This window comes from Aequoribacter sp. (genome assembly GCF_965659035.1).
GTDB lineage: Bacteria > Pseudomonadota > Gammaproteobacteria > Pseudomonadales > Halieaceae > Aequoribacter.
The window spans coordinates 1-53,683 of sequence record NZ_CBFHWH010000008.1 but is presented as its reverse complement, the minus strand read 5'-3'; the positions used below and the strand labels follow the sequence as shown (position 1 = coordinate 53,683).

Sequence of the window (53,683 nt, the reverse complement as noted above, 5' to 3'; positions counted from 1 at the left end):
TGATTAGCGGCGGTGAGGCTGTGTACGAAGTGGAATTCGACGCCCAGGCAGCAGGCCAGACCTTCAGCTCATTCTTGATGTACATCGTAGAGAATGATCAACCCGTCATGGTCACTAATGTGAACGTGACAGCCTATGGTGCCGAGCCCGCGTTGAATTTAGTGGAATCTGCACCTGCTGATTTCAGCGGCACGTTTGGTGGTGCGTTCGTAGATGCGACCGAAACCTATACCTTCCCAACAGGCGCTGAAGCGTGGGGAGGTTTCGCTAACGTTAACGAGGCGCTTTACCCCTTCACCTTTGGACAGGGCGGTGAAGTGCGCTTCACGGCGGCCTTGGGCGATGGTGTCCCGGATACGTCCGTCCGCTTCGTGTTTGAGAATGCTCCGTTCCCTGACGTCGATCCAAACTTCAGCACCGCTGAGGTTGTGGTGAGCGGAACGGCGGAGACAGAGTATTCCGTTGCCATTCCTCCGCAAGCAGCGGCCCAGACCTATTCCTCGTTCCTGATGTACATCGTGGACCGAGACCAGCCTGTGATGGTTAAGAATATCCGGGTGGCTACGCCGCAGTAAGATGAGAAGAAACGATATTAAAAATAGTTTGCAAGGGGTAACCAATATGCAACAAAAAGCATTCAACAAAAACCCAATGGCGACCGCAGTTACGGTTGCCGTGGGTATGGCCATCAGCTCGATGGCCATTCAAGCCCAAGAGCAACAGCCTGTTCTTGAAGAGGTGGTTGTTACCGGTATTAAAGCGAGCTTAAAGCGTGCTATGGATACCAAACGCGATTCAGCCGGTGTAGTTGACGCAATTACGGCGGAAGACATTGGCGCTTTCCCAGATACCAACCTAGCTGAATCCTTACAGCGTATCACTGGTGTGGCGATTGAGCGTACGCGCGGCGAGGGTTCTACCGTTACCGTTCGTGGTTTTGGTGCGGACTTTAACTTGGTAACACTGAATGGCCGCCAGATGCCAACGCACTCTGGTGGTGGTCGCTCGTTCGACTTCGGCGATTTGGCGTCCGAAAGCGTCTCAGGCGTTGAAATTTACAAGACGGGTCAAGCTAGCGTGCCCACTGGTGGTATCGGTGCGACCATCAACATCAAAACCGCTAAGCCGCTTGATGACCCGGGTCTGAAAGTCGCGTTCAGCACGAAAGCTGTGCATGATCTTTCGACGGCGGAAGGTGATGATTACACGCCAGAAATCTCCGGTTTGATCAGCCAAACCTTCTTCGACGATACCATTGGTGTTGCGTTGTCAGGTTCTTTCCAAGAGCGTAACAACGGTCAAGCTGGTGCGTTTAATACGCAGTGGTTCGAGCGCCCTGGGCAGGCGATTGCGGATAACGGTCAGCAGACTAATAAACCCGGTGAGGGCGATCTGGCCGCGTTGCCACAGCAAGTTGTTTATCAATTGGATGAGTGGGAACGCACGCGTATTAACGGACAGCTAACCCTGCAATGGCGCCCCGTTGAGTCAGTGACAGCGACTTTGGACTACACCGTTGCTGAGTTAGAGCTTGATCACCGTTACAACAATATGTCGATTTGGTTTAGTCCTACGGGTCAGTCAGCGACCTGGACAGATGGTCCAATCGTCTCGCCCTTGGTTTACACCGAAACGTTCAACCAGCCGGATACCCCGATGGGCGCTGGTGTCGATGCGTCTAAAAACGAGCGTTCATCGCTTGGTTTTAACCTTCAGTGGGATGTTACAGATCGCTTGACCTTAGAATTGGATCATCACGATTCGAAAGCGGAGCGGAACCCGAACAGCCCTTACGGCAGCTCGGCAAACTTGTCGATCGCGGCATTTGGTCGTGAAGGCGCTACGGTGGATTTCTCTCAGGAAATCCCAGTGACGACGATCACTCGTAACGATCCATTATCGCCTGATGATATGCAGATCACCGGCAGTGTGTTCTCCAACAGCTGGGCGGAGATGAATATCGAGCAGACACGTTTGAACGGTACCTTTGAGTTTAACGAGTCGCTGTCGATTGATTTCGGTGTCAGCCAGTCGGATCTTGATAACTTTGAGGCAGGCAGTATCGTTCAGCGTAACAGCTGGGGTCAGAACCAAGCCTCCGCGTTTGGCGCTATCGCTGACCTTATGGTGCCTGCGTCGCTTGAGGGTATTTACAAGCAACTGAGCGGCGGCAACGCAGTCACGAACAATTTCTTTATGTTCGACATGGCAGCGGTTGCTGAACGCGGTGCCTTCCTGCAGTCATTGCCGTCAACAGACACCTACTACTTGCCAACCGCACTCGCAGGCGGTGATTGCGGCACTGGTTTCTGCGCAGATAGCAACAAAGGCTTCGGCAACCAGTTCCGCGAGGAAACGCAGTCTTACTTTGTGCAAGTTAACTACGATGGTGTGATGTTCGATCGTGACTTCAGCGTGCGCGCTGGCGTTCGCTACGAAGAGACCGACGTGACTTCAAGTGCAGAGTCCCAGGACTACGTGCGTATTGAGTGGGCCTCTACCAACGAATTTTCCGCGGTACCTTCAGGCGATACCATTCCGTCAGCACTGACCGGTAAGTACGATTACACCTTGCCAAGTATTGACTTCAGCATCGATGTCACTGAAGACATTAAGTTCCGTGCGTCATACAGTGAAACGATTGCCCGATCGCCGTTCTCGAACCTAGTCGGTAATTTGTCGATCGGTACAGTCTTGCGTGTTGTCGAAGGCCAGCATACTGCTGACGGTTTCAGAGGAAACCCCGGCTTATTGCCGCACGAAGCAGAGAACTGGGATTTCTCGTTAGAGTACTACTACGGGGATTCGAGCTACGTGTCGGTCGGCTACTTCGACAAGAGCGTAGAGAACTTCGTGACGGCGGGTGAGCAAGAGGACGTCGTATTGTTCCCGAATTTGGCACACCCCGCTTTGGGTCCCTTGTATTCGGCGGCAATTGACGCTTTGGGTGTGACAGCATCTAACGCGGACATTCGCGACTACATCTTTACCAACTTCCCGAACGAGCCCGGTGTGGATGTCGCAGCTCAGACAATTACTGGTGTAGTTGGTCGTGATGACCCTGCATACTTTGATGTCGACACAAGCTTGAACTCAGCCGAGATTGCAGAAATCGATGGTTGGGAAATTGCTTGGCAGCATGACTTCGCAGACACAGGTTTTGGCTTTATTGCTAACGCCACGTTCGCCGACGGTACGGCTGTGTTCAATCGACTATCTAACGATCCGCAGTTCGCACTGCCCGGCCTGAGCGACACTCGTAACTTTATTGCCTACTACGACAAGTACGGCATTCAGGTGCGCGTTGCTTACAACTGGCGCGATGAGTTCTTCACTGGTGGTGTGACACAGCCAGGCTATCAGGAAGAATACGAGCAGTGGGATGCTAATGCGTCTTACGAATTGACTGATTCGTTCACAGTCTTTGTAGAAGGTATCAACTTGACCAACGAAACATTCCGCAGCTTTGGTCGCAGTTCATACCAGATTTACAACGTAGGTCAGAGCGGAGCGCGTTACCAGTTTGGTTTCCGCTACGTCTACTAAATCCGTCTCACTCCAGTGATCGGGTAATCCGTAAAACCGCTCTTCGGAGCGGTTTTTTATTGTGAGTAACGCATTCCTGATAGGTGCAAAGACGCTGATTTGACTATAATGCCTTATGATCGAACAGAATAATTCAGCAGTTAAACGCATAGTGATTGTGGGGGGTGGCACCGCTGGATGGTTGGTTGCTGCCTCGCTGGCCGCACATTTTGACACGTCAGACGATGGTCTTCAGGTGACTTTGGTTGAGTCGGATACCTTGGGGACGATTGGGGTGGGTGAGGGCACTTGGCCGTCAATGAGAACCACCTTAAATAAAATTGGTATTAGCGAAACTGATTTTGTCCGCATTTGCGGCGCTAGCTTCAAGCAGGGGTCGCAATTTCGGGGTTGGCGTGTTGGGCGCGGGGAATCGTACTACCATCCTTTTTCGCTGCCAGAGCAATTTGCGGCAGTGAACCCTTGGGATTGGTGGCAAGCGACAAATTCGGCAACCGATTATGCGCATGCGGTCAGTAGCCAAACGAGCGTATGCGAGGCCAGTAAGGCCCCCAAGCAGATCGAGATGCCAGGCTATGCCTACGCGCTAAACTATGGCTATCACCTCGACGCCGGTAAGTTCGCGGAAATGCTGAGGGCCCACTCGACTGAGCGTCTGAGTGTGAAGCATGTGGTTGACCATTTGGTGGGCGTTGAAACGGATGCTGATGATTTTTTGATCGGGGTTCGCGGTGAGAAGAGCGGTTTGATTGAGGGTGATTTATTTATCGACTGCAGCGGGTTTCATGCCTTTTTGCTGAACGGGCACTACGGTATCGGGGTAAACACGGAGCCGGCTAAGTACTTGTTTAATGATCGAGCGCTGGCGGTTCAATTGCCTTACGACAGCGAGCAATCGCCCATTGCGTCGGTCACACTGGGAACGGCGCACTCTGCGGGTTGGACTTGGGATATTGGCTTGCAGCATCGCCGGGGAGTGGGTCGTCTCTACAGCAGTGCTCATCAGACCGACGAAGAGGCTGAAGCTGGTTTGCGAGAGTACGTGAAGCAGTCAGCGCCTCACGTCGAGTTTGACCAGTTAAACCCTCGCCAAATCAAGTTTCAAAGTGGATTTAGAAACAAGTTTTGGCATAAAAACTGTGTTGCCATTGGATTGTCGGCAGGTTTTGTAGAGCCGTTAGAGGCATCGGCTCTGGTCTTGGTTGAGCTAGGGGCCAAGTTTTTGTGTGATCATATGCCAGTAGATAGGCAAGTTATGGCCATAACCGCCAGACGCTTTAATGAACAGTTCACCTATCGGTGGAATGAGATCGTACGATTCTTAAAACTCCATTACGTACTGAGTCGCCGCGACGACAGCGATTATTGGCGAGCTCATCGACAGCCTGAAACCAATCCCGGCGATCTCAATGAGCTTTTAGCTCTATGGCGTACGCGAGCCCCATGGCATCAAGATGAGGGTCGTGTTGATGATTTGTTTCCCTCGGCAAGCTATCAGTATGTGTTGTATGGTATGGGGTTTGAAACGAAAAACAATGGGCACGGCAAACGACGCATGCCAAACTTTGAAGAAGTGTCGCGTAAGCGTTACCAACAAGAACAGCAGTATTTGAGTCACTTACCGACAAATCGAGAGTTGGTGCAGCAACTACTGACGCGCGAGTTTCGGGCTGGCTAAATAACACCTAAGGATTTGTTATGGCAAATATCCAAAAACTGAATAATGTCGATCACCAGAATCTTCGTGTGAAGACAGGTTATGGCGCTGAATTTGGTGACGATGTCATGTTTGCCATGACCTTCCCTGGTGAAATGCGAGCAATTCAAGCGCATTACCCTATATTGATTTACAAAGACCCCAACAGTGGCAAGTTGGCGCCAGTCGCCTTGCTGGGATTCGAACGCGGTGAAAACCTGTTTTTGAAAGATGGTGACTGGGACGCAGCGTATGTGCCAGCCATGATCCGACGACAGCCCTTTATGGTGGGACAAGAGTCGAGTACTGGTGGTGAGCGACAGCGTGTCGTGGCAATCGATGTGGAGCATCCCAGAGTGAATACGGACGAAGGCGAGTTATTATTTTTGCCTCAAGGCGGCACCACTGAGTACTTAGAACAAACAGCGTCGATGCTTGAAGGATTGTTTCATGCCCAGGCGGCCAGTGAGGCGTTCATGCAGGCGCTATCAGAGCGAGGTTTAATCCAGTCGGTCACCTTAAACATCCGCTTAAAAGATGGGAGCGAGTACGCATTAGAAGACTTTTACACCATAGATGACGAGGCGCTCCAAAAAGCCGACGAGCAAGTATTGGCCGAGTTAAGTCAGGATGGCTGGCTCCTGCCGGCCTATATGATGCTCGCCTCGTTATCGCAGCTGCAGTCGCTTATTGGGCGTCGTAATCAGCGATTGTAAAAGAGACAGGTATGGCGGCCTCAGAAATACAGGTGGTTGATGCGCAAGACTGGACGGAAATACCAGAGTCGGTGCTGTCTGCGACTGAGCCAGTAATACTGCGTGGTTTGGTCGCAAACTGGCCCTGCGTGTCACTGCAACGAGATGATCCCGACGCGGCGCTTGCCATGTTGGCGGAGAGTTACTCAGGACGACCCGTCAGCACCTTTTTGGGCGAAGCCGAGATTAAGGGACGTTTCTTTTACAACGAAGAGTTAACAGGGTTTAACTTTTTACAGCTTGAAGCACGCTTAGACGATGTTATAGCCAAGTTGAAAGAACATCGTGGCGATCAATATGCGCCAGCGATTTATGTCGGTTCGACTAATGTAGACGCTTGGTTGCCGGGCTTCCGGACGCAAAACGATTTACCACTGGATGCTCTTGATCCGGTTGCGAGCTTGTGGATCGGCAACAAGACCCGAGTGGCGCCTCATTTCGACTTGCCACAGAATATCGCCTGTTGCGTGATGGGGCGACGCCGTTTTACCCTGTTTCCACCTGAGCAGATCGAGAACCTCTACGTTGGGCCTCTAGATTTGACGCCTGCAGGGCAGCCAATTAGCTTGGTTGATTTCGACGATATCGATAAGCAGCGTTTCCCCAAGGCGGAAATCGCGCTACAGCACGCTGTCATTGCTGATCTTGAACCTGGTGATGCGCTGCTGGTGCCGAGCATGTGGTGGCACCAAGTAGAGGCGCTCGATGACATTAATATATTGGTTAATTATTGGTGGTCTACTGTACCTGAGTTTCTGGGCGCTCCGAGTGACGCTTTGTTGCACGCCATGCTCAGTATTCGCGGTCTGCCCAAGCCCCAGAAAGACGCCTGGCGGCGCTTTTTTGACTACTACATCTTTGACGCGGATGCGTTAACGCATCAGCATATCCCAGAGAGCGCTTTGGGTCGGTTGGGTGCTATGGACGAGACTCGAGCCAAGCGCGCCAGGGCCTTGTTGCTTAATCAGCTCAAACGGTAATTTAGTTTCCGGAGATTCTATGCAAGCCATTAAAAAAGTCGTTATCGCTGGCGGAGGCACTGCAGGTTGGATGGCCGCAGCGGCTTTATCAAAGTTGGTCGGTCAGAAGCTCGATATCACCCTGGTTGAGTCTGAAGCGATAGGCACCATAGGCGTGGGCGAGGCAACAATACCCTCGATATTGACGATTAATCGTTTGTTGCAAATCCCAGAACCCGAATTTTTACGCGAGACGAAAGCGACCTTTAAGCTGGGGATCGCCTTCGAGAACTGGCGTAAACTGGGACATCGCTACATTCACTCCTTTGGCGATACGGGGACGGGGTGTTGGGCTGCGGGTTTCCACCATTTTTGGCGACGAGGTTTAGATGAAGGGTATTCAAAACCCTACGGCGATTACTGTTTAGAATTGAAGGCGGCCGAGGCAAATCGCTTCGGTTTGCTAAGCCAGCAAAAGGTAAATTACGCGTACCACCTAGACGCCACCCGTTACGCGGCGTATCTGCGAAAACTGGCAGAGCGCGCAGGTGTAGTACGCGTAGAGGGCATGATTGACCAAGTGGTCAAAACAGAGACTGGAGATATTCAATCGCTGCGTTTAGCGGACGGGCAAAATATTGACGGCGATTTGTTTATCGATTGCACTGGCTTTCGCGGACTTTTGATCGAAGACGCCCTAAACACAGGGTACGACGATTGGTCCGAGTGGCTACCTTGCGACCGCGCAGTAGCCATGCAAACAGAATCGGTAGCCGATCCCATTCCCTACACTCGTTCTATCGCGCATGGGAGTGGCTGGCAGTGGCGTATACCTCTGCAACATCGCGTCGGTAACGGTTTGGTGTATTGTTCGGATTACCTGAGTGACGATGAGGCAACGGCGCTGTTGCATCGTCATACAACGGGTAAACCAACGACGGACCCGCGCTTGATTCGATTTCAGACGGGGCAGCGAAAACAGTATTGGAACAAAAACTGCGTCGCGATCGGTTTATCGAGCGGTTTTATCGAGCCCCTAGAGTCGACCAGTATTCACTTTATACAGAACGGTCTACTGTGGCTCTTACTGATGTTCCCAAGTCACGGTATCGCTGACTCGGTTAGGAATGAGTACAACGCTAAGCTGCGCCGCGAGGCCGAGCACATTCGTGATTTTATCGTGCTGCATTATCATCTGACCGAGCGTAACGATACAGAGTTTTGGAATCGTTGCCGGACCATGCATATTCCGGATTCTCTGAAACATCGCATGGAGCTGTTCCGTGAAACCGGCACGGTTTATAAGTTGCAAGATGATGTGTTTGCAGAGAACTCTTGGGTTCAAGTTATGATGGGGCAGGGCCTTATTCCTAAGGCTTACCACCCCATTGTTGATCAGATGTCAGGGCCAGAACTGTCACAGTTTTTGGCAAAAAACATGGAGAAGGTCGAACAGGGAATGTCGCAATTGCCTGATCACACGGCATTTATCCGTCGTTACGCCCAGCTCTAGACTTGACGCAGGGTTGGCAGAACATTTGCTTGCCACTTCTATGGATCGGTTAGTGTCTTAGTTGAGCCAGTAGTTGGCTCCAAGAGTCCTTGTCCGCTTGCTCATTGTAGGCCAGCGGCAAATTATTCTTTTGTCCTCTCTCTGTTGCTAAAGGATTAGTGAATCCGTGCATCGCACCATCGTAGCCGACGAATAGGTAGTCCGCGTTGGCGGCCTCCATTTCGGCTTTAAAGGCGGCAACTTGCTCCGCGGGGATCATGACATCATCGTTCCCGTGGAATACTGCCAATCTTGCTTTAATTTTACCCTCGGATGCAGGGTGTTGAGTCGCCAAATTGCCATGAAAGCTCGCCACCAGTTTTAGGTCTAGACCCGCACGTGCCATGTTCAGAACAACGGCGCCGCCTAGGCAATAACCCATAGCGGAAATGTTTGAGGTATTCACATCGGGGCGTGCTTTTACCCACTCAAGCGCGGCGTTAAATCGATCAAGTACGCCGTTCGGCGTTTCTAACAAGGTGTTCATTAACGAAGCAGCCTCTTCGCCATCCGCGGCAGTTTTGCCACTGCCATAGAGGTCAATAGCCATCGCTGTAAAGCCTTCGGCTGCCAACATGTCAACGCGAGTCTTGACATAATCATTGCAGCCCCACCACTCATGAACGACCAGTACACATGGGTATTGGTCCGATGGCGAGGGGCTGGCGAAATAGCCACGTAGGGGCAGATCGCCCGCCGCGTACTCGATATCTTCACTGTGCATAAGAGCTCCTTGTTGCGTGTTGTAAGTAGGGTGTGAACCTGGTTTGAATGCCGTAGAAGTCGATAAAAACCGAATCGCTTAGGCTTGTAACATAGCGCTCAGAAAAACATCTGTCGATATTTTCGTGGCGACAATCCTGTCCAGGTCTTAAACGCACGAGTAAATGATCGTGCTTCGGAGAATCCCAGCCGCTCGCTGATCGCTTCTATCGAGAGTTGGCTATTTTGAAGCAGTTTGATCGCGCGTTCACGGCGCCAGTTTTCCTTAATTGTATTGAAGCTCGTGCCCGAGTCACTCAAGCGTCTTTGAATGGTTTGAGGACTCATGAACAATTGTTCTGCCACATCATGAAGCGTTATATTCGCCATGCGATCCGCCCCATGAGGCGCTAATAGACGCTCGATTTGCGATTCAAGGGTCTGCTGTCGGCCGGGTATCGTCATGATGTCGTAGGGCGAGCGTCTCACAAATTGCTGAATCTCGCTGCGTGTTCTGGTGATAGGTTTACTTAAATAACGCCTATCAAAAATGAGTCGATTACTGTTTTGACGATACGATATAGCGGCGGGGAACATAACGTTTAGTTCGCTCTCGTGGTCCGGGCGAGCAAAGCTGAATTCTACTGAACGAAGATTGATCGGTTCACCAATTAGCCAGCTTGGAAACCGATGCCATATGACCATAAGGAATTCCCGCAAGAAATGTTGGTCATCGTTGCTGTTGTCGGTAAGCGAGATACTGAGTACGGCATCTTTATGATATTCCTTGAGATCAAACTCGATGTTCGGGTGGGTCAGATTGTAAAAGCGAGCGGTCTGCTTGAGCTGATCTTTGAGAGTGAGGCATTGAGGGATCAGATCGCTCATCAGTGCGAATGTTCCCATTTTGCTGGGGACTTCGGTGAAACCCATAAATTCGTCGTTTAAGGTAATCATGACGAGCTGAAACAGGCGTGCCACTTGGTCGGTATGGACTCGCGCGTTCTCTGGAATGAGCGAAGATGGGTTAATGCCGGCCTGGGTTAAAAGAGTAGATTGGTGACGCTTTTTGTCGCCTAATCCGGTCATTGAAGTTAAAACATGGTGTCTGCAAATTGTAGCCATCGTATTTTTCTGTGATGTTTCGAGCGATCATATCAATAAAAAACCGCTTTATCGCTATTGTTTGATGTTTTTTGTGAGTTTTTTTGGGGTTTGCGGACCTGTTACTAAAGGTATCAAGCGGGCAGACTGTGTGCAATCTGGAAACGTAATGTCATAAAAGCACCGCGAGGCCAATATGAACTTAGACGCAAATCGCATTGTATTCGATGATCGCAGCCAATCCTTTTTCTGTGAGTGGCCCCGTTTGTCGACTGAGATGCTTGTCCCCAGCGCGCAAGCAGAAATTGACATTCCTCCCCGGGCACGAAAGCAACCCAAGCAAACTCGCTCAAAAATTCTCGTCCAGTCGATCAAAGAAGCGACGTTGATTGTAGTGGACCGCTATGGTACCCACGACGTGCAAGCAAGCACCATTTGTGAAGTCGCGGGCATCGCAATGGGTTCGTTGTATCAGTATTTCGTAAATGTTGAATCGATCTTTGCGTCGCTTTACGAAGATCATATCAAGGCCACATTGGCTCAGGCACTGGAGCAAGATTACTCGACCAAACTTTTGGCCGAGTTGCATGCGACCCTGCGTGAGTTAGACGAACGGCTTGGCGTAAGCTACTACCGCCAGTTTTACTCCAAGGGCCTGAACAACCTGTTCGGTGTGCCTTTACACACGGTGACGCACTAGTTAAGGCCATTTGCCTGCTAGCTCTGGATGGCGGGCTCTTTACACGCTATTCTGCGTCTTCGAATAAAAAGGAGGCGCTATGTTTAACACTCGGTTAACCCAAGCTTTAGGTATCGATATTCCCGTGGTGCAAGCCCCTATGGGCTGGATAGCCAGATCGCAATTAGCGTCGGCTGTCTCGAACGCGGGCGGTTTGGGCGTCATAGAAACCAGCTCGGGTGAACTCGATATTATTAAAGGTGAGATCGCTAGAATGCGCGAGCTTACCGATAAACCTTTTGCCGTGAACATTGCGCAAGCCTTTGTGCGCGACCCCGACGTGGTTCCCTTTATTATTGATCAGGGCGTTAAATTCGTAACGACTTCAGCAGGTTCACCAGAGCGTTTCACGGACCAGCTAAAGACAGCGGGGCTGACGGTTTATCACGTTGTGCCAAGCCTCTCGGCGGCACTTAAAGCAGTAGAGTGTGGCGTCGATGGCTTAGTGGTGGAGGGGGCTGAGGGCGGTGGCTTCAAAAACCCAAAAGACGTGGCGAGCTTGGTTTTGTTGCCGCTGATCCGAGCGCATCTCGATGTGCCTATTATTGCGGCAGGGGGTTTCCACGATGGCGCAACTTTAGCTGCGGCTATCGCCTTGGGCGCCGATGGTATACAGCTGGGCACTCGCATGGTGGCCTCTAAAGAGTCGCCGGTACACGATAATTGGAAGCAGGCCATCGTGAATGCTAAAGAGACGGATACGGTGTTTTTGTCTCGTTTTGCGCCGCCGGCGTTGCGCGCTCTGCGTACCGAACGGACCACGCGGTTAGAGAAAGATCCTGCACAGAGTGGGATGGCGGACTTCGGTGATCCTAAAGCGCTCTATTTTGGCGGAGATATGGAAGCCGCAATTCCACTGACAGGTCAAGTTTGCGGTCGTATTACCGCTGTCGAATCAGTTGCTGACATCTTGGCGAGTGTTAAGGCAGAGTACGAGCAAGCGCTCGATCGTGTCAGTATGGCCTCAAAAGCCTAGTGGTAAAGCCGCCTTACCTTGTTAACTGAGACAAGGGTAGGGCGACCGTGTTTTTGATCTCGGTCACGGCAATATGAGAGTGCATTTCGCGTATGCTCTGTGACGCCATTAAGACGTTCCTTGCAAAATTTTCGTAGTGCTTAATATCTTTAGTGACGATTTTCAGCATGTAGTCCCACAGGCCCGTCATGGTATAGCACTCGACAATTTCAGGGTGTCGACTCATGTCTTGCTCGAATTGCAGTAAGTCTTGCGTACCCGTTTGCCGCAGGTTGATCGTGACAAAGGCCACAAGGTCTAGTCCTAGTAGGTCGCGGTTGAGGCGTAAGCCGCGCTCTTCAAAAAAGCCGGCGCGTTCTAAGCGTTGAATACGACGCCAGCACGGTGACTGTGAGAGCCCGATGTGCTCGGCAATTTCGGCGGTGCTTATCGTGCTGTCGTTTTGTAGTAGCTCAAGAATCTTCAGATCAGTTTTAGTGAGTTCATGCATGATTTATCCATTTTTTTAGCCAATTAAGGTAAGTATATGCATGTGGCCCACTCAAGACATTAAAAATAGGCAAAAAGTTTCGCAAAGAATTGGGCAGAATTAGGCAAATTCCTGCGAGTGCCCGAGCCATGAGTGTTGACTACAAAATCAGTCTAGATGACAAATATGCTCTGGATACGACCAGAGCGTATATGACCGGTATTGAAGCCTTGGTGCGTTTGCCCATGTTGCAACATCAGCGCGATGTGGCAAGAGGTCTAAATACCGCGGGTTTTGTGTCTGGCTACCGCGGCTCGCCGTTAGGTGGCGTCGATCACGCGATGTGGTCCGCAAAGCCATGGCTTAAAAAGCACAACATAACCTTCCAGCCCGGAGTTAACGAGGAGCTTGCGGCCACCGCGGTATGGGGCTCGCAACAAACGCAGTTGTTCGAAGGTGCGCGTTACGATGGCGTATTCTCGATGTGGTACGGTAAAGGCCCAGGCGTAGATCGTTCGATGGATGTCATAAAACACGCCAACGCGTTCGGTACGGCAAAATATGGTGGGGTCTTGGCCGTTGCTGGCGATGATCATGCGTGCAAGTCGTCCACCTTACCTCACCAGTCTGAACACAATTTTATTGCTGCCTCAGTCCCTGTGCTTAGCCCAGCCAACGTGCAAGAAGTCCTCGATTTGGGTGTTTTTGGATGGGAGCTGTCACGCTACAGCGGTTGCTGGGTGGCTTTGAAGGCGATTACCGAAAACATGGATTCGGCGATATCGGCCGATATTGACCCCAGCCGCATGAATATTGTTATTCCAGATAGCTTCGTGTTGCCGGCTGATGGTGTACACGCACGTTGGCCTGATAAGCCCCTAGACCAAGAATTACGGCTGAACAAATACAAGATTTACGCGGCGCGCGAGTTTGCCCGGGTCAATAATTTAAACCCTGTAGTCATTGACTCCCCTAACGCTCGGTTTGGCATCATGTGCGCCGGCAAGGCTTACCTCGATGTCATGCAAGCGCTGGAAGATATGGGCATCAACCAGGCCGTTGCTCGAGAGCTGGGTCTGCGTGTGATGAAGGTTGGAATGCCATGGCCCTTAGAGCCAGCGGGCGTTCATAACTTCGCCGAAGGTTTGGAAGAAATTCTAGTTGTCGAAGAAAAGCGCTCGGTAATCGAAGACCAGTTGACGGGGCAACTCTACAACAATCCTGTTGCCGCACGCCCTCGCGTGGTGGGCGAATTCGACGAACAGGGTCGTGATTTGTTGCCCAATGCGGGGGAGCTGACGCCCGCCATGATAGCGGTGGCCATTTACCGTCGCGTATCTCGCTATTTCGATTCTGAGACGATGCGCAAGCGCGTTGAATGGATAAAAAACAAAGAGGCATTCTTAGCCAAGCCTTACGAAAAGGCGGAGCGCGTCCCTCACTTTTGCTCGGGTTGCCCACACAATACCTCGACGAAGGTGCCTGAAGGCAGTCGGGCCTTGGGTGGAATCGGTTGCCATTACATGGCCACCTGGATGCTGGACCGCAACACCCAAACCTTTTCGCAAATGGGCGGGGAGGGTGCCGCTTGGATAGGGCAGGCGCCTTTCACTGATACTCAGCACGTATTTCAGAATTTAGGTGACGGCACCTACTTCCATTCCGGTATTTTGGCCTTGCGTGCCGCTGTGGCCGCCAAGGTGAATATCACGTACAAAATTTTGTATAACGATGCAGTCGCTATGACGGGTGGACAGCCCATAGACGGCGATTTAAGTGTCGAGCAACTGGTGAAGCAAGTGTTGGCCGAAGGTATCTCTAAGTTGGTCATTGTGTCTGATGAGCCGGACCAATGGCGAGCTGTAGCTAAGGCGCATGGTGTAGGTATAGAGCACCGCAACAGTTTCGATAGTGTGCAAACTCAGTTGCGTGACACCCTGGGTACGACGGTCATTGTTTACGTGCAGACCTGTGCTGCCGAAAAACGCCGGCGCCGTAAGAAGGCCAAGTTGATCGATCCACCGCGGCGCGTGGTAATCAACCCCGAGGTGTGCGAGGGCTGCGGCGATTGCAGTGTTCAATCTAATTGCTTATCGGTGGTGCCCAAAGAGACCGCCTTAGGCCGCAAGCGGCAGATTGATCAAAGCTCTTGTAATAAAGATTTTCGTTGTGTGGATGGCTTTTGTCCCAGCTTTGTCAGTGTATTGGATGCCGATTTGGTCAAACCTTCGGTGACACACATACCCCTCGAGGATTGGCTAAAAGAACTACCTCAGCCCGTTATGCCTAGGTTGGAACAGCCATGGAATACGGTGGTGGCGGGTGTCGGCGGTACCGGAGTGCTGACGATTAGCGCCTTGATAGCCATGGCGGCTCATTTAGAGGGCAAGGGCTGCGCTACGCTTAATCAAACAGGGTTAGCGCAAAAATTTGGTGCCGTGGTGAGTCACGTCCGTGTTGCTCGTCAGCAAAGCGAGATTTTGGCGGTTCGCATTCCCGCGGGTGAGGCTGATTTGTTGTTGGGATGTGATTTTATCGTGGCGTGCGGCGATGAAACGTTGGCGAAAGTCGCCCATGGCAGAACCCACGCGGTACTGAATCAGCAAGCCACGCCGACCTCCGATTTAATCAGCAACCCAGATGCCAGCGTGCCTTACTCGAGTCTAATCGAACGTGTCGAGACAGAGGTTGATGTCTCGCAGCTGGTTTGGTTAGATGCTACGCGCATTGCCACTGAGTTGATGGGGGATTCTATTGCGAGTAACTGTTTCCTTTTGGGTGTGGCCTATCAAGCGGGGTGGTTGCCAGTATCTGATGAGGCACTAAACCGAGCGATTGAGTTAAATGGTGTCGGCATTGATATGAATCGTAAGGCGTTTGCATGGGGGCGCTTGTGGCAGGCGAATCCACAAAAAGTGGAGAAATTACTGACGCAGAGCCCAGAACTTGAAGATGAGCCGACGCTCGATGATTTGATCAAGGGCAACAGCGATCGTTTGCGGATTTATCAAGACGATCACTATGCCGAGCTTTACCGACGTCGAGTGGCTCACATTCGCCAACACGACAAGCATGAGGGGCAGTTGGCAACGCAGGCTTTCGCCAAGGGTTTGTATAAATTGATGGCCATAAAAGACGAGTACGAAGTGGCTCGCTTGCATACCGCGCCTGCATTTCAAGCCTTGCTAGATTCGCAGTTTAGCGGCAAGCGACGGTTGCGCTTCCATTTGGCCCCTCCACTTTTGGCTAAAAAAGACCCGACTACGGGCAGGCTTCAAAAGCGTGAATTTGGCGCTTGGATTCTTCCTCTGTTCAAGGTGTTGACGGCAATGCGAAAAATACGAGGCACGGCCCTCGATCTATTTTCTTACAGCGAGGAACGTCGAACCGAGCGTCAAGACATCCAAGATTATCTGACGTTATTGCACCAAGATGTGTTACCGCTGATGGAGCAAGATTATCAGCGGGCCGTAGCTGTGCTGGAGACGGTGCAACGTTTACGGGGTTTTGGTCACGTAAAAGAGCGCAACAGGGCTGAGGTCAAAGAGAGGCAGAAAGAGCTGTTGTCATATCTGGCGATTGCTGCCTAGTGATCGCATTTTTGCCTTGAGGGCGACACTTACAGTAAGGTGCGCTCTTCAACCGCAAGTAAGTTTCTATGACAACAACGATCGTCAGCGTTAGGGTCACGCCAAAAGCCAAGCAAGCGCAAATAAAGGTCGAGGATATCGAGGGCCAGCGCGTGCTTAGGGTTTACGTTACGGCAGCCCCAGAGGATGGTAAAGCCAATCGAGCCGTGATGAGGGCTTTGGCTGACTACTTTGATGTGCCCCGAACTCGCATTAAGCTCCTGAGCGGGGCCAAGCAGCGCGATAAGCGTTTTTCTATTGATGCTGACGTTAGCGTTTGAGCGGAACCAACAGTCGCGTGCGTTTTTTGTATTCCTGGTAGTCGGCGCGGTCGCCCCATTTCTTCTCGGCCTTTTTCTCGAGCATAGGTATTCCGCTAATGCGGGTCAGCAGTAAATAGGCAAAAATGGGTGATAACAAGCTGGCGAAGGCTGTTGAAGTTAGAGCAGGTATGGCCAGCAAGGCGACGCCTACCCAAAGTGTGATTTCACCAAAGTAGTTAGGGTGCCTGCTGTAAGCCCACAAGCCGCTCGAAATGAAGGTGTCTTTGCCTAGCGTGGACCGATGGGCACGTTTTTGCCGATCTGCGATGACCTCAATGCCAAAGCCCAATAGCCAGATCCCCACAGCATTGATGTCCCACAGTGATAAAGGCGCAGGATCGACCGCTGTTATTGCAGCAAGTGCCGTCGCTGCTGTGATGCTGACCCACAAACCTTGCAGAGTCCAGGTCAGAAAAAAGCGCTTGGCGTGAGGTTTGATTTGTTGGAAGCGGTCATCGCCGCCGTCTTGGTGTACCCGTTTGAACAAAAAGCTGCCTAGGCGAAGCGCCCAAATAATCACGAGCGCACAGAGTAATAAAGAGCGGTCGTCAAAGCGGTTCGACAAAAAAAGAGCCAGCAGGGTGACCGTAATGAAACTCGCGCTTCCAACTAAATCGTAAAACCGCTCGGTTTGCCTGCGATAGGCGGGAATAAATGCTGCCCACTGAATGGCCATGGCTACCGCAACGCAAATAGCGAATATGGGTACGCCTTCGATAGTGAGACTGGATGTCGAGATCACGGCGGCGAACGCAACGATAAACCCGAGGGCGATTAGAATCGGTTTCATGGTGTGTGCTCTGCGTATTGAGTTATTTGATTTTTATACGCTTCAGAAGGGGGTAGAGATCACTGTATCTGTCGACTACCCCTTGCTTAATCAGTCTTTGTAGGAAGGATCTTTTTTCTCGATGATACGCTTCATTGCAGCAAACTCTAACGCGCCCGTGGGTTGCCCCATACCCTGAATTTTTGTGAGTTCTTCTGTGCGCGATAACACTTCGGGGCGGACCTGAATCTGTTTTACTCCGGTTTGGTCCACAGAGGTTTGGATTTGGCAGGAGCGCTCTAAGACCCACATATGCAAAAAGGCCTCTGCAATCGTGCGTCCTCCCGCCAGCAAGCCATGGTTGCGTAAAATCATCATCATGGCTTCAGAGCCGAGGTTGGCGACGAGTTTTTCCTTTTCGCTTTCATCGACCGTCAGGCCTTCAAAGTCGTGATAAGCGATGCGTCCATGCAACAGGGTCGAGTAGAAATTGTCTGGGCGTAAGCCGCCTTCTTGGCAGGCAACGGTCATGCCTGCTGTGGTGTGCGTATGCGCGATACATAGTATGTCGTGGCGCGCGGCGTGCACACAGCTATGGATGAGCATGCCTGCCGGATTTACGAAGTGTTCCGTCGGTTCTACGATGTTGCCGTCGATATCGACTTTAACCAGGTTTGAGGCGGTGACCTCGCTGTAATGTAGTCCGTAAGGGTTGATGAGAAAGTGGCCTTCATCTCCTGGTAGCTTTACCGTGATGTGATTAAAGATAAGTTCACTCCAGCCCAAATGATCAAAAATTCGGTAGAGCGCGGCTAGGTCTTCACGTAAGGATTGTTCAGTGTTCATAGTCTGTCCTTTCGGTTTGTTATTGATATTGGTGCTGCAGTATAGCAGGGCTGATCGTCCTTTCACGCGGTCATTTAATCCCAAACTGTTTTGCAACGTGATACATTGCGCTTTTGTGTTTTTTGGGAAATTGAGCCATGCGTTTTATCAAATTTTGGACGTGTATGTTAAGCACAGCTTTCACTGTGTCTACCGCTCTCGCCGATGTCAAGGTCTATAGCGATGCGCATAAACAAGCGGCTGAAGAGGTTGCGAGTAAGCTATGGGATTGGAGTGAATTAGGTTATCTCGAACGGAGAAGTTCAGAGCTCATGCAAAAAACCCTCGAGGAGGCGGGATTCCGGGTGCGAGCAGGCGTGGCTGATATTGAAACGGCCTTTGTTGCTGACTACGGGAATGGTGAGCCTGTGATCGCGATGATGGCAGAAATGGATGCTTTGCCCGGCGCGTCACAGCAAGCAGCTCCCACGGAGTTATCCAGAAATACAGAAGCAGGACATGCATGCGGCCACAATCTTTTTGGTGGTGGCGTAGTCGGTGCAGCATTGGCCGTAAAAGGCTGGATGCAAGAAAATGGTATCGAAGGCACCTTGCGAGTGTTGGGTACCCCTGCGGAAGAGGGTGGTTCAGGTAAGGTTTACTTAGTGCGAGCCGGTTTGTTCGACGATGTGGATGTTGCGCTGCATTGGCATCCTAGTGATAGCAACCAGTCGCTTGCTGCTACTAGCTTGGCGAATAAATCGGCCAAGTTTTCGTTCACGGGTATTGCCAGTCATGCGTCTGCTGCGCCAGAGAGAGGACGCTCGGCTTTGGATGGCGTCGAGGCGATGAACTACATGGTGAACTTAATGCGAGAACATGTCCCTAGTCGTACGCGTATACACTACGTCATTACCCATGGTGGTGATGTCCCGAATATTGTCCCCAGACACGCGGAGGTGTATTACTACGTGAGGGCACCTTCAGCCGAAGCACTTGAGCCTATTTGGCAGAGAGTTGAAGCGGCCGCCAAAGCAGGCGCCTTGGGAACGGGAACCGAAGTTACTTGGGAAGTCATACACGGTAATCACAGTGTTCTACCCAACACCGTACTGGCGAAAAAGATGCATGACCATTTGGTTGGGGCTGGCGGTGTTAGCTACGATGACAAAGAGCTTGCTTTTGCCCAGACACTCCAGGCAAATTTTAATGGCAACACCAAACCACTGAGCAGTGCGGGTCGTGTGATGCCTTGGAGCGATGAGGTTGCGAGCCTCGGCGGATCGACGGACGTTGGTGATGTGAGTTGGGTCGTCCCGACTCATGGCATTAGCACGGCGACCTGGGTGCCCGGTACGCCGCCGCATTCTTGGGCGGCGGTGGCCGCTAGTGGAATGTCGATCGGACATAAAGGCATGCACTTAGCAGCCGAAGTCTTGGCAGCAACGGCGCAAGACTTGTTAAGGGATCCGCAGCTTCGAGATGCTATCCGGGCAGAGTTTGATACACGGCGGGGGAGTGGCTATGAGTATCGAGCTCTGCTCGGTGATCGCTTGCCGCCTCTGGATTATCGAGTGAATCCCTAGTGGCGCGTTCAGTAGAAAATAACCTTTACTACCGGTTGGGTATCGATAAGCCTGAACGCGCACAGCGCACCGTCTTAGAAACGGAAAATGGCAGGGTTTGGATCTACAGTGATCTCAGTACAATGGCAAAATCACTGGCACAAAAACTCTGTGCTTTAGGGGTTACACAAGGTGATCGTATTTCGGTACAGGTCGATAAATCCGCAGAAGCATTGGCACTGTATTTAGCGTGTTTACGAATTGGCGCCGTTTATCACCCTTTGAATACCGCCTACTCATTAGCTGAAATGCGCTATTTTTTGGACAACGCAGAGCCGCGACTGTTGGTCTGCTCGCCCGCTCAGGAAGAGCGGCTTACTCACGTGGCACGTCACTGTGGGGTCGAATTGGTTTTAACGCTGGATAGCGCAGGCGCTGGGACCTTGATGCAGGATCTTCTGGATCAACAGACCTGCGATCCGGTTCCGGTATTCACTTCAACATCGGCTGCCTTGTTGTATTCGTCTGGCACGACGGGGCGACCAAAAGGTATCGTCTTGACGCACGAGAATCTGGCCAGTAACGCCGAAGTGTTGGTCGATTTATGGGGCTTTAGCGCTAATGATGTGCTGCTGCACAGCCTGCCGATTTATCATGTCCACGGTTTGTTTGTCGCCTGTCACTGCGCATTGCTCAGTGGTGCTTCGATGCTGTGGAATGCTGGCTTTGAGGCGCAAAAAGTGTTGGCGCAACTTGGCCGCTCAAGCGTCATGATGGGGGTGCCTACGTATTACTCCCGTTTGTTATCCTTGCCGGAATTCGACTCAGGTTCGTGCAAGTCGATGCGTTTATTTATCTCTGGGTCCGCGCCTCTGCTAAGCAGCACGTTTGCAGAGTTCGAGCAGCGCACAGGGCATCGAATCTTAGAGCGCTATGGCATGACAGAGACGGGTATGAGCACGTCTAATCCCTTAAACGGCGAGCGCAGGGCGGGGACAGTAGGATTTCCTTTGCCAGGTGTAGAGGTGCGTGTGGAAGATGATCAAGGTGCGATTTTGCCGGCAGAAGAAGTCGGCAACCTGCTGGTTAAAGGCCCCAATGTGTTCAAAGAATATTGGGGGATGCCGGAAAAAACCGCGGCCGATTTTACTGAAGATGGCTTCTTTAAGACGGGCGACTTGGCAACCATTGATGCTGAGGGTTATGTCGCGATTGTGGGACGTTCTAAAGACTTGATTATTACCGGTGGGTTAAATGTTTACCCCAAAGAGATCGAGATTGTTATCGATCGTTGTGACGGCGTTTTAGAGTCGGCAGTGATTGGATTGTCGGACGACGATTTTGGTGAGCGAGTTGTTGCCGTGATCGTGCCGGATGGCACTAAACATGAAGCAGATTTGGAGCAGTGTGTCAGACGCGAGTTGCAAGAGAGTCTAGCGGGTTTTAAGCGACCTAAAGACTACATATTCATTGATAGCCTGCCCCGCAACGCCATGGGGAAAGTGCAAAAAGCGCTCTTGCGGGAGCGCTTTGCAGATTAGCCTGTGCCCTTTACGTCATGAAATAGTCCCAAATTGATGAGATCTTACTAAGCAGCTTGCTTTTCGATATCGGTCCGGTGCGCCGGATGAGCGAGCAAGTACTCAAAAGCCGATAAGGCTGCTTTAGCGCCTTCACCCATGGCAATCACGATTTGCTTGTAGGGCACGGTGGTAACATCGCCCGCGGCAAATACGTTGGCTTGGGTCGTGCGGCATTTGTTGTCGACTATGATTTCGCCGTGTGCTGTGCATTCGACGATATCGCTTACGAACTGGCTGTTAGGGCTTAAGCCAATTTGCACAAACACGCCATCGGTGTTTAAGCGCTTGCGCGTATTGCTGACGCGGTCAAGATATTCAAGCGCCACCACTTTGCCGCCGTCGGCGATAATTTCTTGGCAAGCCGCATTTGCTATGATCGAGATGTTAGTGCGTTGTTTCGCTTGATCGACCAGTACTTTATCGGCTTTTAGCGTCGGCATGAATTCCACGACCGTGACGCTCCTAACAATCCCCGCCAAATCCAGAGCTGCCTCTATACCAGAGTTGCCACCGCCGACGACCACAACATCCTTGCCCGCAAAAAATGGCCCGTCGCAATGTGGGCAGTAGGCCACTCCAGCGCCGATGTTCTCCTCTTCTCCGGGAATCCCAAGTTTTCGCCACTGAGCGCCGGTTGCCACGATGATGCTGCGAGTCTGTATCTGCTCGCCGGTGTTCAGAGCGATAGTCCGAACGTGATCGCCGCTGATACTTTCGACTCTAATATTCTCCCGGATTGAAATAGGGTATCTATTCATGTGCTCAACCAAATTACCGCTCAGTTTTGCGCCGGTCGTATGGCTCACCGAAATCAGGTTCTCGATCCCTTGGGTGTCTTTAACTTGGCCACCTAAACGCTCGGCCAGCAAGGTCACCGACAGGCCTTTGCGTGCACTATAAATTGCCGCACTTGCGCCCGCCGGGCCCCCGCCTATAACAACCACATCTTGTAGGGCAGTGCCTGAGTCGTTTTTCGCCACTTTTGCCTCAGGAGCAATCTGCTGCAATTTATCCAGCAGCTGGCTAATCTCGGTTTTACCATTGGCAAAGGCTGCGCCGTTGGCAAAAACGGCAGGCACACCCTGCAGCTCGCGTTCTTCAACAAGTTGGGGAAACAACCCGCCATCGATCATCTCTGCGCTAATATTTGGGTTGAGCAAAGCAAATTGATGCAAGGCTTGAACAATATCGGGGCAGTTGTGGCAGCTCAGGCTGACAAAAACTTCAAAGTGGATTGGCGTTTTTACCGCCCTGATAAGGCTCTGCACCGCAGGGTCAAGCTTGAGTTCCTGTCCACCTGCATACAGTAAGGCTAAAATGAACGAGTTGAATTCATGGCCACTCGGGATGCCTGAAAACTGTACACCGCTATCATCGCCATCGACTTCCAAGCCGAAAGACAGAGGGCTTCGTAGGGTTGTAGTCTCGCGCTCTTCAAATTGAATTTTGTCCGACAAGTCCGAAATTTGCCGTAAAAATGACACCAGCTCAGCGCGCTTTGAGTGAGTTCCCGCGGCAACAACCAAGGTTACCGCGCGTGAGATAGTGTCGGTGTAAGTTTTAACATTATTGAGTAGCTCTTGGTTTAACATTTTAAGTCTCCTATTTTCTCGGAAAGGCGGGATGTCCCGCCTTGGATTTAAATTTTGCCGACCAGGTCAAACGAAGGGGCCAAGGTTTGCTCGCCTTCTTGCCATTTGGCGGGACAGACCTCACCCGGATTGTTGCGGACATATTGGGCTGCCTTAATTTTGCGCACCAATTCCTCCGCATTGCGGCCAATGCCCTCGGCGGTAACTTCGATGACCTGCACAATGCCGTCCGGATCAACAATGAATGTCGCACGGTCCGCTAGGCCTTGGTCTTCTCGCATGACCCCAAATTGACGCGTTTTGCGCCGCTCGGGTCGCCGATCATGGGATACTGAATTTTGCCAATAGTGTCCGATGATTCGTGCCACGCTTTGTGCGTGAAGTGGGTGTCGGTTGACACCGAGTACACCTCGACGCCTCGGGCTTGCAGCTCGCTGTAATGATCCGCAAGATCACCCAGTTCCGTTGGACAAACGAAGGTGAAATCTGCGGGATAGAAGAAAAATACCGCCCATTTGCCAATAACATCTTGCTCGTTGATCGAAATGAATTCGCCGTTCTTGAAGGCCATGGCGTTAAAGGGTTTGATGCTTGAATTAATTGAAGTCATTGTTCTCTCCTAGAGGTGTTGTGTTGACGACAAGTGCACTATAGTTGTCGACAGTTGTTTGTTAAATTTGATTGTTTAAATCAATTCGATCTATTTTTTGGATCAAAAGAAATCGGCGCTTGTGGATTTTTTTTTTGCTGAAATTGATTAGACTTGGATTCCAGAACTAAGTACCAATACGGCACCGATTGGCGGCTCGATAGTTATGATTTCAATAAAACAAATTCGCTATGCACTCGCGGTCGAAAAGACCCTGCATTTCCGTAAGGCCGCCGATAACTGTGCGGTATCCCAGTCGGCCTTGAGTACCGCCTTAAACGAGTTAGAGGCGCAGCTCGGGTTTCAGGTCTTTGAGCGTGATAATAAGAAAGTGCTCGTTACTCCGATGGGGCGTATTTTCTTGGAAAAAGCCCGATCCGTTAGCGTCCAGATTGACGACATATTGCGCCTGAGGCAGACCGATAAGGCTCCGCTGAGTACGCCCTTGACGATTGGAATGATACCGACAATCGCGCCTTACCTACTGCCAATTGTGTTGCCCGCAGTAGCAGCAGCTTACCCTGCGGCGAAGCTAAAAATTGTCGAGGCGCAATCGAAGGAGTTAGTCGAGAGAGTGCGCGATGGAGAGCTGGACACTGCGGTCTTGGCACTACCCTATGATTGCGATAATTTGCTGAGTTTCCCGTTCTGGGACGAAGACTTTTATTGGGTAGCGCCAAGTGATGACGAGCAGGAGGTTCGTGAACGTATTACCTCCGATGAGCTGTCACGAGAGAATTTGATGTTGTTATCTGAAGGGCACTGTTTAAAAGATCATGCCCTGGCGGCTTGTAAGTTCTCGAATGCGGTGGCACATTCTATGAGCGCGACCAGTCTGAATACCCTCATTCAGTTGGTGGTTGCTGGACTAGGTTCTACTTTGGTGCCTGAAATGGCGCTCGATCAGCTCGTCCGCAACGATAAGCGACTTCAGTATGCTCGCCTCGATGAGCCAGGGCCGCATCGAAAAATTGCATTTATCATGCGCGCGACCTATCCAAAGTTGGATAGCATACAAGCACTACAGGAAGTGTTTACTCAAGCTCTCAGAAATCGTTGATCGCTGAGCTTCAATATAAGGAATAATAATGCGTACACTTATTCTACTCTGCTTTGTTGCTGGCTTAACTGCGTGCGCCAGCCGTGCGCCCGATATTTCGGTGGATGCGTCGAAGTATGATGTTCTAATTGAACGTGATCGCTGGGGTATCCCTCATATTCACGGGAAAACGGATGCGGACACCGCTTTTGGATTTGCCTATGCTCAAGCTGAAGATGGTTGGGAACTGATTGAAGAAACGCTACCGTTTTATCGCGGCGAATCTGCTCGTTATAACGGTAAAGACGCAGCGCCAGCTGACTATATGATCCAATGGCTCGGGGTTCGGGGCTGGGTGAACGCGGGTTACGAAGACCAGATTAGTCCAGAGGCGCGCGCATTAGTGCAAGCCTATACCGATGGATTAAACCACTTTGCGGCGAAACATCCTCATCGCGTGACGCGGGATATTTTGCCGGTGACAACGACCGACATTATCACTGGGTTTGTGGTCAGGCATCTATTGTTTTACGGATTTGATGGATCGGTGAAAGAGGTGATGGGCCCCGAGCGCGCGAGAGAGGTCTCTCGTCTGGTCGCTGATCTGGGTTTGAGCGATACCCCTATCGGGTCTAATGCTATCGCGGTGTCACCTTCGGCAACAGACGATGGAGCGACTCGTCTAATGATTAATTCTCACCAGCCTACCGACGGTCCAGTGGCATGGTACGAGGCGCATATCAGTAGTGACGAAGGGCTCGATATTATGGGTGGCACTTTTCCCGGAAGTCCGCTGATCAGCCTTGGGTTTAACCACGATATCGCTTGGGGCGTGACGGTCAATAAGCCTGATTTGGTTGATATTTTTGTCCTCGAAATCAATCCTGACAACGAGAATCAGTATCGCTTAGATGGCCAGTGGTTAGACCTAGAGGTCAGCGAAGCCAGCCTGCGCGTCAAACTGTGGGGGCCCTTTTATTGGACTGTGAAGCGCGAGATATATCGCTCCGAGCATGGACCTGTCATGAAAACGGATCATGGTACCTATGCATTCCGTTTCGGAGGCCAGAATGAGATTCGTCAGGTGGATCAGTGGTACGCCCTGAATCGAGCACGAACCTTCGATGAGTGGTATGCCGCGATGGCACAACATCGGTTTGCGTCATTCAATTTCGTCTTCGCTGACAAAGAAGGCACGATCGCCTTCGTTCACAACAGTCTGACCCCGCTACGTGAGCCCGGTTATGACTGGAACCAGTATTTGCCCGGTGATCGGTCCGATCTTATATGGGACAGTTATTTGCCTTTCCAGCAGTTGCCACAAGTGGTGCGCCCCAAGCACGGCTATGTGGCTAGCACGAACCAAACACCCTTTCAGGTTGCCATTGCAGACGATAACCCAGATCCATCGGTATTTAGTCCCAGCGATGGGTATCAAACGCGAATGACCAATCGTGCAGATCGAGCCTTAGAACTGTTTGCGGCTTTAAGACCCATTTCGGCAGAGGATTTTTGGACGATAAAGCACGACAAAGCCTACGCTGTATCGAGCCGAGCTGGTCACTACATTCGCGCCGCAATCGCCGCCGAACTCACAGACGCTTTACCTCATCATTTGCAGGCGCAAACTCTTCTGTCGCAGTGGGATTTGGTGGCGGATATTCAAAGCCGAGAAGCGGCTTTGGGTGTGTGTGTAATTCGAGCCGAATGGCGCGCGGAGCAAGATGGTGTTGCGCCGCCTGAGGCGGGCGGGGTGCTGCAGACCTGCGCTGATGAATTGCTGGAGGTGTCTGGGCGAATTGATCCCTTGTGGGGGGAGGTCAATAGACACACCCGTGGCCTCGTAAATGTGCCGATCGGCGGAGGTCCCGATACGCTGCGCGCAATCTACGGTACAGGGTACGAGGAAAACGGCTACTTAACCAATATCGCGGGCGATGGACTTTACTATTTGGTCGCTTGGGATGCCGAGCAAAACCTCTCGGTGCAGGGTGTGCATCATTACGGTTCAGCCACCATGCTCGAAGATTCGGTTCACTACGCGGATCAAGCAGAGGATTTTGCCGCCGAACGTCTGCATCCACCGCTATTTGACGCTAAGGAACGCGCAGCAGAAGGAAATGTGCGATCTTATCGACCCTGAAATCCCTTGGGGCTAGGAATATGAAATGTTCGTGCTAATATGTGATTTCGATTGAACTGAGCAGACACCATGTTTTTTGACAAGCGATCACAGAAGAATACTCCAGCCCCTGCAGTTGAGGAGCCGGTAAAGCCAGTGTCAAAGGTGGCTGAGGTCGCATCGATTCCATCATCTAAAGGAGGGAGTGCCGTGATTGGGGCAACGGTAAAAATTAAAGGTGAAGTACACAGTGAAGAAGATCTGACGGTTGAGGGGCAAATCGAAGGCACTGTCGTACTTAAGAGTAATGAATTGCTGGTCGGTCCTTCTGGGCGAGTGCACGCCGATGTGACGGCCAAGTCGGTGAAAGTGGATGGCGAGTTACATGGCGATGTAGAAGCGAGCGAGCGTGTGCTGATCACTGCGAACGGCTCCATGCGAGGAAATATCCAAGCGCCGCGTGTCATCCTAGAGGATGGCAGCAAATTCAAGGGTAGCATCGATATGAACGAAGCCGCACCTACCAAAAGCTTCGGTGTTGTAAGCAACACCAAAGTCGCGGCGAGCGGCGACAGCGCTGGAGAATAAGTGCTAAGTGAGCCCTAATCATGCCGCAGCAATGCGGCAGAGCGCTGTGAATACGGAATTTTTTAAAAGCACCTTGATCGCGGGTGTACTTCCCGATTTCGATTCAACAAGGCCTCGGAAGATCCTTGATTTCGGAGCCGCGCATGCGTCTACGATTGCCCACTTGCAAAGGACTTTTTGGGGGCGTTTAACCGTTCTCGATTTGATCAGTCAGGCTTCGGAAATAAATGCTTTGCTGAGCGACGACGAGGCCTCCGAGCAAAGAGCAACAGTCCTAGAAGACAGCTTTGAGCCCTGCATTGGCCAAGCTTACGATTTGGTGCTTATGTGGGACTTCGCTCTGCATTTGAGTGACGCCAATTTGAATTGGTTGAACGACTGGTTGGATGCAATGCTGACTTACGACGGTGCGGCGCACGGATTTGTGTGTCATAACGCCACTCGCGGTTTAGTGGCGAAGCGTTGGGGTATCGCTGGGCCCGATCAGTTAGAGGCTGAGTCTGGCTCCACTGAGCTTCCTTATCGGCACTTGCGGGGTGCTTTGTCGCGCGGATTGCCCGATTTTCAAATTGATAAAAGCGTCTTAATGAAGGACGGACGTTTGGAATTTGTGATTCGGCGTGGGTAAATACCTCAATTAGAGCTTAAATCTAGCCTCTAAAAAACGCGCGATTCCATCATTGTCGTGATGACCAATGACTTTTGTTGCTACAGCTTTAATCTCGGGCTTGGCATTATCTGGCGCATAGCATTCATCGGCAATCTCGAACATAGTTAAGTCATTGTCGCTATCGCCGAAACAGATAATACGCTCTGCACCCACGTCGCGTTTAAGTTCAAGGACGGCTGCGCCTTTGTTGCCGTCGCAGTGATGCACATCCAGCCAGTACAGGTTTTGGCCCTCAAATGCGGGGCCTCCATAGGCAATAAGGTGCTCTTCTTGCGCAATCTGAGCTACGATGGCGTCTATGGCTTCTTGGCTGCCTAGTCCACTGAAGTTAGCGATAGGCGCCTTCGGCGGCATCGCACTTAAGGGCTTCAGAGCGCTTCCGCGTTCGCGTTCAATAAAAGCTGCTAGCTTGTGTTCGTAGTCTTTCATTACGGGGGCATGATAGGCGCCGTGGTGCTCGTTGGGTTCAAAGGTGTGTATAAAGGGGCTGACACCCGCGTCCGTAAAAGCCAGTAGCACCTTGGAAATTTCTTCTTGGGTGAGCAAGCATTGGCGGCTGTAATCGCCCGATGCCGGGTTCCAGATCAACACCCCATTTTTGATAATGTGGGGTAGGTGAAAGCCACTGCCGCTAACGACCGCATGCGCGCCATGCAAAGTTCGGCCGGTCGCTACTGTGTAGGCGATACCCGCCTCGGCCATTTTGGCTAGCACGCGGTTGGTGTAGTCCGAAATCTGGGACTGGGCGTTTAAAAGTGTTCCGTCTAAATCAAATACTACTAAATCCATAATTTTTAGTCGCAGCTTACCAGTCTATGTTTACCTTCTTGCTTTGCCTGCATCAAAGCAATATCGGCGCGTTGAATGGCGTGTTCGAGGGTTTCATCTTCTCGGATTTGGGCGACGCCAATCGATGCTGAGACCGTTAAAGGTTCGGGTTCAGTCGTGAAAGGCTCGGCACAGGAGGTGATCAGCGATTCAGCTAGGGCCCTTGCGTCAATGCTACTTGGCGTCACAATCACAAATTCGTCTCCGCCCATGCGGCACGCGACGCCTTGCTCAGGCAGTGCTTTTAAAATATTTTGAGCGATAGTAACGAGGGCGATATCGCCGATATTGTGGCCGTACCGATCGTTAATGGCTTTGAAGTCATCAAGGTCGATAAACAAAACACCACTGCCTTCAGTGCCTAAATTTTGCCGAGTGAGTTCTCTCACAAACTCAGAGCGATTAAAAAGATCAGTTAATGTGTCGCGCGAAGCAGCGCGCTGCAGTTTTATGCGGTTGCGCTCGTGCGACAGGGCAATGCCGGCATATTGCATCAATTCTTGCCATTGCTGCACGCCTGTGGGGCTCCAAATACCATCCATCCACAGTGTTTCTGGTAGGGCGTAGTCAAGTGATACAAGATAATGAGTGACTTCGTGTGGCGTGTCGTTCGGCGCTATAACACCGAAGCGGATGCCTGCAATATCCCAGCGGTCCATGAGTTTTAAGGTGCTCACGGGTAACTCTGAGCGGTTGACCGAGAGAAGTTCGCCAGCCTCAGATACGTCCACTTTATCGATAGGTTCAGCCACAAATAGCTTGAAAATTTCGGGTTTAAAGTGTTCTGAAATGGGGTGATCTGGCATCGAGCAATTCAGCTCTGAGTCGGCGGCTGCGTCTATTGGAACAAAGAATGACGGACGCCTTACGTGCCCCCCGCGACCGACGCCCTGAGCGATGAGCTGCATCACCCTCGCGTGTGACTCATTTTTTGCCATCGCAGTAATAGGGTCGCTGTAGGTAGGCCGACATTCCGCGGTCTGAATGTTCACAATGATCCCAGAGATTTCCGGGTCGCTCAGTCGGTTGCTGCTGACGATATCGATCTCTACCCAGTTTTCCTCATTGTCGCGAATTCGTAAGGTCATGGGAATGTATCGAATCTCGCGGTTGTCGTCGGCGAGCGCTAGGGATTCAACAACACGAGAGACATCTTCAGGGTGGATGTAGTCGAGAATGTTTCGACCCTCGGCCCAAGTTGCGGGGTAGCCCAGTATATCTTGCACACCGCGACTGGCGAACATCAACGAGCCATCTATGCCGATGACTAAAGTGACCGATCGGGATGCGTCCAAAACGGCTCGGTGAAAGGATGGGTTTTGCATACGATTAGCTTTCCCGTTTCGAGTTTATCCAGCGGTCGACAATTGACTCCAAGGTTGCCAAAGGCAGCGCCCCCTGCTTTAGGACCACATCGTGGAATTCGCGAATATCGAAAGCTTCGCCTAGGTTGGATTTAGCTTTGTCGCGCAACTCCAGGATTTTTAACATGCCCACTTTGTAAGCCGTGGCCTGTGAGGGCATGACAATATAGCGTTCTATCGCTTTGACAATGTCGGATTCGGCGTTGGGTGTGTTTTGTAGCAAATAGTCAATAGCTTGCTCACGAGTCCAGCGTTTGGCGTGCAATCCCGTGTCGGTGACTAAGCGGCAAGCGCGCCACAACTCCATAGCGAGGCGCCCAAAATCGCTGTAGGGGTCTTCGTACAGCCCGATTTCTTTGGGCAATAACTCTGCGTACAAGCCCCAACCCTCGGTGTAGGCAGTGTACCCGCCGAACTTGCGGAATTTGGGTATACCCTCTAGCTCTTGTGCTATTGCGATTTGCATGTGGTGCCCGGGAACCCCCTCATGATAGGCCAAGGCTGCCATTTGATAAATTGGCATTGCTTTCATGGTATACAGATTGGCGTAGTAGGTTCCCGGACGCGAGCCATCAGGGGCAGGGCGCTGATAAAAGGCTTTGCCGGCAGACTTCTCGCGGAAGGACTCGACGGCTTTTACGACTAAGTCCGCTTTGGGCTTAATCTTGAACAAACTATCCAAACGCGTTTTCATGTCGTCGATTAAGGCAGTGGCCTCCTCGAGGTAGGCTTGCTTGCCCTCGGGGGTTTCGGGGTAGTAAAACTGTGGATCCGTTCGCGTGAACTCAAAAAAGTCTTGCAAGTCACCGGCAAAACCTACCTGCTTCATGATAGCGCGCATTTCGTCATGTATACGTTCGACTTCGGCGAGGCCAATTTCGTGAATGGTCTGCGCATCCATATCGGTGGTCGTCGTGCGTGCAAGCGCGAAGTTGTAAAACTCGGACCCATCGGGAAGCTTCCAGGCTCCATCGCGGGTATCGGCTTGCGCTTCAATCGCTTTTACCGTGCTACTCAAGCTGGCAAAGCCGGGGCCCACCGATTCGAGCAGTGCTTTTTCAGCCTGCCCTAGGAGCTCGCTTCTTTTTGTCTCGTCGAGCTCAAGTTGCTCCAGTTTTCCTTTGAAGTCCGCCAGTAGCGTTGAATCATCGCCATCGGTGAAGGGGGCGCCGCTGACGACATTATTGATATCGCTCAGTACATAGGGGTAGACAAACTTTGGTGCCAAAATGCCGAGCTCTGCCCGCTTGTAGAGGTTGGCCTCTAACTCACCCAGGACGCGTTTAAACTCGTGTAAGCGGCTGATGTAGGCAAGTGCATCTTCTTCTGAGCGCACGAGGTGTTGGTTGATCATGAACGAGGGTAAGCCCGAATGCATGCCAAACATCTGGTTGACAGGGTAGTTGTGATAGCGCCAGCGATAGCTTGCGATCTCTTGATCTAGCTGGTCTTTCATCAAGTTCCAGCTCAGGGCTGTCTGCTCATCGAGTGCCGCTACGTTAATGGTTTGAAGCTTGGCCAGATTTGCTTTGGCGCGCTCCAACTCTCTGGCTGACGCTGCCTCGGTATAGTCGTCGAGCTTGTCGTAGTCTTGTTTAATGCCTAAGTAGGTTTGTGACATTGGAGAGCTCATGACGCTTTCCATGAACATTTCCTCGAAAAGCGCATTGGCTTTCTCAGATTCGCTCAGCGCGACCTGCTCAACCTGCGTGCTGGCCGTCTCGGTTCCTGGTTGGCAGCCTCCGATTGCTAACGTGGCTCCTAGAACGGCTGCGCTTAATAAACTTCGTGTCGTCATTTTGGTGCTCCTCTTAACCGATCCGACGGTCCGCGTTCTTCCAAAAGGGTTCTCGCAGAACCATCTTCTGGATCTTCCCCGTCGGGTTGCGTGGCAGTGCATCGATGATTTCAAGTTTTCGTGGAATTTTATAGCCAGCGAGCTTGTCGCGGCAAAAATCGATCATCTCTTGCGTAGATGGTGGCGTAAAACCCTCATTCATTGCAATGAAAGCTAACAACGCTTCACCGTATTTTTCATCCGGCACACCGATAACAGCGGTTTCTCGAACGCCGGGAAGCTGCGCGAGTACGTTTTCGACCTCAACAGGGTAAATGTTTTCGCCGCCGCTAAGCACCATGTCTTTGATCCTGTCGCGCAAAAAGATGAAGCCCTCTTCATTTATGTAGCCCGCATCTCCCGTAAGCACCCAGCCATCAATCAGCGTTTTGGCAGTAGCCTCGGGTAAATTGAAATAGTGCAGCATGTTATTGGCTGATCGCAGCCAGATTTCGCCCGTTTCACCCATCGGAACTTCCGTGCCGGCGCTGTCGCATACCTTGGCCTCGACGCCAAGACAGGTTTGACCTGCGGCTTGCAGCAGTTCGGGCTCGCCCTGCAGTGCGCGTTGGTGAACTTCAGGTGACAGGGCAACGACAGTGCCACAGGTCTCTGTCATGCCGTAGTACTGGTTAAAACCACACTTGAATCGCTCGACCGCTTCCTTTAACAGTGTAGGTGAGATGGGTGCCGCGCCGTAGCCTATCACATCCAATGAGCTTAAATCGTATTGGTCAAAATTAGGCACATCACGCAGCAAAGACAAAATCATGGCGGGAACCATGAACATTTCGCGAATCCGATGCTTTTGGATGGCCTCAAGCACGGCTTTTGGGTTGAACGCTTCATGCATAACCACAGCGCCGCCGCACAGCAGCGGCACGATAGTGGAACCCGCACCGCCAATGTGAAACATTGGAGCACAAACCAGATCCATGCCATCGACGCCCAGTACTCCTGGGTTGGCATTCGACAAATTATTCATGAGCGCGCTCAAGTTGCGATGACTGAGCGCTACACCCTTAGGCTTTCCGGTGGTGCCACTGGTGTAAAGCTGCAGGGTGGCATCCTGCTCATTTAAGCCTTTGGGCGTGTCGATTGGCGAGGGTGGCGACTGCAGCATTGCGGCACTGAGCGGGACGTGAGTATCGCTCAAATCCGACATGAAAACTGACGCACCATCGCGAGCTTCGGCAATGGCGTAAGCCAGGGTTTCAACAGAGGGTTCAAGAATTATGATCAGGCGAATGTTAGCATCATCGCAAACGTAGGCCGTTTCAGGTGGTGCGAGTCGATAGTTGAGCGGTACTGAGACCGCGCCAATCCGGCTGCAAGCGGTGAAGGCGACCATGTGATCGATGCTGTTCTGACCCAACAAGCCAATACGCTCTCCAGGGCTTGCCCCTTGCGCGAGCAGGGCTTGTGCTAAGTTCAGACTTCGCTGCTGAAGGCTGTGGTAATCGTATTGAGTGCTGTCGGTGATTAAAGCCAATTGGTTTGGACGTCGACGGGCGTGGTAGTCAATAGCTTGATGGATTAGCACTCTCAGGATCCTTGTTATATCGTCCAGTGAGACTACCCAACTTTACGCAGTGGTGCTAGTGATTGGCTCAGTCTTTTGACGAAGATCTCGACCGGTTTTTGCGGTTTTACCTTGGCGTGAATTGTTCTTTGGATAAAACCTGAGTAAAATACTCGGGAAAGAGCTTAAACGGGTTACCCAGCATGCGTTTGACTACCAAAGGACGTTACGCCGTGACGTCTATGCTTGATCTGGCTTTGCACCGCGAGCACGGTCCCATACCACTGGCGGGTATATCAGCCAGGCAAGATATTTCTCTTTCGTATTTAGAGCAGCTGTTTGCTCAGCTGCGTAAACATGGCCTTGTAAAGAGCGTTCGAGGTCCTGGCGGTGGGTATTACCTAGGCAAATCGCTCGAAGTGATCAGCGTTGCTGATGTTATCGAGGCGGTCAACGAAGACACCGATGCCACGCGTTGCCGAGGAAAGGGATCTTGTCAAAAAGGCGCGACCTGTTTGACGCACCATCTTTGGTCCGGTTTAAGCGATCAGATACGCGATTTTCTGCGTAATATAAGTTTGGCCGATTTGGTGGTCCGCGAAGAGGTTCGTGAAATCGCGTCCATTCAAGATCAAAGAGTTCAGACAACCATTGAACGTGTGACCAGTTTGTTGCACGACTAGGCGCCAATCATCAGAGGTTAGCATGGCGAACGAGCACATTAATGAAGTAATCGAGCGAGAATATACGCCCGGTTTTACCACGAATATTGAATCAGATACTTTGCCGCCTGGCCTTGATGAATCGGTAATACGCACGATTTCGGCGCGCAAAGAAGAGCCCGAGTGGCTGCTGGAATGGCGCCTTGATGCTTACCGGCGCTGGCTTGAAATGACACCACCTGAATGGGCGCAAGTGCAGTATCCGCCGATTGATCACAATTCTATATCGTATTTCTCGATGCCAAAATCAATGGCGGACAAGCCCAAGAGTTTGGACGAAGTCGATCCTGAACTACTCGCGACCTACGAGAAGTTGGGAATTCCTCTGCACGAACAGGCTATGTTGGCCGGGGTGGCAGTCGATGCTGTTTTTGATTCTGTTTCGGTAGCAACCACCTTTCGCGAGAATTTGGCCGAAGCGGGCGTCATTTTTTGCTCGATATCAGAAGCGGCTCGGGAATACCCAGATTTGGTGCGACAGTATCTGGGGTCGGTTGTTCCTAAGACCGACAACTACTACGCCGCACTCAATAGCGCAGTTTATAGCGACGGTTCCTTTGTTTACATCCCCAAGGGCGTGCGTTGCCCGATGGAGCTGTCAACTTACTTTCGTATCAACGAAAGTAATACGGGGCAGTTTGAGAGAACGCTCATCGTTGCTGCAGAGGGTAGTCACGTAAGTTACCTAGAGGGTTGCACGGCTCCGATGCGCGATGAAAATCAATTGCACGCTGCGGTAGTTGAGTTGGTGGCTTTAGATGATGCGGAGATAAAGTACTCGACTGTTCAAAACTGGTATCCCGGCGATGCTGAGGGTAGAGGTGGTATCTACAATTTTGTGACCAAACGCGGTGTTGCTCACAATCGCGCGAAGATATCATGGACGCAGGTTGAAACAGGTTCGGCTGTCACTTGGAAATATCCTTCCTGCGTCCTGAAGGGTGACGACAGCGTGGGTGAGTTTTACTCAGTCGCTTTGACTCACAATCATCAGCAAGCGGATACGGGTACTAAGATGATCCACTTGGGGCGTAATACCAAGTCAACGATTATTTCGAAAGGCATTTCCGCTGGACAAAGCTCGAACGCCTATCGAGGTTTGGTGCGCATGAGTCCTAGGGCCGTGGGTGCGCGGAACTACACGCAGTGTGACTCGCTATTAATTGGTGATCGCTGTGCGGCTCATACCTTCCCCTACATCGAAAGCAAACAGCCTAGCGCGGTAATCGAGCACGAGGCAACAACATCCAAGGTCAGTGACGATCAGCTGTACCTCTGCCAGCAGCGCGGCATAGACCCCGAAAAAGCGGTGTCTATGATCGTGAACGGTTTCTGTAAAGAAGTCTTTAAAGAGCTGCCCATGGAGTTTGCAATGGAAGCAGGCAAATTATTAGAAGTCAGTTTAGAAGGTTCGGTGGGCTAGGGTAGAAGCCGTAGTCATCGAGGTGATTTGAGGAAATTATGTTATCTATTAAAGAATTGCGAGCATCCGTTGAAGACAAAGACATCCTGCAAGGCTTGTCTCTAGACGTCGGCCCCGGCGAAGTACATGCCATCATGGGCCCCAATGGCGCGGGGAAAAGTACACTGGGTCATGTGTTGTCGGGCCGCCCAGGTTACGAGGCCGTGTCCGGGTCGGTGGACTTTGATGGTCGAGATTTATTGGCAATGGAAACTGAGGAGCGTGCTCAAGCTGGCCTGTTTTTGGCTTTCCAGTATCCAGTAGAAATTCCCGGTGTGAGCAACATGGAATTTTTAAAGGCCGGTGTAGATGCGGTGCGAGAGGCGAACAGCCTAGAAGCCTTGGACAGCGTCAGTTTTATGAAGCGTGCTCGAGAGGCCTGTAAAGCGGTTAACTTGAGCGTGGATTTTCTGAAGCGTGGGGTTAACGAAGGTTTTTCCGGGGGCGAGAAAAAGCGCAACGAGCTCATGCAAATGATGCTGCTTGAGCCCAAGCTTTGTATTCTAGACGAAACGGATAGCGGCCTGGATATCGACGCGTTGCAAGTTGTCGCGGCGGGTGTGAATGCGATGCGTTCAGCCGATCGATCGTTCATTGTTGTAACACACTACCAGCGGCTACTGGATTACATCGAGCCTGATTTTGTGCATGTGCTGGCCGGTGGCAGAATCGTTCGCTCGGGTGGCAAAGAATTAGCCGTAGAGCTCGAGAGCAAAGGCTATGCTTGGTTGGACGGTGCGGCATGATTGGACCGGTGTTTGAGTCTGCAATTGCCGCGGCGCGAGCCGATGCGCCTGGTTGGTTGCGCCCAAAAATCGATGTAGCTGCAATGGCGCTAGCTGCAACGCCGATTCCGAATCGCAAGAGCGAGCATTGGAAGTACGCGCCTTTAACAGGTCTGGTGCCCCCCGAACTTGAGGCGCACAACGGTCATTTAGACTCAGCAGCGGCACCTGATCTCGGCGCTTGTCGAATTGTGGTGACACGTGAGGGTATTCACGTCAATGGATCCCCCTCGGGTGAGCTGCCGCCGGGTGTCGAGGTTCGAGAGTTTTCCGACCTAGATGAGTCAGGTGCTGCTCGCATGCTGGATTTAATGGGGTCCGCTGCGAAAGATCGCAGTGGCATTATTAGCACCTTGAGTGATGCGACTCTGGGCTTGGGCCTCTGGATTGACATCGCAGATAATGCAGATATTAGTGCGCCGCTACAGCTGATTTGGCAACAAGACAGCGCCTGGTTGTCGGTACGCGTGCTCGTCACTGCAGGTTCCAATAGTCGCGCGAGTATTATCGAACATTTTGGTGCAGGCTCGTTGGCAAATTCTCAACAGCACAGCGTCACCGAGCTGTTTTTAGCTGCCGGGGCCAACCTAGATTATTGCCGAGCCAACACGCACGACAGTAGTCATACATTTTTTGGCGGGGTATTCGCTAAGTTAAGCCGCGACTCTACCCTAAATGCCTTTGCTTATGCTGCTGGCGCAAAACTCTGTCGTAATGAGTGGGGTCTAGTATTTGCGGAGACGGGTGCTCACGCTGAGTTGAATGGTATTTACTTGCCGGCAGGGCGCGAAGTGGTCGATTTTCACACGACCTTGGAGCACGCGGCAGCCCATTGCACGAGTGAGGAAACGTTCAGAGGTATTATCGGTGACAAGGCCAACGCGGTTTTTAATGGCCGTATTCACATACACCCCGACGCCCAAAAAACGGTTGCGCAATTGTCGAATAAGAATTTGCTGACCTCCGATCAGGCGCAAGTCAATACCAAGCCTGAACTCGAAATTTATGCCAACGACGTGCAGTGTGCCCATGGCGCGACCGTGGCACAAATCAATGACGAAGCCATTCATTATTGCCGTACGCGCGGCATTACAGAGTCAGTCGCAGCGCAGCTGATTGGTATTGGGTTCGTGGTGTCTTTGTTTGACCGCATTGCCTATGAACCTTTGCGCGAGTGGTTGAGCGACCAAGCCAAACAGCGCTGTCTGACCTTAGTCGCAGGTGATGATAATGAATAAGCATTTTAACGTAGACTTGGCGCGCGCTGATTTTCCTTTGCTGGCGCAAGAGGTTAACGGCCAGCCGCTAGTTTACTTGGATAATGCCGCAACGACGCAAAAGCCGCGCGCAGTTATTCAAGCTTTAGAGCACTATTATCAGATGGATAATTCCAACGTGCATCGTGGCGCGCATGCAGTAGCCGATCGAGCGACACGCGCGTTTGAGGCGGCTAGATCCAGTGTTGCGAGATTTATCAATGCCGAGCAAGTGGAAGAGGTCATTTGGACCCGAGGTACTACAGAAAGTATTAACCTAGTCGCTCAAACCTTCGGTCGAATGGTACTGAACGAGGGGGATGTGGTTTTAGTACCGGTGTCCGAGCACCATGCCAACATCGTACCTTGGCAGATGGTAGCGCAAGCAAGAGGCGCCAAAGTCATCCCAATACCTTTGACGCAAACCTGCGACATTGATTTAGAGGCGTTCGATGCCCTGCTCGCACAGCACTCGGTGAAGATTGTTGCAGTGAATCAGGTCTCAAATGCCCTGGGTACAATCAACCCTGTTGCCGATATCATCGCCAGAGCAAAAGCGGCGGGAGCCGCAGTCTTGATCGACGGAGCTCAGGGGGTAGCGCACAGTGCGGTTGACGTCCAAGCGCTCGGGGCAGATTTTTACGTGTTTTCGGGGCACAAGCTCTACGGTCCGACTGGCATTGGCGTGTTGTGGGGAAAAAAAGACTTGTTAGACGCCATGCCGCCCTACCAAGGGGGTGGCGAGATGATCGAAACCGTGAGCTTTGACGGTACAACGTACAACCAAGTGCCTTTCAAATTTGAAGCAGGAACCCCCAACATTGCTGGCGCCATCGGTTTGGCCGCGGCTATCGAGTATCTTGAGGGCGTGGGTATCGAGAACGCGGTCGCGCATGAAGAGTCGCTGATGAACTATTTGCTTGACGCCGTCGCGGAGATGACTCATGTTCAACGTGTCGGAAGTCCTCAGCGGTCTGTGGGTATCTTCAGCTTTTTGGTACCGGGCACACACCCTAGCGATATTGGCATGCTGTTAGACCAACAGGGCGTGGCCATTCGAACCGGGCACCACTGCACCCAGCCTCTGATGCAGTACTTAAATGCTCCCGGTACCGCCAGAGCCTCGCTAAGTTTTTATAACACCAAAAATGATGTTGATGCTTTTGTACAGGCATTGGATAAAGCCTGTCGGCTGTTAGTTTAGGAGTCGGTATGAGTGTAGAAGTTTTTGATGTGAATGCGGCGCCAATATCTATTACCCCCGCTGCGGTTCGCCACTTACTCAAACAGCTTGCCTTGTCGGGTAAAAAAGGCATTCGTTTGTCGGTAAAAGAGAGTGGTTGCACCGGGTTTATGTACGTGCTCGATGAAGTTGATGTCGGACAGACAGAGGATATCACCCTTCAAGAGGATGCACTGACTTTTTGGGTTGATCCAGAAAGCCTGTCGATTATTCGTGGCACCCAGCTCGATTTTGTATTCGAAGGTTTGAACCGAGTGCTAAAATTCAAAAACCCAAATGTCACGGCTGCCTGCGGTTGTGGCGAGAGCTTTAGCGTTGAAGAAGGCGTTTCATACTCGTGAGCAGCCAAGAAAGAACCTTGTTAACCACTCAGCGTGAAGTGCTGGGTCGATTGGTACCTGTCGGCACTCCGGTGACCGTGCCGGCGCACAGTTTTGTGACGCTGACGCAAGCCTTGGGTGGCAACTACACCATTGTTCACGCTGGCAATATGGTCCGAATCGATGGTACCGACGCCGATGCCTTAGGGTTAGAACCTTTGGATCTTAAATTTGAAGATCCGCAGGATGGTTCTATCGTGGACGCCTATGTGTGGGAGGCATTGGGAACGGTTTTTGACCCAGAGGTACCGGTAGATTTGGTTAACCTAGGTTTGGTTTACGATGTCGTGATCGATCAAGCACAAGGCTCTGTAGCCATTACTATGACGCTAACGGCGCCGGGGTGTGGCATGGGCGATGTGTTGGTGGGCGATGTGCGAGCTCGAGTAGCCTGCGTACCCAACGTGAAAACGGTGGAAGTAAACTTGGTCTTCAGTCCACCCTGGAGCCGAGAGATGATGTCAGAAGAAGCTCAGTTAGCGACGGGAATGTTTTATTAAGGTTGAGTATGTCGATTACAGAACGTGCACAAGCGATCGAAGATGACCTCAGTTTTTTTGATGCTTGGGAAGACAAGTATCGATACATCATCGATTTGGGTAAGACCTTGCCAGAGTTTGACTCAAGCAAGCGCGACGACGAGCACTTAGTTCGAGGTTGTCAAAGCCAGGTCTGGATCGATGCCGACGTGGGATCAGGTACCTTAAACCTAAGCGTCGATAGCGATGCCTTCATTGTAAAAGGCTTACTGGCGGTTGTGCTAGCGGCCTACCAGGGTTTAACTCCTAAGGCGGCGCTAGAGTTTGATGTCGACGGGTATTTCAATCGTTTAGAACTGATCACGCATTTGTCGCCAACGCGAGGCAATGGGTTACGGGCCATGGTCTCTAAAATTCGCGACATTGCGGTTTCGGCTCTGAGTTGAAAGCCTGCCAATGACAGAGTTTGCACTTGATGCTCGTTTAGATGCCGATACTCACTCGGTGACTGATCTGTCGCTTAGTCGTGTGTTACTGATGAACGATGCGCGCTTCCCCTGGGTCATTCTCGTTCCTCGCCGGTCGAACTGCGCGGAGTGGCTAGATTTTAGTAGCGATGATCAACAAGCTTTACTGCAAGAACAACTGCGAGTGATGGCCGTGTTACAAGAGTTGACAGGTGCTCATAAGCTTAACGTTGCGAACTTGGGGAATATGGTGAGGCAATTTCATTTGCATATCATCGCGCGTTTTGAGACGGATGTTGCATGGCCCGGTCCTGTTTGGGGGCAAGGTGCACGCGAGGCGTATTCTGACGCTCAGGCTAACTCTTTAGTGTCGGCACTGCAGCAAGCCCTAAGATAAGTTTTCAACTTGTAGCGATATCTTTTGGTCTGCGGTGCTCAAACTCAAGACAAACGGTCGCGAAAATCATGATATTCAAAACTTTTTACGATGCGCACCGCGTTTGTGTCTGAATTCCACACCGCTATTGCGGGCAATTTGGTGCCGTTAAAGGTGCTGGTTTTTACCATGGTGTAGTGCGACATATCTTCAAAAATTAAGCGCTGTCCGACGTCTAGCGGCGCGGCAAAGCTGTAGTCACCCATGACGTCGCCTGCTAAGCACGTTAATCCGCCGAGGCGGTACGTGTAGTCCAACTCGTTGGCTTTGCCTGAACCGCTAATTAGGGCGCGATAGGGCATTTCTAGGGTGTCGGGCATGTGGCAAGTAGCAGAGGTGTCAAGTATAGCTTGAGGACGGTCGGTGTAGGTTACGTCCAACACCTCGCTGACTAACACGCCCGTGCCAATGGCCACCGCTTCACCGGGTTCTAAATACACTTGCACCTGGTATTTGGCGCTGAAACTTTGAATTAAGGCGATGAGTCCGTCGCGGTCATACCCCTCTGCCGTGATGTGGTGTCCTCCACCAAAGTTCACCCAGCTAAGGCCAGACAAAATGTCGCCAAAGCGTTTCTCGAGCGCAGCCACCGTGCGCGCCAAAGGTTCAAAAGGGTGTTCGCACAAGGTATGAAAGTGTAATCCTGAAATACCCTCAAAATCCTCGATCTGCAGCTGGCTGCGCGGTATCCCTAAGCGGGAGCCGGGAGCGCAGGGATCGTACAGTGGTACATCGCCTTCGGAATGCTCTGGGTTTACACGGAGACCAATGCTTAAGTGTGTGCGCCGGGCTTGTGCGGCCTGGCATAAAGGTTTGAAGCGGCGCCACTGTTGCACCGAGTTAAACACCACGTGATCGGCAATCTCTAGTATTTGCTCTAAATCGGCTTGTGAATAAGCCGCAGAAAACACGTGGACTTCGCCCGGGTAAAATTCTTTAGCAAGCAGAGCTTCGTGTAACCCACTCGAGCACGTACCCCACACGCGATTCTTGTACAGCGGCGCTAGCTCGAACATCGAAAATGCTTTGAGAGCGGCTAACACTTTTGCACCGCTTTTCGAGCCCACTTCGTGCAAGATATCTAAATTGTGCTGCACAGCGACTTCGTCTACCACCCAGCAAGGCGATGGCAGCTGGTATAAATCGAGTCGGCCGAAGTCGGTGAGCATCGGGTTCATTAGTCGCTCAACTCAAAGCTGTCCAGCTCAATCACCGTCCAAGGCAGGCCGTAGGCGTTTAGACCTTCCATAAAGGGATCTGGATCCATTTGTTCGATATTGAAGACACCTTGACCTTGCCATGTACCCTCTAGCATCAGTTTGGCGCCGATCATGGCGGGTACGCCGGTGGTATAAGAGATGGCCTGCGACTGTACCTCGTGGTAGCAGTCTTGGTGGTCTTTGATGTTATAGCAGTAAACGATTTTTTCTTTGCCGTCTTTGATACCTTTTACCACACAGCCAATGCAGGTTTTGCCTTTGGTGCGAGGGCCAAGAGTGCTTGGGTCTGGCAAGAGCGCTTTCAGAAATTGAATGGGCACGATTTCTTGACCCTGGAACTCAACGGGCTCGATCCCGGTCATCCCCACGTTGCCTAATACTTCCAAGTGCTTTAAGTAGCTTTCGCCAAAGCTCATCCAAAACTGAGCGCGCTTGAGTGACGGAAAGTTAATGACCAGCGACTCCAGCTCCTCGTGGTACATACGGTAGATGTTGTATGTGCCGACACCTTCGGGGCAGGTAAAAGAGGCTTTGCGAGACATTGCAGGCGTGGTGACAAAATCGCCATTCTCGTAATGTCGGCATTCTGCAGTGACCTCGCGGATATTAATTTCGGGATTGAAGTTGGTGGCGAAAGGATAGCCGTGGTCCCCGCCATTCACGTCAATAATATCGAGCTCGTGAATCTCGTCGAAGTAATGTTTGGCGATGTATGCCGTAAACACGTTGGTGGCGCCTGGGTCGAAGCCGCTTCCCAGCAACGCCATTAGGCCCGCTTCTTTAAAACGGTCTTGGTATGCCCACTGCCAGCTGTATTCGAACTTCGCTGTGTCCAGTGGCTCGTAGTTGGCCGTATCGAGGTAGTTGACCCCTGTGGCTAAACAGGCATCCATGATGGTCAAGTCTTGATAAGGCAGCGCCACGTTAATGACCAGGGCGGGTTTTTCTGCTTCGATCAGAGCAACGAGTTCGGCGACGTTGTCTGCATCGACAGCAGCCGTTTTTATGGGGCGTGAAAGTTGGGCCGCAATCGCGTCGCACTTGGATTTGGTGCGAGAGGCGAGGGTAATCTCTGAGAACGTTTCAGGTAGAGACGCACATTTGTGAACAACGACCGCGCCGACACCGCCAGCGCCAATGATAAGTACTTTTGACATAGTGAGTTCTCCTTATCGTTCAAAGAAAGTATAGCCGTAGAGGCTAGCACGAAATGCCTGCAGCATTTCTTGACGCATGGCGACGCTGATACGGCCATCTCGTACCGCTTGTTCGGCATTACGACGGAACTGTTCCAGCATATTTTTGGGTTCGTATTCTACGTAGGATAAAACGTCAGCGATGCTGTCGCCGTGGAATTCGCGACGAAAATCGAAGCTGCCATCTTCATTCACGTGGACACTGACGACATTAGTGTCGCCAAACAAATTGTGCAAATCTCCAAGAGTTTCTTGGTAGGCGCCGACCAAAAATACCCCTAAGTAATATTCTCCCTCGTCATTTAAAGGATGCAGGGGCAGGGTTCGGTGAATATCCCCTTCGTAGCAGAAGTGATCGATCTTACCGTCGCAGTCGCAGGTAATATCGGCAAGCACGGCTTGTCGTGTTGGCTCTTCGTTTAAGCGATGAATGGGCATGACCGGGAAAATTTGGTCAATGGCCCAGATATCAGGCAAAGACTGAAACAAGCTGAAGTTCCCGTAGTAGATATCCGCGAGCAGCGCAGGCAAATCATCGAGTTCGGCTGAGACCCGTTTCGCTGCGGGTAACAGAGTTGAGATCTTTTCAAAAACCGCCAACCCTAAGTTTTCTGCTGTTGCGCGCTCTCGAAGCGAAGCTTGTCCTCGGTGAAATTGCTCGCGCACCTCGTCGCGGTAATAAAGCGCGTCGTTGTAACATTCTTGCAGATTCTTGAGTTCCACCGCGTCTAGTACCGCTCGCAGGTTGTGAATGAGGTCGTGGCCTTCGTCAGGAATTGTCTCGGGCAACTTCCCGGGCTTGTGGTCACGTACATCGAGTATGTTGAACAACAACATAGACGAATACGCCACCAGTGCGCGGCCAGATTCGGTGATGACCACGGGGTGGGGCACATCTTCTGAATCCAAACTCTCTTGGAGCGTTTCGATGATGTTGGCGCAATACTCGTTGAGGCCGTAGTTCATACTGTGGGTTTCGTTGGTGCGGCGACCCTCGTAGTCCACGGCGAGGCCACCGCCTAAGTCGATATAGCCCATGGCGGCGCCTTCTGCCACTAGGCCCGTGTAATATCGACAGGCTTCAAGTACACCCGAGCGAATGTTCCGAATATTGGGAATTTGCGAGCCTAAATGGCAGTGCAGCATCTGCATGCAGTGCAACATATTGTGCGCGCGAAGTTTGTCGACAACGCAGAGCAATGAATCGGTGGATAAACCAAAAATTGAACGGTCGCCACTATCTTCGTTCCAGTGACCTTCGACCATAGAAGATAACCGTATGCGCGCCCCAATTGCCGGTTCGATACCCAAAGCTTCGCTGCGTTCGATGATAATATCCAGCTCGCCCAGAGTTTCGAGCACAAAGAAACAGTTGATACCCATTTTGCGTGCATACAGTCCGAGCTCGATGAACTCCTGATCTTTGTAGCCATTACAGATAATTAACGAGTGACGGTCTTTTAGTTGGGTTAGCGCAATAATAAGCTCGGCTTTACTGCCGGCTTCTAAACCATGGTGGTAACGCGCGCCGTAGTCGGCGATTTCCTCTACTACGTGGCATTGCTGATTGACTTTGATTGGGAAAACGCCGCGATATTCGTTGTTATAGCCCGCATTAGCAATGGCGTTGGCGAAGGCCTCGTTAATGGCACTGATGCGATGGTCTAACAGGTTTTCGACGCGCAAAACCGCGGGCATTTCGAGGCCGCGTAAACGCATGGCCTCCACGACTTCAATAATGGGTACTTCGATCGTGCTAGAGCCGTTTGGAACGCGAATAATGGCTTCGCCGGCCGAGTTGATGTCAAAATAATCTGCGCCCCAATCGCGAACGCCGTACAAATTGGCGCTGTCGTTGAAGTCCCAGATTTGCTCATCTTGCGGCGCGAGCGTGTCCATTGTTTCGGCGGGAAGCGTCATCGGCGGTTGATCCTGTTCAATCCCAATAAAAAGATGCGAAGTGTGGGCAAAAAATGCCTTAAATGCAAAGTGTATAGCGCGCCAATAATTCACATTTTAACTCAGCTTTGTGACATTTCAGAGCATTAATTCGGACGTCTGATAGGCACCCTGTTATTGCCGGATAGTACAAGCTTTAGCCGAGGGCGAACTGCCTGAAATTTGATGTTTGGGTAAGTCAAGCGCTGTTATCCGTGTTAGGTCAGTTTTTGCAACAAATTTTAAAACATCGCATTTTCCGCCTTGACTTTTACCCCCTCCATCCATAGTATTCGCATCCCACGCGCCTGTAGCTCAGCTGGATAGAGTACCTGACTACGAATCAGGCGGTCGCACGTTCGAATCGTGCCAGGCGCGCCAAAATTAAAAAAGCCCCGTCCGTAAGGTCGGGGCTTTTTTAATTTCAGTGTCTTGGCCGTGAGAACGTCCAGTTCGACAAATCACGACTCAGGAGTGATTTGGTCGCGGGAGCGCAGCGACGGCGCCCCGAAGGGGTTCTAACGCGGGAGGCAACCGCGTTGGAAACCATCGTGCCAGTTTACCCGTTGATCTAGAATGTTGCGTTCCCCGTCCGTAAGGTCGGGGCTTTTTTAATTTCAGTGTCTTGGCCGTGAGAACGTCCAGTTCGACAAATCGGCTCTGCACCGTTAACGAGGGATGGCACTCAAATCGCTCGACTGATCATACCAGCCCATCCGCAGTGAGCGAGTACTCTCAATCGGTAATTGTCAAAATTTCGCCGTAAATGGGGACTTTAATGTGTGGTCCAAAGCAGCATATCGGAAAGACTGCCCTTACCGCCGGTGTTCCTGACGCAAGATAAACTTCTGCACCTTGCCGGTACTGTTGCGTGGCAATGCGTCCAAAAACTTAAGTTGCTTGGGCCATTTGTACTTGGCTAGGCGCGGAGCACAGTGCTCTTGTAAAGTGTCCAGCGTTAAAGACTCGCCCGCTTTAAGAACAACAACAGCGCAGCCCACTTCGCCCCAGCGGTCATCAGGTACACCAATAACCGCAACTTCTGCAATGCAGGCTAGCTCATACAAAGCAGCTTCCACCTCAGCGGGATAGACGTTCTCTCCGCCAGAAATGTACATATCTTTTATTCGGTCTTCGATCGCTAGACAACCATCCGGGTCCAAGCGACCGATATCACCGGATCGAAACCAACCATCGTAAAAGGCGTCTTCGGTGGCATCATCTCGCCGCCAATAGCCGGGAGTGACCATTGCTCCGCGCATCCAAATCTCGCCAAGCTCTCCGCTGTCAGCTTCTTTCTGTTCTGAGCGCATCACCTTAAAGTCACAATATTTTAAGGGTGGGCTGGTGTAGCCGAGTTTTTCGGGTAGATCTTCCGCACGGGTAATGCAAATAATCCCCGACGTTTCGGTAAGACCATACACTTCGCGTAGGACAATGCCTTTTTGCATCCAAGTATCTAGTAGAGCAGGTGGCACTGATTCAGCTCCGGTAGAGGCCGATGCGATGCGCGTAAAGTTGGTTGCATCGCAGTCAGGGTGAGCTGCCAGCGCGTTCCAGATAGCAGGCACGGCACCGAGGTGCGTTATTGCTAATGCGTCGTCGTTGATACAAGCGAGCATCTCTCCAGGTTCAAACGCCCGTGCAAGCACCATGGGGCGGCCCGTGTACAAACACAGCAATACTGATTGCATGCCACCGATGTGGAACAGCGGCATGACGTTGTAGAAGGTCGAATGTGCATCGATGTGGCTGGTTTGCTGAATATTCAAGGCGCCGGCTTGCATCATTCTGTGAGTGTAAATCACCCCTTTTGGGCGGCCTGTTGTGCCCGATGAATACATGATCATTGCGTAGGTGTCGCCATCAAGGCCCACCGTTTGATTCAAGCGCTTGTCAGAAAACAGTGACTCGTACCCAGAAGCAGTACCGTCACACTGCGTGGTAATTGTAGCCAACCAAGGTAGCTGCTCTTGCACTGCCAAAGCGACGGGTGCAAAGGCATGGTCGCAGATCAACAGTTTGGGTTCAGCGTCGCCGATAATATAACTCAGCTCGTCGGGCGTTAAACGAAAGTTCAAAGGTACGTACACGGCGCCAATGCGCTGCGTGGCGCACAGTATTTCGATGGTATCTGTACTGTTTAACCCTAAATACGCTACGCGGTCACCGCGCTCGATACCGCGTTGGTTCAGTGCTGCCGCCAGTTGCGATACGCGTTCGTGAAACTTCAACCACGTAAATTTTCGCCGCGAGTGATACTCGATAAACGCCGTCTTGTTAGGCTGCATTCGAGCTTGGGTCTCTACCCAGTCGATATAAAACGCATCGTGATTCATTCGGTAGATCCTTGTTATTATCAGAAAAGTCTGGGTATTGTGCCATGCTTATTCGTGAGTGCCCAAAATTGAAGCGTCACGTGGTGGAGGCGCTGTTACCTCAAGTTTAGAGCTTTGTCTCGATCTCTCCAGTCTGGCATATGTTGGGTCATTAGGGCTTGAAAACGGCCGCCGTGGCCCGGCTCGATGAGGTGTACAAGCTCATGAACCAAAACCAATTCGAGCTGTTCGATGGGTTTCTCTGCAAGCCAAAGGTTCAGCCAGATACGTTGCTTGGGAATATTGCAGCTCCCCCACCGTGTACGCATTTTTTTTACGCGGTATTCGTTGGCTGAGACCTTTAATTTGTGTTCCCAGTGAGGGGCTAGTTGTTTGATTTTTTGTGAGAGTTCATCTCGATAGTATTGGTCGAGCACTTGCTCTTGTCGTATTTCGTCATCCCCAGGTAAGAGCGTGATGCGGAGAACGTCGGGTGGATCTTGCGTGACTGCGCGCTTTTTTCCTCGCTCTATTTGCAGCCGCACTTGCTCGCCCCATAGCTTGATGCTGCCGGGTGGGGGCTGGTTACTTGCTCGTCGTTTTCGCGCCGCACGCTGTTTTTGTAAAATCCAATGCGACTTTTCCCGTAAAAAAGTTTCGATGGCGCGCATTTTGGTGCCTTTGGGCGCCGAGATTTTTACTCGGCCGCTGTCGCGTTCTATGCGCAGATACAAATGCTTTATTGGTTTAAACGTAATATCCACATTGCTCAGCGCACTTGTTATCGCCTTGGTCATGGTTAGTTAACATCTTGCTCGCGTAATACCTGATTAAGGTACGCAGCAATTCGTATACCCGCCTGTATCAGCCGTTCGTTCACAGTGCCGATGTGTTGGTAGGGATATTCGTAGTAAAGCTTATCGTTTTCAGGGTAAATGGTGTCTCGGATTGCAGTGCTTTCGTCTATCCATATTTCCGGATTGGTCGTCGTATATTCTTGAATGAGCGTATTGTCGATTTTTCGGCTGAGAAATTGCGTGTATTCGGTATACGATAAATTTTGTGATTCGATCATTTGCGTGTCCCAAACTCTGTGCAGGTTTGAGGGCTCACTAAAATAGCTTACTTTAAAGTCGTTACCGCCTCGGTCGGTGCCGTTTCCCGCGTGCAGTGGTTGATGTAAGTCGCCAATAATGTGAACCACAAATCGAAGCGCTGTGGCTTTCTCCTCGCGAGACGCAGTCTTCGACTGCAGTTGGGCAGTGAATTGCTGTAAGCCTGTCATGGCATCACCCTGGGGCGGCGCTCCGACTTCGTGGTAGTGCTTGTGGGGCGGGACGGTAACGTAATGCAGTGGGGAGGATTTACGCCAGAACGGGTCGTTGCTAGAACGCATAAAGTCTGGCCATGTTGATGCTTCAGCGAGGGATTCATTACCGATAATATCTTCAATTTTTGCTTGCGCCTCGCTACTCAGTAAGGAGCTTGCGATGGCGCCGGTTATGCGGTGACCATTTTGCCCCCAAGCGAGTGCTAGGGAGGGGGTCAGCAACAATAAAAAGAGTACAATTCTCATGGAGACGGCCTTTGAAAGTAGAGAGTCGAGATTAAACCCAGATTAGGTCAACATGTTAAGTCTTTTGGCGACTCGGTCACAAATATTTCACGTTCAGCGCCCGTTCAGCTTGGTCACGATAATCTGAGACTACACAGCCACAGGAGGGCGTGACTATGAACCTAAACAACCCAATTAATTCTCGTATGTTGCGGTACTCACGTTGGATGGCGTCCGCCGCAATGGTATCGGTTTGCGCAAATATCGCAGTCGCTGGGTCTCAGATTATTGAGGCACCTATTACCGACGTCACTAAGATCGTAGAGCGGGTAGAGGAGCGCATTCCCTTTGAGAGTTGCCACGTGCAGCGTGTCGTAGTCCCAAGTTCTAGCTGGTCAGATAGCATGACACCGGTGCTAACCGGTGGTTTGATTGGTGGCGCAATTGGTAGCGAGCTTGGGCGTAATAGTAAGCGTAAATCGCTCATTATTGGCGCGAGTGCGCTATTGGGTGGTTCCATTGGTCGCGATATATATCGTAGCTCAAATCATCATTCGAGCCCAAAATATCGAACCCGAGAGGTGTGTGATACGGATTATCGAATTCGTGAATATCAGCAAGTCACGGGTTATCGAGTTCGCTACGAGTACAACGGTAGCGTGTACGAAACCATCACAGACTCGCATCCTGGTGCTACAATGCCGATTGAGGTATCCGTGACACCTTTGCACTAGAACTGTTATTGCGAGTTTGATCAGGAGGTAAGTAATGTCAGCCAGTCGTTGCCTTGTGGGTGTTCTGTTTGCCTCCTTTCTGCTCACGACCGTTGCGCCCCAATGCCTCGCGTGGTCTCGTTACCAAGCAGAGCAAAGCTCCGTTCCATCGGGTGCGAGAGTCTTGGTGCCGACTCCTCAGCGCAGTTTGATTGCTCCTAAAATCGCCAATAAAGAAAAGGCCGCTGTTGCGAAAGCTGTCGAACAGCACGGTGGCAAAGCGTTGGGGGTTGCCGCGGTTGAAGGCGGTTACAAGGTTCGATTGCTGCTGCCTGAAGGTCGCCTTAAAACTGTTTTTGTTGAGCTTTGACTTGTGCGGGTCTTAGTCGTAGAAGACGAGCCGCGTTTACGCGAGGGTTTAGTTAAGTCTTTGCATCAATCAAGTTTCGCCTGTGTGGAGGCTGGTAGCGCTACAGAGGCGCAGTACAGTGTCGACAATTATCCATGCGACCTTATCCTCTTAGACTTGGGTTTGCCAGACGGTGAGGGGCTAGCATTGGTACGCCGCTGGCGCGACCAAGGGCTAGATCTGCCGATAATTATTTTGACTGCTCGAGCCGATTGGCAGGATAAAGTGTCCGGGCTGGAAGCGGGCGCCGACGACTACGTGACCAAGCCTTTCCGAGTAGAAGAGGTTGTGGCTCGCATCAAAGTAGCATTGCGGCGAGTGCGAGGTCGCGCCACGGAACGTTCGGATTTTGTGGGTGGGGTCACGATCAATTTCGATGCCAGGCGGGTGTGGGTCGGTAAGCAAGAACTCTCGCTCACCTCGTTCGAGTTTAATCTTCTCGCCCTACTGGCCCAGTCGCCGGGTGCGGTTCGGTCAAAAGCTGACTTGGCTGAGCATTTGTACGATGCAGATGAAGACCGCGAAAGTAATGTACTAGAGGTCTTGGTTGGTAGGTTACGCAAAAAATTCGCGTCGGCAATGCCTGACGTGGTTATCGAAACAGTTCGTGGATCGGGCTACCGTTTTGCGCTTGAGAGCAAAGGCCAATGAGATGGCCGAAATCGATGTTAGCGCGAGCGCTGGCGAGCAGTTCAGCCCTGTTGATACTGATTTTGCTTGGCGGAGTCTACCTATTTGAGCGTCAAGCCGAGCATCGAGCCTACGCCGAGCAGGCTGAACGTTTGAAACTTCATCTTTACAACTTGTTGGCGCAGGCAGAGTTTGGTTCGACGTTATCGATGCCGATAAATTTATTGGATGCGCGTTATGAGGAGCAGGGATCCGGCTTGATGGCTTGGGCGCTAGACAAAGCTGGCGAAACGGCGTGGATGTCTGTGTCGACACCCAGCCCATTGTCGGCATCAATGCTTGGCAATGTGAAACAATTAGATCGAGAGCCTGGTGAGTTCAGTTTTGCCATTAATCCCGATGTAGCCCTGCATGTCGCTCATTACCGAGTGCTTTGGGATACCCCATCCGGTGCAACGCGTCAAACGCGATTTTTTGTAGCCGAATCTACTCAAGACCTTATTGCAGGGTTACAACAAATGCGCGAACAGGGAAGGGTTATTGCTGGCGTACTCTTCATCGTTGTTCTCGGCGTCCAATCGATGGTTATTCTGTGGAGTACTCGGCCACTGAAGCAACTCGGAAAGCAGGTGCAGGAGATTGAGCAGGGTGTTCGTGCCGAGCTTAGTGGCGAGTGGCCGACAGAACTTGGACCACTGAGTGACAATTTGAATATTTTGTTGCGAGGCGAGCAAGATCGTCGCGATCGTATTCGTAAAACGTTGGGTGATTTGGCGCATTCTTTAAAAACCCCTCTCGCGGTATTAAAGAGTTTGCAAACACAAGACCAAACGCTTGCCTCGGAGCTGCACGAGCAAGTCAGTCGTATGGATGAAATGGTGCAGTGGCAGCTTCAGCGTGCAGTCGGTGGCGCTCGGAATGTCCTGTCTAAGACGGCATTAGTCGCAGTGGTGGAGCGCTTGCGTGCGACTCTGCTAAGAGTCTACAGTGATAGAGATTTAAGTATTGATGTGCAGGTGGGCGATGTCGCAGTTCGTATGGATGAGCGTGACTTGTTGGAACTGCTGGGCAATGTCATGGACAACGCCTGTAAGTACTGTCGCTCCCGAGTGGTCGTAAGTATGACGACTGAGGGTGTTAACAAGGTGATCCTTATCAGTGACGACGGCGACGGTATTTCTCCTGATTTGCGGTCCTTGTTATTGGAACGGGGCGAGCGAGCGGACCGTCGCCAACCAGGGCAAGGGTTGGGTTTGGCTCTAACCGTCGATATTGTGTCGAGCTATGGTGGGCGAGTGGAGATTACGGAGTCTGAGTTGGGCGGTGCGCAGGTGGCTTTGTGGCTGACCTAAAGCTTGAGTTTAAACGTTTGGGCGAAGATTGGGTTTTGCTGCGCTTTGGTAATGCTATTTGTGATGAGACGACCGAGCGCGTGCGACAGGCGTACGTCAGTATGCAGGCCCTGGATTTCGTCTGCGAGTGCATCCCAACCTACACAGATCTTGCTATTCGTCCTAGAGTCGATGCGCTGCTTTGGGGGGGCGAGGAGTGGCGAATGTTGATATCTTCGTCGACTCAGGAGGGACAACTAGCCCCCGGTCGACTCATAGAAATGCCTGTGCGATTTGCGCACTTAGACGATGACGCCTTCGACCTGCAGTCTTACTCGCAGCAGATAGGACTGTCGATCGATGCCACCATTGCAAAGCTCTTAGCCACGGAGTTTACAGTTGCCATGATTGGCTTTTTGCCGGGGATGCCCTACTTGGCGGGTTTGTCAGAGCAGCTGCACCTCTCTCGTCGTCAAAACTTAGCCACTGCAGTGCCCGGTACCTTCGCGATTGGTGGTCAGCAGGCGGGATTCTTGCCTAACCAAACACTGACCGGCTGGTGGCGTCTGGGTGTCACTAAGCCCTCGATTTTTGACCTTGAGCGGGAGCCGCACGGTTTGTTTCAAATCGGTGATCGAGTTCGATTGCTCAGAGTTGATTAACGCAGTTGCAATGAAAATGTAAAAAATTGCCCCTTCGCAAAGATTTGGTGTTGTCAGCGGACAAAAAGCTGGTTAATGTTGACTTGCCTCACATAATTATAACGAAGGAGTCACATCGTGAAAAAAACCGTTATTGCTACAAGTATTGCGGCTTTGGCAGCCACCTCGCAGTTGGCATTCAGCCAAGCCATGCTAGAAGAAGTTATCGTTACCGCGGAAAAACGCGCAACGAGCATTCAGGACACCCCCATCGCGGTATCCGCTTTTTCCCAGGGTGATCTCGACGCTCAGCTCATCAACGACACCATGAATCTGCAGTTTAACGTGCCGAGTTTAACCATGACCAAGGGGAACTTTACGAGCTCTGACGTGCGCATTCGCGGCGTCGGGTCCGGCGCTATTGGTCCTGCGGGTGATGCCGGTGTGGGTATCCATATGAATGGCGCGTACTTGTGGTCGAGCCGAGTCTTCGAAGGTCAGTACTACGACGCAGAGCGGGTGGAAGTATTGCGTGGCCCTCAGGGCACTCTGTATGGTCGCAACACGACGGGTGGCGCGATCAACGTCATCACCAACAAGGCCGATCCCACTGAAATGAGCGGTAACATCGAACTCACAGCGGGTAACTATAACGCGACGCAAATGCGTGGGTACTTCAATATGCCCATCACCGACAACTTGGCGGTGCGCTTTGCAGGTATGCAGATGCAGCGTGACGGCTTTATTAATAACCAATTCACTGGCAACGATATCGATGACCGCGATATGTGGGGTGGACGTTTAAGCGTTAACTGGACTCCAACCGATACGACTGAAGTGAATTTGACGGTTCAACACTTTGACGAGGAGGACGCCCGTGCGCGATCTCAAAAATCAGCGTGTAAGAAAGACCCCTCGGGTATCTTAGGCTGCTTGCCTGGATACAACGACGTGTACGAGACCATTCATTCTGCCTCTGGTATTTCGGGCACTTTGACGAAGCAGATTGGCTCAATATCGCAAGGCGTTTATGGCACTCTGGCGGGCTTAACCCAATTGGCCGCCGCTGACCCAGTGCTAGCTGGCAGAGCCGACGTCC

General features: G+C 51.6%; 46 protein-coding genes, 1 tRNA gene and 2 pseudogenes. 32 read left to right on the top strand and 17 right to left on the bottom strand.

Translation table 11 applies throughout. The annotated features are described in order from the left end of the window. From ACTF5Z_RS02745 to ACTF5Z_RS02720, 6 genes and pseudogenes are all read left to right on the top strand, one after another. Positions 1-575: pseudogene (locus tag ACTF5Z_RS02745) on the top strand (hypothetical protein); the annotation flags it as partial. A gap of 46 nt (positions 576-621) precedes the next feature. After that, positions 622-3,546, top strand: coding sequence for a TonB-dependent receptor (locus ACTF5Z_RS02740; RefSeq protein WP_438984421.1), 2,925 nt, complete (start codon positions 622-624; stop codon positions 3,544-3,546). A gap of 115 nt (positions 3,547-3,661) precedes the next feature. After that, the gene (locus ACTF5Z_RS02735; protein WP_438984420.1) at positions 3,662-5,224 is read left to right on the top strand and encodes a tryptophan halogenase family protein; all 1,563 of its coding nucleotides are present in this window, start codon (positions 3,662-3,664) and stop codon (positions 5,222-5,224) included. Between the two features lie 20 nt (positions 5,225-5,244). Then, positions 5,245-5,958: a SapC family protein gene (locus tag ACTF5Z_RS02730; protein ID WP_438984419.1), complete on the top strand. Its 714-nt coding sequence runs from the start codon at positions 5,245-5,247 to the stop codon at positions 5,956-5,958. An 11-nt stretch (positions 5,959-5,969) separates the two neighbouring features. Then, positions 5,970-6,977 (top strand): cupin-like domain-containing protein, encoded by a 1,008-nt coding sequence (locus tag ACTF5Z_RS02725; RefSeq protein ID WP_438984418.1) that lies wholly within the window; start codon positions 5,970-5,972, stop codon positions 6,975-6,977. Between the two features lie 19 nt (positions 6,978-6,996). Next, complete coding sequence (locus ACTF5Z_RS02720) at positions 6,997-8,469, top strand: tryptophan halogenase family protein (RefSeq protein ID WP_438984417.1); 1,473 nt, start codon at positions 6,997-6,999, stop codon at positions 8,467-8,469. A gap of 49 nt (positions 8,470-8,518) precedes the next feature. Here ACTF5Z_RS02720 and ACTF5Z_RS02715 read toward each other — a convergent pair whose 3' ends face one another. Both ACTF5Z_RS02715 and ACTF5Z_RS02710 read right to left on the bottom strand, forming a co-directional pair. After that, positions 8,519-9,232, bottom strand: a complete 714-nt coding sequence (locus ACTF5Z_RS02715; RefSeq protein WP_438984416.1) for a dienelactone hydrolase family protein — start codon at positions 9,230-9,232, stop codon at positions 8,519-8,521. A gap of 98 nt (positions 9,233-9,330) precedes the next feature. After that, positions 9,331-10,299: an AraC family transcriptional regulator gene (locus ACTF5Z_RS02710; protein ID WP_438984415.1), complete on the bottom strand. Its 969-nt coding sequence runs from the start codon at positions 10,297-10,299 to the stop codon at positions 9,331-9,333. Positions 10,300-10,510: 211 nt separating this feature from the next. Between ACTF5Z_RS02710 and ACTF5Z_RS02705 the strand changes: the two genes are divergently transcribed. Together ACTF5Z_RS02705 and ACTF5Z_RS02700 are read left to right on the top strand one after the other, a co-directional pair. Next, positions 10,511-11,014 carry a TetR/AcrR family transcriptional regulator gene (locus ACTF5Z_RS02705; RefSeq protein ID WP_423849872.1) on the top strand — a complete coding sequence of 168 codons (504 nt, stop codon included), beginning with the start codon at positions 10,511-10,513 and terminating at the stop codon, positions 11,012-11,014. Positions 11,015-11,093: 79 nt separating this feature from the next. Beyond that, complete coding sequence (locus ACTF5Z_RS02700) at positions 11,094-12,029, top strand: NAD(P)H-dependent flavin oxidoreductase (protein WP_438984414.1); 936 nt, start codon at positions 11,094-11,096, stop codon at positions 12,027-12,029. Between the two features lie 13 nt (positions 12,030-12,042). Here the strand turns inward: ACTF5Z_RS02700 and ACTF5Z_RS02695 are convergent, their stop codons facing one another. After that, positions 12,043-12,519, bottom strand: a complete 477-nt coding sequence (locus ACTF5Z_RS02695; RefSeq protein ID WP_423849870.1) for an Lrp/AsnC family transcriptional regulator — start codon at positions 12,517-12,519, stop codon at positions 12,043-12,045. An 89-nt stretch (positions 12,520-12,608) separates the two neighbouring features. On the opposite strand from ACTF5Z_RS02695, the gene ACTF5Z_RS02690 reads away from it, so the two are divergent. Both ACTF5Z_RS02690 and ACTF5Z_RS02685 read left to right on the top strand, forming a co-directional pair. Then, positions 12,609-16,088: an indolepyruvate ferredoxin oxidoreductase family protein gene (locus ACTF5Z_RS02690; RefSeq protein ID WP_438984413.1), complete on the top strand. Its 3,480-nt coding sequence runs from the start codon at positions 12,609-12,611 to the stop codon at positions 16,086-16,088. A 68-nt stretch (positions 16,089-16,156) separates the two neighbouring features. Then, positions 16,157-16,408 carry a DUF167 domain-containing protein gene (locus tag ACTF5Z_RS02685; RefSeq protein ID WP_438984412.1) on the top strand — a complete coding sequence of 84 codons (252 nt, stop codon included), beginning with the start codon at positions 16,157-16,159 and terminating at the stop codon, positions 16,406-16,408. On the opposite strand, the gene ACTF5Z_RS02680 is transcribed toward ACTF5Z_RS02685, so the two are convergent. Both ACTF5Z_RS02680 and ACTF5Z_RS02675 read right to left on the bottom strand, forming a co-directional pair. Continuing rightward, positions 16,398-17,240 carry a DUF1295 domain-containing protein gene (locus ACTF5Z_RS02680; RefSeq protein WP_438984411.1) on the bottom strand — a complete coding sequence of 281 codons (843 nt, stop codon included), beginning with the start codon at positions 17,238-17,240 and terminating at the stop codon, positions 16,398-16,400. The two genes, ACTF5Z_RS02685 and ACTF5Z_RS02680, sit on opposite strands and share 11 nt — an antisense overlap. 90 nt (positions 17,241-17,330) lie before the next feature. Then, positions 17,331-18,131 carry a class II aldolase/adducin family protein gene (locus ACTF5Z_RS02675; protein ID WP_438984410.1) on the bottom strand — a complete coding sequence of 267 codons (801 nt, stop codon included), beginning with the start codon at positions 18,129-18,131 and terminating at the stop codon, positions 17,331-17,333. A gap of 71 nt (positions 18,132-18,202) precedes the next feature. On the opposite strand from ACTF5Z_RS02675, the gene ACTF5Z_RS02670 reads away from it, so the two are divergent. Both ACTF5Z_RS02670 and ACTF5Z_RS02665 read left to right on the top strand, forming a co-directional pair. Next, complete coding sequence (locus ACTF5Z_RS02670) at positions 18,203-19,630, top strand: amidohydrolase (RefSeq protein WP_438984409.1); 1,428 nt, start codon at positions 18,203-18,205, stop codon at positions 19,628-19,630. After that, entirely contained in the window at positions 19,630-21,150 is a 1,521-nt protein-coding gene (locus tag ACTF5Z_RS02665) for an AMP-binding protein (RefSeq protein ID WP_438984408.1), read from the top strand. The genes ACTF5Z_RS02670 and ACTF5Z_RS02665 overlap by 1 nt, the downstream gene beginning before the upstream one ends. A gap of 47 nt (positions 21,151-21,197) precedes the next feature. On the opposite strand, the gene ahpF is transcribed toward ACTF5Z_RS02665, so the two are convergent. Beyond that, positions 21,198-22,784, bottom strand: coding sequence for an alkyl hydroperoxide reductase subunit F (gene ahpF / locus ACTF5Z_RS02660; protein WP_438984407.1), 1,587 nt, complete (start codon positions 22,782-22,784; stop codon positions 21,198-21,200). 47 nt (positions 22,785-22,831) lie between these two features. After that, a pseudogene (gene ahpC / locus ACTF5Z_RS02655) lies at positions 22,832-23,394 on the bottom strand (alkyl hydroperoxide reductase subunit C). Positions 23,395-23,599: 205 nt separating this feature from the next. On the opposite strand from ahpC, the gene ACTF5Z_RS02650 reads away from it, so the two are divergent. The 4 genes from ACTF5Z_RS02650 to ACTF5Z_RS02635 all read left to right on the top strand — a co-directional run bounded on the left by ACTF5Z_RS02650 (position 23,600) and on the right by ACTF5Z_RS02635 (position 27,810). Beyond that, a complete protein-coding gene (locus ACTF5Z_RS02650) occupies positions 23,600-24,493 on the top strand; it encodes a hydrogen peroxide-inducible genes activator (protein WP_423849403.1) in 894 nt (297 codons plus the stop codon). A 28-nt stretch (positions 24,494-24,521) separates the two neighbouring features. Beyond that, the gene (locus tag ACTF5Z_RS02645) at positions 24,522-26,615 is read left to right on the top strand and encodes an acylase (RefSeq protein WP_438984406.1); all 2,094 of its coding nucleotides are present in this window, start codon (positions 24,522-24,524) and stop codon (positions 26,613-26,615) included. Between the two features lie 189 nt (positions 26,616-26,804). Then, positions 26,805-27,182 carry a bactofilin family protein gene (locus ACTF5Z_RS02640; protein ID WP_438984405.1) on the top strand — a complete coding sequence of 126 codons (378 nt, stop codon included), beginning with the start codon at positions 26,805-26,807 and terminating at the stop codon, positions 27,180-27,182. A 163-nt stretch (positions 27,183-27,345) separates the two neighbouring features. After that, positions 27,346-27,810, top strand: a complete 465-nt coding sequence (locus ACTF5Z_RS02635; RefSeq protein ID WP_438984404.1) for a hypothetical protein — start codon at positions 27,346-27,348, stop codon at positions 27,808-27,810. A gap of 9 nt (positions 27,811-27,819) precedes the next feature. On the opposite strand, the gene ACTF5Z_RS02630 is transcribed toward ACTF5Z_RS02635, so the two are convergent. From ACTF5Z_RS02630 to ACTF5Z_RS02615, 4 genes are read right to left on the bottom strand one after another with little or no spacing between them, the layout of a single operon-like run. Next, positions 27,820-28,641: an HAD-IIB family hydrolase gene (locus ACTF5Z_RS02630; RefSeq protein ID WP_438984403.1), complete on the bottom strand. Its 822-nt coding sequence runs from the start codon at positions 28,639-28,641 to the stop codon at positions 27,820-27,822. 5 nt (positions 28,642-28,646) lie between these two features. Then, the gene (locus tag ACTF5Z_RS02625; RefSeq protein ID WP_438984402.1) at positions 28,647-30,005 is read right to left on the bottom strand and encodes a sensor domain-containing diguanylate cyclase; all 1,359 of its coding nucleotides are present in this window, start codon (positions 30,003-30,005) and stop codon (positions 28,647-28,649) included. 4 nt (positions 30,006-30,009) lie between these two features. Next, complete coding sequence (locus tag ACTF5Z_RS02620) at positions 30,010-31,842, bottom strand: DUF885 domain-containing protein (RefSeq protein WP_438984401.1); 1,833 nt, start codon at positions 31,840-31,842, stop codon at positions 30,010-30,012. A gap of 13 nt (positions 31,843-31,855) precedes the next feature. Further along, the gene (locus ACTF5Z_RS02615; protein ID WP_438984400.1) at positions 31,856-33,424 is read right to left on the bottom strand and encodes a long-chain-fatty-acid--CoA ligase; all 1,569 of its coding nucleotides are present in this window, start codon (positions 33,422-33,424) and stop codon (positions 31,856-31,858) included. A 182-nt stretch (positions 33,425-33,606) separates the two neighbouring features. On the opposite strand from ACTF5Z_RS02615, the gene iscR reads away from it, so the two are divergent. The 9 genes from iscR to ACTF5Z_RS02570 are packed head-to-tail and all read left to right on the top strand — an operon-like array spanning position 33,607 to position 40,594. Then, the gene (gene iscR, locus ACTF5Z_RS02610; RefSeq protein ID WP_438984399.1) at positions 33,607-34,086 is read left to right on the top strand and encodes a Fe-S cluster assembly transcriptional regulator IscR; all 480 of its coding nucleotides are present in this window, start codon (positions 33,607-33,609) and stop codon (positions 34,084-34,086) included. 22 nt (positions 34,087-34,108) lie between these two features. Further along, a complete protein-coding gene (gene sufB, locus ACTF5Z_RS02605; protein WP_438984398.1) occupies positions 34,109-35,548 on the top strand; it encodes a Fe-S cluster assembly protein SufB in 1,440 nt (479 codons plus the stop codon). Positions 35,549-35,583: 35 nt separating this feature from the next. Continuing rightward, the gene (gene sufC, locus ACTF5Z_RS02600; RefSeq protein ID WP_438984423.1) at positions 35,584-36,333 is read left to right on the top strand and encodes a Fe-S cluster assembly ATPase SufC; all 750 of its coding nucleotides are present in this window, start codon (positions 35,584-35,586) and stop codon (positions 36,331-36,333) included. Then, positions 36,330-37,610: a Fe-S cluster assembly protein SufD gene (sufD, locus tag ACTF5Z_RS02595; RefSeq protein WP_438984397.1), complete on the top strand. Its 1,281-nt coding sequence runs from the start codon at positions 36,330-36,332 to the stop codon at positions 37,608-37,610. The genes sufC and sufD overlap by 4 nt, the downstream gene beginning before the upstream one ends. Beyond that, a complete protein-coding gene (locus ACTF5Z_RS02590) occupies positions 37,603-38,832 on the top strand; it encodes an aminotransferase class V-fold PLP-dependent enzyme (protein WP_438984396.1) in 1,230 nt (409 codons plus the stop codon). The genes sufD and ACTF5Z_RS02590 overlap by 8 nt, the downstream gene beginning before the upstream one ends. A gap of 8 nt (positions 38,833-38,840) precedes the next feature. Next, on the top strand, positions 38,841-39,212 hold the full coding sequence (locus ACTF5Z_RS02585; protein WP_438984395.1) for a HesB/IscA family protein: 372 nt from the start codon (positions 38,841-38,843) through the stop codon (positions 39,210-39,212). Then, a complete protein-coding gene (gene sufT, locus ACTF5Z_RS02580; RefSeq protein ID WP_438984394.1) occupies positions 39,209-39,751 on the top strand; it encodes a putative Fe-S cluster assembly protein SufT in 543 nt (180 codons plus the stop codon). Before ACTF5Z_RS02585 ends, sufT begins: the two co-directional genes overlap by 4 nt. An 8-nt stretch (positions 39,752-39,759) precedes the next feature. Further along, positions 39,760-40,176: a SufE family protein gene (locus ACTF5Z_RS02575; RefSeq protein WP_438984393.1), complete on the top strand. Its 417-nt coding sequence runs from the start codon at positions 39,760-39,762 to the stop codon at positions 40,174-40,176. 10 nt (positions 40,177-40,186) lie between these two features. Next, positions 40,187-40,594 carry an HIT domain-containing protein gene (locus ACTF5Z_RS02570; protein WP_438984392.1) on the top strand — a complete coding sequence of 136 codons (408 nt, stop codon included), beginning with the start codon at positions 40,187-40,189 and terminating at the stop codon, positions 40,592-40,594. 44 nt (positions 40,595-40,638) lie between these two features. Here ACTF5Z_RS02570 and nspC read toward each other — a convergent pair whose 3' ends face one another. From nspC to speA, 3 genes are read right to left on the bottom strand one after another with little or no spacing between them, the layout of a single operon-like run. Further along, positions 40,639-41,802 carry a carboxynorspermidine decarboxylase gene (nspC, locus tag ACTF5Z_RS02565; protein ID WP_438984422.1) on the bottom strand — a complete coding sequence of 388 codons (1,164 nt, stop codon included), beginning with the start codon at positions 41,800-41,802 and terminating at the stop codon, positions 40,639-40,641. Positions 41,803-41,810: 8 nt separating this feature from the next. Further along, positions 41,811-43,010, bottom strand: coding sequence for a saccharopine dehydrogenase family protein (locus ACTF5Z_RS02560; RefSeq protein ID WP_438984391.1), 1,200 nt, complete (start codon positions 43,008-43,010; stop codon positions 41,811-41,813). A gap of 12 nt (positions 43,011-43,022) precedes the next feature. Beyond that, entirely contained in the window at positions 43,023-44,969 is a 1,947-nt protein-coding gene (gene speA, locus ACTF5Z_RS02555) for a biosynthetic arginine decarboxylase (protein ID WP_438984390.1), read from the bottom strand. A gap of 322 nt (positions 44,970-45,291) precedes the next feature. Here speA and ACTF5Z_RS02550 point away from each other — a divergent pair. Further along, positions 45,292-45,368 (top strand) — tRNA-Arg (locus tag ACTF5Z_RS02550). 434 nt (positions 45,369-45,802) lie between these two features. Here ACTF5Z_RS02550 and ACTF5Z_RS02545 read toward each other — a convergent pair. From ACTF5Z_RS02545 to ACTF5Z_RS02535, 3 genes are all read right to left on the bottom strand, one after another. After that, positions 45,803-47,326 carry a class I adenylate-forming enzyme family protein gene (locus ACTF5Z_RS02545; RefSeq protein WP_438984389.1) on the bottom strand — a complete coding sequence of 508 codons (1,524 nt, stop codon included), beginning with the start codon at positions 47,324-47,326 and terminating at the stop codon, positions 45,803-45,805. A 95-nt stretch (positions 47,327-47,421) separates the two neighbouring features. Continuing rightward, a complete protein-coding gene (locus tag ACTF5Z_RS02540) occupies positions 47,422-48,102 on the bottom strand; it encodes a M48 family metallopeptidase (protein WP_438984388.1) in 681 nt (226 codons plus the stop codon). A gap of 2 nt (positions 48,103-48,104) precedes the next feature. Then, complete coding sequence (locus ACTF5Z_RS02535) at positions 48,105-48,881, bottom strand: S1/P1 nuclease (RefSeq protein WP_009576247.1); 777 nt, start codon at positions 48,879-48,881, stop codon at positions 48,105-48,107. 155 nt (positions 48,882-49,036) lie between these two features. Here ACTF5Z_RS02535 and ACTF5Z_RS02530 point away from each other — a divergent pair, with 155 nt between their 5' ends. From ACTF5Z_RS02530 to ACTF5Z_RS02505, 6 genes are all read left to right on the top strand, one after another. After that, entirely contained in the window at positions 49,037-49,594 is a 558-nt protein-coding gene (locus ACTF5Z_RS02530) for a glycine zipper 2TM domain-containing protein (RefSeq protein ID WP_438984387.1), read from the top strand. 34 nt (positions 49,595-49,628) lie between these two features. Further along, positions 49,629-49,943, top strand: a complete 315-nt coding sequence (locus tag ACTF5Z_RS02525; protein ID WP_438984386.1) for a hypothetical protein — start codon at positions 49,629-49,631, stop codon at positions 49,941-49,943. A gap of 3 nt (positions 49,944-49,946) precedes the next feature. Further along, positions 49,947-50,633: a response regulator transcription factor gene (locus tag ACTF5Z_RS02520; RefSeq protein WP_438984385.1), complete on the top strand. Its 687-nt coding sequence runs from the start codon at positions 49,947-49,949 to the stop codon at positions 50,631-50,633. Next, complete coding sequence (locus tag ACTF5Z_RS02515; protein ID WP_438984384.1) at positions 50,630-51,964, top strand: ATP-binding protein; 1,335 nt, start codon at positions 50,630-50,632, stop codon at positions 51,962-51,964. Before ACTF5Z_RS02520 ends, ACTF5Z_RS02515 begins: the two co-directional genes overlap by 4 nt. Next, a complete protein-coding gene (locus ACTF5Z_RS02510; protein ID WP_438984383.1) occupies positions 51,952-52,605 on the top strand; it encodes a 5-oxoprolinase subunit B family protein in 654 nt (217 codons plus the stop codon). Before ACTF5Z_RS02515 ends, ACTF5Z_RS02510 begins: the two co-directional genes overlap by 13 nt. Positions 52,606-52,722: 117 nt before the next feature. Further along, positions 52,723-53,683 (top strand): TonB-dependent receptor (locus tag ACTF5Z_RS02505; RefSeq protein WP_438984382.1); only part of this gene is annotated, 961 nt, incomplete at its 3' end.

Coding starts and splice junctions, on each gene's coding strand:
- ACTF5Z_RS02740 (WP_438984421.1), top strand. CDS start 622: ATGCAACAAAAAGCATTCAACAAAAACCCAATGGCGACCGCAGTTACG.
- ACTF5Z_RS02735 (WP_438984420.1), top strand. CDS start 3,662: ATGATCGAACAGAATAATTCAGCAGTTAAACGCATAGTGATTGTGGGG.
- ACTF5Z_RS02730 (WP_438984419.1), top strand. CDS start 5,245: ATGGCAAATATCCAAAAACTGAATAATGTCGATCACCAGAATCTTCGT.
- ACTF5Z_RS02725 (WP_438984418.1), top strand. CDS start 5,970: ATGGCGGCCTCAGAAATACAGGTGGTTGATGCGCAAGACTGGACGGAA.
- ACTF5Z_RS02720 (WP_438984417.1), top strand. CDS start 6,997: ATGCAAGCCATTAAAAAAGTCGTTATCGCTGGCGGAGGCACTGCAGGT.
- ACTF5Z_RS02715 (WP_438984416.1), bottom strand. CDS start 9,232: ATGCACAGTGAAGATATCGAGTACGCGGCGGGCGATCTGCCCCTACGT.
- ACTF5Z_RS02710 (WP_438984415.1), bottom strand. CDS start 10,299: ATGACCGGATTAGGCGACAAAAAGCGTCACCAATCTACTCTTTTAACC.
- ACTF5Z_RS02705 (WP_423849872.1), top strand. CDS start 10,511: ATGAACTTAGACGCAAATCGCATTGTATTCGATGATCGCAGCCAATCC.
- ACTF5Z_RS02700 (WP_438984414.1), top strand. CDS start 11,094: ATGTTTAACACTCGGTTAACCCAAGCTTTAGGTATCGATATTCCCGTG.
- ACTF5Z_RS02695 (WP_423849870.1), bottom strand. CDS start 12,519: ATGCATGAACTCACTAAAACTGATCTGAAGATTCTTGAGCTACTACAA.
- ACTF5Z_RS02685 (WP_438984412.1), top strand. CDS start 16,157: ATGACAACAACGATCGTCAGCGTTAGGGTCACGCCAAAAGCCAAGCAA.
- ACTF5Z_RS02680 (WP_438984411.1), bottom strand. CDS start 17,240: ATGAAACCGATTCTAATCGCCCTCGGGTTTATCGTTGCGTTCGCCGCC.
- ACTF5Z_RS02670 (WP_438984409.1), top strand. CDS start 18,203: ATGCGTTTTATCAAATTTTGGACGTGTATGTTAAGCACAGCTTTCACT.
- ahpF (WP_438984407.1), bottom strand. CDS start 22,784: ATGTTAAACCAAGAGCTACTCAATAATGTTAAAACTTACACCGACACT.
- ACTF5Z_RS02650 (WP_423849403.1), top strand. CDS start 23,600: ATGATTTCAATAAAACAAATTCGCTATGCACTCGCGGTCGAAAAGACC.
- ACTF5Z_RS02645 (WP_438984406.1), top strand. CDS start 24,522: ATGCGTACACTTATTCTACTCTGCTTTGTTGCTGGCTTAACTGCGTGC.
- ACTF5Z_RS02630 (WP_438984403.1), bottom strand. CDS start 28,641: ATGGATTTAGTAGTATTTGATTTAGACGGAACACTTTTAAACGCCCAG.
- ACTF5Z_RS02625 (WP_438984402.1), bottom strand. CDS start 30,005: ATGCAAAACCCATCCTTTCACCGAGCCGTTTTGGACGCATCCCGATCG.
- ACTF5Z_RS02620 (WP_438984401.1), bottom strand. CDS start 31,842: ATGACGACACGAAGTTTATTAAGCGCAGCCGTTCTAGGAGCCACGTTA.
- iscR (WP_438984399.1), top strand. CDS start 33,607: ATGCGTTTGACTACCAAAGGACGTTACGCCGTGACGTCTATGCTTGAT.
- sufB (WP_438984398.1), top strand. CDS start 34,109: ATGGCGAACGAGCACATTAATGAAGTAATCGAGCGAGAATATACGCCC.
- sufD (WP_438984397.1), top strand. CDS start 36,330: ATGATTGGACCGGTGTTTGAGTCTGCAATTGCCGCGGCGCGAGCCGAT.
- ACTF5Z_RS02590 (WP_438984396.1), top strand. CDS start 37,603: ATGAATAAGCATTTTAACGTAGACTTGGCGCGCGCTGATTTTCCTTTG.
- ACTF5Z_RS02585 (WP_438984395.1), top strand. CDS start 38,841: ATGAGTGTAGAAGTTTTTGATGTGAATGCGGCGCCAATATCTATTACC.
- ACTF5Z_RS02575 (WP_438984393.1), top strand. CDS start 39,760: ATGTCGATTACAGAACGTGCACAAGCGATCGAAGATGACCTCAGTTTT.
- ACTF5Z_RS02570 (WP_438984392.1), top strand. CDS start 40,187: ATGACAGAGTTTGCACTTGATGCTCGTTTAGATGCCGATACTCACTCG.
- nspC (WP_438984422.1), bottom strand. CDS start 41,802: ATGCTCACCGACTTCGGCCGACTCGATTTATACCAGCTGCCATCGCCT.
- ACTF5Z_RS02560 (WP_438984391.1), bottom strand. CDS start 43,010: ATGTCAAAAGTACTTATCATTGGCGCTGGCGGTGTCGGCGCGGTCGTT.
- speA (WP_438984390.1), bottom strand. CDS start 44,969: ATGACGCTTCCCGCCGAAACAATGGACACGCTCGCGCCGCAAGATGAG.
- ACTF5Z_RS02545 (WP_438984389.1), bottom strand. CDS start 47,326: ATGAATCACGATGCGTTTTATATCGACTGGGTAGAGACCCAAGCTCGA.
- ACTF5Z_RS02540 (WP_438984388.1), bottom strand. CDS start 48,102: ATGACCAAGGCGATAACAAGTGCGCTGAGCAATGTGGATATTACGTTT.
- ACTF5Z_RS02535 (WP_009576247.1), bottom strand. CDS start 48,881: ATGAGAATTGTACTCTTTTTATTGTTGCTGACCCCCTCCCTAGCACTC.
- ACTF5Z_RS02530 (WP_438984387.1), top strand. CDS start 49,037: ATGAACCTAAACAACCCAATTAATTCTCGTATGTTGCGGTACTCACGT.
- ACTF5Z_RS02525 (WP_438984386.1), top strand. CDS start 49,629: ATGTCAGCCAGTCGTTGCCTTGTGGGTGTTCTGTTTGCCTCCTTTCTG.
- ACTF5Z_RS02515 (WP_438984384.1), top strand. CDS start 50,630: ATGAGATGGCCGAAATCGATGTTAGCGCGAGCGCTGGCGAGCAGTTCA.